Annotated in this window: 52 protein-coding genes, 2 pseudogenes and 1 riboswitch (2 of these 55 running past the window's edge); of the genes and pseudogenes, 29 read left to right on the forward strand and 25 right to left on the reverse strand. The window is 71.4% G+C overall.

The features are described from left to right. Nucleotides 1-217: the 3' portion of a DUF397 domain-containing protein gene (locus EV190_RS01800; RefSeq protein WP_243742270.1), read on the forward strand. The gene continues 20 nt to the left of window position 1, outside the view; 217 of the gene's 237 nt are visible here — the last part of the coding sequence; its start codon lies off the left edge, out of view; the stop codon is at nt 215-217. Between the two features lie 264 nt (nt 218-481). Here the strand turns inward: EV190_RS01800 and EV190_RS01805 are convergent, their stop codons facing one another. Further along, complete coding sequence (locus tag EV190_RS01805) at nt 482-1,366, reverse strand: hypothetical protein (RefSeq protein ID WP_243742271.1); 885 nt, start codon at nt 1,364-1,366, stop codon at nt 482-484. A gap of 126 nt (nt 1,367-1,492) precedes the next feature. After that, nucleotides 1,493-1,684, reverse strand: a pseudogene (locus tag EV190_RS24455) (helix-turn-helix domain-containing protein); the annotation flags it as partial. 91 nt (nt 1,685-1,775) lie between these two features. Here EV190_RS24455 and EV190_RS01810 point away from each other — a divergent pair. The 5 genes from EV190_RS01810 to EV190_RS01830 all read left to right on the forward strand — a co-directional run bounded on the left by EV190_RS01810 (nt 1,776) and on the right by EV190_RS01830 (nt 5,948). Next, nucleotides 1,776-2,465 (forward strand): HAD hydrolase-like protein, encoded by a 690-nt coding sequence (locus tag EV190_RS01810; RefSeq protein WP_133739629.1) that lies wholly within the window; start codon nt 1,776-1,778, stop codon nt 2,463-2,465. Between the two features lie 275 nt (nt 2,466-2,740). Continuing rightward, entirely contained in the window at nt 2,741-2,845 is a 105-nt protein-coding gene (locus tag EV190_RS01815; RefSeq protein WP_394345477.1) for an albusnodin family lasso peptide, read from the forward strand. A gap of 9 nt (nt 2,846-2,854) precedes the next feature. Then, complete coding sequence (locus tag EV190_RS01820; protein ID WP_133739631.1) at nt 2,855-4,618, forward strand: albusnodin/ikarugamycin family macrolactam cyclase; 1,764 nt, start codon at nt 2,855-2,857, stop codon at nt 4,616-4,618. 368 nt (nt 4,619-4,986) lie between these two features. After that, nucleotides 4,987-5,367: a lasso peptide biosynthesis B2 protein gene (locus EV190_RS23625; RefSeq protein ID WP_208112988.1), complete on the forward strand. Its 381-nt coding sequence runs from the start codon at nt 4,987-4,989 to the stop codon at nt 5,365-5,367. Further along, nucleotides 5,364-5,948, forward strand: coding sequence for a GNAT family N-acetyltransferase (locus EV190_RS01830; protein WP_133739632.1), 585 nt, complete (start codon nt 5,364-5,366; stop codon nt 5,946-5,948). Before EV190_RS23625 ends, EV190_RS01830 begins: the two co-directional genes overlap by 4 nt. Before the next feature lie 316 nt (nt 5,949-6,264). Here the strand turns inward: EV190_RS01830 and EV190_RS01840 are convergent, their stop codons facing one another. Beyond that, on the reverse strand, nt 6,265-6,720 hold the full coding sequence (locus tag EV190_RS01840) for an ATP-binding protein (protein WP_243742272.1): 456 nt from the start codon (nt 6,718-6,720) through the stop codon (nt 6,265-6,267). Between the two features lie 178 nt (nt 6,721-6,898). On the opposite strand from EV190_RS01840, the gene EV190_RS01845 reads away from it, so the two are divergent. Both EV190_RS01845 and EV190_RS01850 read left to right on the forward strand, forming a co-directional pair. After that, nucleotides 6,899-7,645: a GntR family transcriptional regulator gene (locus EV190_RS01845; protein WP_133739634.1), complete on the forward strand. Its 747-nt coding sequence runs from the start codon at nt 6,899-6,901 to the stop codon at nt 7,643-7,645. A gap of 25 nt (nt 7,646-7,670) precedes the next feature. Continuing rightward, nucleotides 7,671-7,829 (forward strand): annotated as a pseudogene (locus tag EV190_RS01850) (DUF397 domain-containing protein); the annotation flags it as partial. Nucleotides 7,830-7,836: 7 nt separating this feature from the next. On the opposite strand, the gene tgmC reads toward EV190_RS01850, so the two are convergent. The 5 genes from tgmC to cbiE form a co-directional block, all read right to left on the reverse strand. Beyond that, nucleotides 7,837-8,991, reverse strand: a complete 1,155-nt coding sequence (gene tgmC / locus EV190_RS01855) for an ATP-grasp peptide maturase system methyltransferase (RefSeq protein ID WP_133739635.1) — start codon at nt 8,989-8,991, stop codon at nt 7,837-7,839. Continuing rightward, nucleotides 8,988-9,941, reverse strand: a complete 954-nt coding sequence (tgmB, locus tag EV190_RS01860; RefSeq protein WP_133739636.1) for an ATP-grasp ribosomal peptide maturase — start codon at nt 9,939-9,941, stop codon at nt 8,988-8,990. Before tgmB ends, tgmC begins: the two co-directional genes overlap by 4 nt. A gap of 4 nt (nt 9,942-9,945) precedes the next feature. Beyond that, nucleotides 9,946-10,218, reverse strand: a complete 273-nt coding sequence (gene tgmA / locus EV190_RS24460; RefSeq protein ID WP_133739637.1) for a putative ATP-grasp-modified RiPP — start codon at nt 10,216-10,218, stop codon at nt 9,946-9,948. A 303-nt stretch (nt 10,219-10,521) separates the two neighbouring features. Continuing rightward, complete coding sequence (locus tag EV190_RS01870; protein ID WP_133739638.1) at nt 10,522-11,289, reverse strand: cobalt-precorrin-4/precorrin-4 C(11)-methyltransferase; 768 nt, start codon at nt 11,287-11,289, stop codon at nt 10,522-10,524. Further along, nucleotides 11,286-12,503 carry a precorrin-6y C5,15-methyltransferase (decarboxylating) subunit CbiE gene (cbiE, locus tag EV190_RS01875; RefSeq protein ID WP_133739639.1) on the reverse strand — a complete coding sequence of 406 codons (1,218 nt, stop codon included), beginning with the start codon at nt 12,501-12,503 and terminating at the stop codon, nt 11,286-11,288. The genes EV190_RS01870 and cbiE overlap by 4 nt, the downstream gene beginning before the upstream one ends. Nucleotides 12,504-12,627: 124 nt before the next feature. Beyond that, a riboswitch (cobalamin riboswitch) is annotated at nt 12,628-12,793 on the forward strand. Nucleotides 12,794-12,827: 34 nt separating this feature from the next. On the opposite strand from cbiE, the gene EV190_RS01880 reads away from it, so the two are divergent. From EV190_RS01880 to EV190_RS01890, 3 genes are read left to right on the forward strand one after another with little or no spacing between them, the layout of a single operon-like run. After that, on the forward strand, nt 12,828-14,879 hold the full coding sequence (locus EV190_RS01880) for a VWA domain-containing protein (RefSeq protein WP_133739640.1): 2,052 nt from the start codon (nt 12,828-12,830) through the stop codon (nt 14,877-14,879). Then, the gene (gene cobO, locus EV190_RS01885) at nt 14,879-15,493 is read left to right on the forward strand and encodes a cob(I)yrinic acid a,c-diamide adenosyltransferase (RefSeq protein ID WP_133739641.1); all 615 of its coding nucleotides are present in this window, start codon (nt 14,879-14,881) and stop codon (nt 15,491-15,493) included. The genes EV190_RS01880 and cobO overlap by 1 nt, the downstream gene beginning before the upstream one ends. After that, nucleotides 15,483-16,907, forward strand: a complete 1,425-nt coding sequence (locus EV190_RS01890; RefSeq protein WP_243742273.1) for a cobyrinate a,c-diamide synthase — start codon at nt 15,483-15,485, stop codon at nt 16,905-16,907. Before cobO ends, EV190_RS01890 begins: the two co-directional genes overlap by 11 nt. Before the next feature lie 46 nt (nt 16,908-16,953). Here EV190_RS01890 and EV190_RS01895 read toward each other — a convergent pair whose 3' ends face one another. The 9 genes from EV190_RS01895 to ectA all read right to left on the reverse strand — a co-directional run bounded on the left by EV190_RS01895 (nt 16,954) and on the right by ectA (nt 24,505). Continuing rightward, entirely contained in the window at nt 16,954-17,736 is a 783-nt protein-coding gene (locus EV190_RS01895; protein WP_133739642.1) for a cobalt-precorrin-6A reductase, read from the reverse strand. 95 nt (nt 17,737-17,831) lie between these two features. Continuing rightward, the gene (gene ehuA / locus EV190_RS01900; protein WP_133739643.1) at nt 17,832-18,647 is read right to left on the reverse strand and encodes an ectoine/hydroxyectoine ABC transporter ATP-binding protein EhuA; all 816 of its coding nucleotides are present in this window, start codon (nt 18,645-18,647) and stop codon (nt 17,832-17,834) included. Further along, complete coding sequence (ehuD, locus tag EV190_RS01905; protein WP_133739644.1) at nt 18,634-19,272, reverse strand: ectoine/hydroxyectoine ABC transporter permease subunit EhuD; 639 nt, start codon at nt 19,270-19,272, stop codon at nt 18,634-18,636. Before ehuD ends, ehuA begins: the two co-directional genes overlap by 14 nt. After that, nucleotides 19,272-19,997, reverse strand: a complete 726-nt coding sequence (gene ehuC, locus EV190_RS01910; RefSeq protein WP_133739645.1) for an ectoine/hydroxyectoine ABC transporter permease subunit EhuC — start codon at nt 19,995-19,997, stop codon at nt 19,272-19,274. Before ehuC ends, ehuD begins: the two co-directional genes overlap by 1 nt. Nucleotides 19,998-20,012: 15 nt before the next feature. Beyond that, the gene (gene ehuB, locus EV190_RS01915; RefSeq protein ID WP_133739646.1) at nt 20,013-20,903 is read right to left on the reverse strand and encodes an ectoine/hydroxyectoine ABC transporter substrate-binding protein EhuB; all 891 of its coding nucleotides are present in this window, start codon (nt 20,901-20,903) and stop codon (nt 20,013-20,015) included. Between the two features lie 313 nt (nt 20,904-21,216). Continuing rightward, on the reverse strand, nt 21,217-22,128 hold the full coding sequence (thpD, locus tag EV190_RS01920) for an ectoine hydroxylase (protein ID WP_133739647.1): 912 nt from the start codon (nt 22,126-22,128) through the stop codon (nt 21,217-21,219). A 105-nt stretch (nt 22,129-22,233) separates the two neighbouring features. Further along, nucleotides 22,234-22,638, reverse strand: coding sequence for an ectoine synthase (locus EV190_RS01925; RefSeq protein ID WP_133739648.1), 405 nt, complete (start codon nt 22,636-22,638; stop codon nt 22,234-22,236). 65 nt (nt 22,639-22,703) lie between these two features. Next, a complete protein-coding gene (gene ectB / locus EV190_RS01930) occupies nt 22,704-23,969 on the reverse strand; it encodes a diaminobutyrate--2-oxoglutarate transaminase (protein ID WP_133739649.1) in 1,266 nt (421 codons plus the stop codon). Between the two features lie 56 nt (nt 23,970-24,025). Continuing rightward, nucleotides 24,026-24,505, reverse strand: a complete 480-nt coding sequence (gene ectA / locus EV190_RS01935) for a diaminobutyrate acetyltransferase (RefSeq protein ID WP_133740116.1) — start codon at nt 24,503-24,505, stop codon at nt 24,026-24,028. Between the two features lie 752 nt (nt 24,506-25,257). Here ectA and EV190_RS01945 point away from each other — a divergent pair. Next, nucleotides 25,258-25,524: a WhiB family transcriptional regulator gene (locus tag EV190_RS01945; protein WP_133739650.1), complete on the forward strand. Its 267-nt coding sequence runs from the start codon at nt 25,258-25,260 to the stop codon at nt 25,522-25,524. Between the two features lie 133 nt (nt 25,525-25,657). Then, on the forward strand, nt 25,658-26,269 hold the full coding sequence (locus EV190_RS01950) for a copper resistance CopC family protein (protein WP_243742274.1): 612 nt from the start codon (nt 25,658-25,660) through the stop codon (nt 26,267-26,269). Between the two features lie 64 nt (nt 26,270-26,333). Here EV190_RS01950 and EV190_RS01955 read toward each other — a convergent pair whose 3' ends face one another. Together EV190_RS01955 and EV190_RS01960 are read right to left on the reverse strand one after the other, a co-directional pair. Beyond that, nucleotides 26,334-27,095 carry a PP2C family protein-serine/threonine phosphatase gene (locus tag EV190_RS01955; protein ID WP_133739652.1) on the reverse strand — a complete coding sequence of 254 codons (762 nt, stop codon included), beginning with the start codon at nt 27,093-27,095 and terminating at the stop codon, nt 26,334-26,336. 470 nt (nt 27,096-27,565) lie between these two features. Further along, a complete protein-coding gene (locus EV190_RS01960; protein ID WP_133739653.1) occupies nt 27,566-28,381 on the reverse strand; it encodes an SDR family NAD(P)-dependent oxidoreductase in 816 nt (271 codons plus the stop codon). A gap of 485 nt (nt 28,382-28,866) precedes the next feature. On the opposite strand from EV190_RS01960, the gene EV190_RS01965 reads away from it, so the two are divergent. Together EV190_RS01965 and EV190_RS01970 are read left to right on the forward strand one after the other, a co-directional pair. Further along, nucleotides 28,867-30,111, forward strand: coding sequence for a glycosyltransferase (locus tag EV190_RS01965; RefSeq protein ID WP_133739654.1), 1,245 nt, complete (start codon nt 28,867-28,869; stop codon nt 30,109-30,111). A gap of 169 nt (nt 30,112-30,280) precedes the next feature. After that, nucleotides 30,281-31,249, forward strand: coding sequence for an anti-sigma factor RsbA family regulatory protein (locus tag EV190_RS01970; protein ID WP_133739655.1), 969 nt, complete (start codon nt 30,281-30,283; stop codon nt 31,247-31,249). Between the two features lie 9 nt (nt 31,250-31,258). Here EV190_RS01970 and EV190_RS01975 read toward each other — a convergent pair whose 3' ends face one another. Both EV190_RS01975 and EV190_RS01980 read right to left on the reverse strand, forming a co-directional pair. Beyond that, complete coding sequence (locus EV190_RS01975) at nt 31,259-31,621, reverse strand: STAS domain-containing protein (protein WP_133739656.1); 363 nt, start codon at nt 31,619-31,621, stop codon at nt 31,259-31,261. Nucleotides 31,622-31,814: 193 nt separating this feature from the next. Beyond that, nucleotides 31,815-32,567 (reverse strand): GAF and ANTAR domain-containing protein, encoded by a 753-nt coding sequence (locus EV190_RS01980; RefSeq protein ID WP_133739657.1) that lies wholly within the window; start codon nt 32,565-32,567, stop codon nt 31,815-31,817. 151 nt (nt 32,568-32,718) lie between these two features. On the opposite strand from EV190_RS01980, the gene EV190_RS01985 reads away from it, so the two are divergent. The 5 genes from EV190_RS01985 (at nt 32,719) to EV190_RS02005 (ending at nt 37,785) form a co-directional block, all read left to right on the forward strand. Beyond that, entirely contained in the window at nt 32,719-33,876 is a 1,158-nt protein-coding gene (locus EV190_RS01985) for a GAF domain-containing protein (RefSeq protein WP_133739658.1), read from the forward strand. Between the two features lie 121 nt (nt 33,877-33,997). Next, nucleotides 33,998-34,963: an ABC transporter ATP-binding protein gene (locus EV190_RS01990; protein WP_133739659.1), complete on the forward strand. Its 966-nt coding sequence runs from the start codon at nt 33,998-34,000 to the stop codon at nt 34,961-34,963. A gap of 26 nt (nt 34,964-34,989) precedes the next feature. Next, nucleotides 34,990-35,844, forward strand: a complete 855-nt coding sequence (locus EV190_RS01995) for an ABC transporter permease (RefSeq protein ID WP_133739660.1) — start codon at nt 34,990-34,992, stop codon at nt 35,842-35,844. Between the two features lie 79 nt (nt 35,845-35,923). Next, the gene (locus tag EV190_RS02000) at nt 35,924-37,183 is read left to right on the forward strand and encodes a sensor histidine kinase (RefSeq protein ID WP_133739661.1); all 1,260 of its coding nucleotides are present in this window, start codon (nt 35,924-35,926) and stop codon (nt 37,181-37,183) included. Further along, nucleotides 37,180-37,785, forward strand: coding sequence for a response regulator transcription factor (locus EV190_RS02005; protein ID WP_133739662.1), 606 nt, complete (start codon nt 37,180-37,182; stop codon nt 37,783-37,785). Before EV190_RS02000 ends, EV190_RS02005 begins: the two co-directional genes overlap by 4 nt. Nucleotides 37,786-37,888: 103 nt before the next feature. Here the strand turns inward: EV190_RS02005 and EV190_RS02010 are convergent, their stop codons facing one another. Beyond that, nucleotides 37,889-40,069 (reverse strand): SpoIIE family protein phosphatase, encoded by a 2,181-nt coding sequence (locus EV190_RS02010; RefSeq protein WP_133740117.1) that lies wholly within the window; start codon nt 40,067-40,069, stop codon nt 37,889-37,891. 381 nt (nt 40,070-40,450) lie between these two features. Between EV190_RS02010 and EV190_RS02015 the strand changes: the two genes are divergently transcribed. From EV190_RS02015 to EV190_RS02030, 4 genes are all read left to right on the forward strand, one after another. Continuing rightward, nucleotides 40,451-44,686 (forward strand): HAMP domain-containing protein, encoded by a 4,236-nt coding sequence (locus tag EV190_RS02015; protein WP_133739663.1) that lies wholly within the window; start codon nt 40,451-40,453, stop codon nt 44,684-44,686. Nucleotides 44,687-44,691: 5 nt separating this feature from the next. After that, nucleotides 44,692-45,318, forward strand: coding sequence for a response regulator (locus tag EV190_RS02020; RefSeq protein WP_133740118.1), 627 nt, complete (start codon nt 44,692-44,694; stop codon nt 45,316-45,318). Between the two features lie 134 nt (nt 45,319-45,452). After that, entirely contained in the window at nt 45,453-46,022 is a 570-nt protein-coding gene (locus EV190_RS02025; protein ID WP_133739664.1) for a carboxymuconolactone decarboxylase family protein, read from the forward strand. A 569-nt stretch (nt 46,023-46,591) separates the two neighbouring features. Then, on the forward strand, nt 46,592-47,398 hold the full coding sequence (locus EV190_RS02030) for a hypothetical protein (protein WP_133739665.1): 807 nt from the start codon (nt 46,592-46,594) through the stop codon (nt 47,396-47,398). 380 nt (nt 47,399-47,778) lie between these two features. Here the strand turns inward: EV190_RS02030 and EV190_RS02035 are convergent, their stop codons facing one another. Together EV190_RS02035 and EV190_RS02040 are read right to left on the reverse strand one after the other, a co-directional pair. After that, nucleotides 47,779-48,543 (reverse strand): crotonase/enoyl-CoA hydratase family protein, encoded by a 765-nt coding sequence (locus EV190_RS02035; protein ID WP_133739666.1) that lies wholly within the window; start codon nt 48,541-48,543, stop codon nt 47,779-47,781. Nucleotides 48,544-48,552: 9 nt separating this feature from the next. Then, nucleotides 48,553-49,326 carry an SDR family NAD(P)-dependent oxidoreductase gene (locus tag EV190_RS02040; protein WP_133739667.1) on the reverse strand — a complete coding sequence of 258 codons (774 nt, stop codon included), beginning with the start codon at nt 49,324-49,326 and terminating at the stop codon, nt 48,553-48,555. 160 nt (nt 49,327-49,486) lie between these two features. Here EV190_RS02040 and EV190_RS02045 point away from each other — a divergent pair, with 160 nt between their 5' ends. Both EV190_RS02045 and EV190_RS02050 read left to right on the forward strand, forming a co-directional pair. Then, nucleotides 49,487-50,338: a hypothetical protein gene (locus tag EV190_RS02045; protein WP_243742275.1), complete on the forward strand. Its 852-nt coding sequence runs from the start codon at nt 49,487-49,489 to the stop codon at nt 50,336-50,338. Nucleotides 50,339-50,350: 12 nt separating this feature from the next. After that, entirely contained in the window at nt 50,351-51,391 is a 1,041-nt protein-coding gene (locus EV190_RS02050) for an ROK family glucokinase (RefSeq protein WP_133739668.1), read from the forward strand. A 73-nt stretch (nt 51,392-51,464) separates the two neighbouring features. Here the strand turns inward: EV190_RS02050 and EV190_RS02055 are convergent, their stop codons facing one another. Next, the gene (locus tag EV190_RS02055) at nt 51,465-52,829 is read right to left on the reverse strand and encodes a KamA family radical SAM protein (RefSeq protein WP_133739669.1); all 1,365 of its coding nucleotides are present in this window, start codon (nt 52,827-52,829) and stop codon (nt 51,465-51,467) included. Between the two features lie 397 nt (nt 52,830-53,226). Here EV190_RS02055 and plsX point away from each other — a divergent pair, with 397 nt between their 5' ends. The 3 genes from plsX to EV190_RS02070 all read left to right on the forward strand — a co-directional run. Beyond that, nucleotides 53,227-54,312 carry a phosphate acyltransferase PlsX gene (gene plsX, locus EV190_RS02060; RefSeq protein WP_133739670.1) on the forward strand — a complete coding sequence of 362 codons (1,086 nt, stop codon included), beginning with the start codon at nt 53,227-53,229 and terminating at the stop codon, nt 54,310-54,312. Between the two features lie 307 nt (nt 54,313-54,619). Beyond that, nucleotides 54,620-55,606 carry a phosphatidylinositol-specific phospholipase C gene (locus EV190_RS02065; RefSeq protein ID WP_133739671.1) on the forward strand — a complete coding sequence of 329 codons (987 nt, stop codon included), beginning with the start codon at nt 54,620-54,622 and terminating at the stop codon, nt 55,604-55,606. Nucleotides 55,607-55,652: 46 nt separating this feature from the next. After that, nucleotides 55,653-56,946, forward strand: the 5' portion of a protein-coding gene (locus EV190_RS02070) for a hypothetical protein (RefSeq protein WP_243742276.1). The gene runs 2 nt beyond the window's last position; the window shows 1,294 of its 1,296 coding nt (coding positions 1-1,294); it begins with the start codon at nt 55,653-55,655; the stop codon is cut by the window's right edge — 1 of its three bases falls inside, at nt 56,946.

The raw sequence follows: 56,946 nt of genomic DNA on the forward strand, positions 1-56,946 counted from the left end.
GTTCGAGCGGGTGCAGGAAGCGGGGGGCGGGCAGGAACCGGCGCGGTCGCGGCGCGGGGGCAGCCGCAGCGGGTCCCACGGCGAGTGCGTCGAGGTCGCCGACACCCCCGGAGCATCCGCCGTGCGCGACACCCGGAACCGGGACAAGGCCACCCTCCTCTTCCCTGCTGCCGAGTGGCGCGCCTTCCTCACCGCCGCCAAACACGACCGGCTCTGAATTCTTCTCCCGCACCGTGATCGCGGTGCGGGAGAAGAATCAGAGTCCTGAGTGAGCCGCGATCGACGACACCACAACCAGTCGGCCGCGAGCCGACGAAGCGGTAGCTCCCCGGCCGAACCGGTTTCAGCGAGTTCACCCAGGTGACCCAACGGTTGGCGACAACGCCGACCACGAACTCGGCGCTCCCGTCGCGGGCGACGTCCTCAAACGGGCAGTTCAGATCATGGCTCGTCCAAGCCGACGGCTGGGAAGACGGTGTCTTTACCCGGTGAGACCGATGCGTTCGGCGAGACGGTGGACCTGTGGTGCGAGGCTGCGACGCGCATGCTTAAGGACTCCTCGCACGACATCGTGCGCTACCGGGTCGTACCGCAGGTCCTCGGGGCTCGTCCGCTCGGCTTTCAACAAGTGGACGACAGCGGCGTCTTCGTCCTGGCTCTGGTGGTAGCAGCGAGCGACATCCAGAAAGAACGTGGTGTGCCGTTCTCGGGAAGGAAGAGGAGCGGGATCGACCCCGGCCGCGATACGCAGGGCATCGGCTGTCGCGCCGTCTTCCAGTTCGACGTACATGGCGTGCAGGGCGACGTTGGCCGGTCCGAAAGCCGTCCACAGCACATTGCCTTCACCTGTGCGCCCGGAGGCAGCCACAGCTTGCCCGTGCACGCGCTTCCGAGCCATCCGGCCGCGGTTTGATCGCGCTGCGGCAACCGCAGCGGTCAACCACAACGCTCCGGACAACGCCGTCAGTTCTTTACTGCCCTCCGGGTGCCTCTCGGCCGCATCGACGGCTGCCAGGGCTACATCCTCGGCGGCTTCCGGTTCGTCTTGGGCGAGTAGGGCGTGCGCGATGTTCCACTGGGCACCAGCCGTGTACACGGGGGACGAAAGCCGGTCCGCTGCCGCCTTACCGCGATCAGCCGCAATGAGGGCCAAGTCGGAGCGGCCGATCCGCCGGGCGAACGTCCGGAGCAGGAAGTAGCCCTCACAGGCGACCTTGTGCGCGTCCTCGCCGGCGGCCATGCTTTCGGAGCGCCGTCGAATATCGGTGACCAGGTCGATGATCGTCCCGGCCAGACGGGTGTAGCGGTCTTCTCTGTTCTGCCATGTGAACCAGGCGTGCCGGACCTGTCGGCTGAGTTCGGCCACCCCTGGGGCTCCTCCCTCAGGGGCTACTGGAACCGGTGCCATAAGTGCCTGGTGGAGGCCGCTCCCAAGATCCGTGCGCAAGGAGGAGGGCCTGCGTTCGGGGAAGTCTGAGACCAGGTCCGCCACCGATACACCAAGCACCTTCGCCAGTGCTTCGAGTGCCGACAGCGACGGGGTCCGATGCCCCCGCTCGACCTGCCCCAGATATTCGGGATGGAGTCCGGCAAGCCCAGCGATGACGGCCTGGGACTTTCCACGTTGAGTCCGGTACCACCGCAAACGCCGACCAACGACCTTCTCCAGCGACGACGACATCATTCCGCCTTTCCGGAATGGAGTGGTGGATGCACGGTAGGGAACACGTTGAGCCTTCAGGACCGATGAGTGCAAGAGACGGGAAAGCGCCAGTATGACTCTTCTTCTCTGGGATGTTGACCACACACTGATCGAAACCGGCGGAGTTGGGACCGAGGTGTTCGGCGACGCCTTCAAGAAGGCCACCGGAAGGCCGATGACAGCAGGAATGGTCAGAGCCGCAGGCCACACCGAACCCACCTTGTTCATGAGGACACTCGAACTCAACGGGGTCGAACCGTCCCCGGAGTGCTTCACCGTTTTCTCCCGGGCCCAGGCGGAAGGATACCGGTCACGGCTACGGGTCCTGAAAACTCGGGGCCGAGCACTACCAGGTACCACCGAGCTTCTTCGAGAGCTAGACCGCCGCTCCGATGTCATCCAAACCGTTCTCACCGGAAACACTCGCGAATCCGCTCAGATCAAACTCGAGGCATTCGGTCTCACCCCCTACCTCCATCTCGAGATCGGAGCCTACGGAGACGAGGCCCCCGACCGTCCGGCCCTTGTCGCCATCGCGAGAAAACGGGTCCAGAACAGGTACAAGACCATCGTCACCCCTGATACCACAATCCTCATCGGAGACACCCCTCAGGACATCAAGGCCGCGCATATCGGCGGAGCACGGGTGATCGCCATCGCCACCGGCTCCAGCACCGTCGAGGACCTGTCAGGAGCCGACCTCGTACTCCCCAGCCTGGCGGAAGAGGAGCACGTTCACTCTCTCATCGAGTTCATTGCCTGATCCGAAAAGTAAACCGACTTTCCCAAAATGAGACAACCTTCATTTTTCCGACTTTAGGAGGCTCCTGGGCGAGGGCTTCGCCCAGACCTCTTCGCTCCCCCTGCGCCGGGTGAGAACCCAAGCCGGGAGCTTGGCTTCTTTCCCATCCGAAGGATTAGCGTCCATCGCGGAACCCGATGATGAGCTTCCGGTCCTTCCTCGACCCTTCTAAAGGCCAGAAGAAGGAAGCTTGAGAAGCCCCCGGATTCCGGGAAGGAGGTGAGACGAGAATGACCTTGGATGAGATTGACGAGCTCATCGTCGAGATGGGCGACATCGCTGACATGACTCTCGGAGGCAACGCTTCCACCAACGAGAACAAGCGTGAGATCTACGAGTGACGACTCAAGGTGCCCGGCTCCCGCAGCCGGGCACCCATCCCGTCGAGAGAGGAGGAAGCCTTGTGGTGCTTCGGTGGGTTCTCAGGGGAGTCTTCTGCTTTAAGACCGAAGGACTCCCGCCTTCTCTGGAGCGACACTCCGAACATATGGGTCAGTGGCCAGACCTCTGACAGTGACGTTCGGTGCACACGGCATGGTGACCGCCGAATCGCGGTATTCGGACCGAACTCGGTACCTGACGGTGAGCTGATTCGTTTGGGAGTAGAGGGGGTCCCCGACGACGCCGCGTGGAAATGGCCCGGCTCGTACGTCGTCATCGAAATCTCTTCGACCGGAACCAGTATCTGGACCGATCTGTGTTCAGCCCAGCCCGTCTACACGCTTCCTGTTGACCGCGGCACCCTATGGGCCTCCAGTTCCCGACTGCTTGCTTCCCTCAACGGCATGCACCTGGACCTCGACCACCTCATTCACCGCTTGGTGGCTTCCGGTTCGTCCTTACAGGCTGCTGATCGGTCATACTTCGCGGATGTGAGCCTGGTTCCGGCAGCCCACCGGTTTTCCCTGGACACAGCTGGCCGGAGCACGACTCGACCGCTATGGCACCCTCGTTTCCACACCGAAAACCACGCTCGCCGACTTCGCGGCGCGTTGGAGGAGGCAGTCGCACTCCGTGTGGACAAGGCGAAGGTCCCGTCAACGGACTTCTCCGGAGGGTTCGACTCGACTGGACTGGGCTTGTTGGCCGCTGAACGGCTCCACCCGGAGCGCGTGATCATCGGTGTTACCGTGCATCCCGCAGGAGTGGTAGAGGGTGGGGACATCGACTACGCGCGGGAAGCCGCAAGCCATCCCGGCATCCGGCACGAATGGATGGCTCTGGGGTGTCAGCACTCCCCCTACCAAGGGATCAGCAGCGTCACCCCGAGTGACGAACCTGCTCCCTCCACGGTGGCCTACGCAGCACTGTCCGCTCAATTCCAATGGATGCGGGACCGTTTCGGTTGCGATCACCACATGACAGGCGATGGTGGCGACAGCCTTCTGACCACACCGGTCACGATCGTCAACGACCTGTTAGGGAGCGGCCGTTTACCACGAGCCGTCGCGGAGGTGTTCCGCTGGGCGAGACTTCGCCAGACATCGGCCTGGCAGGCGTGGAGGTCTGCCCGTGGAAACCGTGAAGCACCGGATACACCCGGCTGGCTTACCGGCGATGCCCTTGAGCGGCTGAACTCGTTACCGGACGGAGTTCCGGACAGGTTCGGAGGCGACTCGACAGCTTTGAAAGCTGTACTCAACAGCATGTCCGAAATCGGGCGCAGTGCTCGCAGCGAATCCCAGCTCGCCGAACCTTTCGGAATTCAACTCCACAACCCCTATACGGACTCCGCTGTCGTAAACTCCTATCTGTCAATTCATCCAAAACGGCTGCCAAGTCCTAGCCACTACAAACCGGTCATGGCCGAAGCGATGCGGGACCTTTTTCCGGACCGACTCCTTCGGCGGACCACGAAAGGCGACGCTTCCAGCGATCACTACAGAGGAATTCGTAATGCACTGCCTGAAATCCACGAACTGATGGACGGAGCACTCAGCGACCTCGGGCTTGTCAAGCCTGACTCCCTGCGCCATTCCGTGTCCCGAGCCGCAGCAGGTACCACCACCCACTTGTCCTCGATCAAGAACGCCGTTTCCACCGAAATATGGGTACGAGCTCTGCGGGCCGCTCCGCCAGTGGCATGGATTGCCAGTGAGAAGGAGATACGGTGATGATCCGGTACGTTCGCGCTCCCGATCACATCGCGGCTTGCGACCTCGGCCCCGCCACCGTCATCTTGGACTACCGTTCAGGCCGAGTGCACACACTTATCGGCGCGGCGGCACGCTGGTGGACCGAGCTCTCCGGGACCGGTGACATGTCGAGACCGACCGCGCTACCACCGCGAGCCGCGCGTACGCTCTCCTCTCACCTCCTCTCAACCGGGGCACTGGAAGACAGCTCTTCAAAGCGGCCGTGGGCGCCTCCACTCAAAGGAAGGCCCTGGGAACCGAGCTGGGGAGTCCATGAGGTCCGCTTCGCCTTGAGCGAGATTCCTTCGGCTCCCGTACGGTGGACCCTGATCGGGATTGGAGCACTCGTGGCCACCCTGGCGGTACAACGGGCCGGAGCCAAGACCGCGAGTATGGCGAGGTTGACGGCTCTGGTCGGAGCGGTCAACCGGCGTCGCCGTATTCCGGCCTCTCCGGGAGAGGTTCTCGATGCCGTCCATGCGGTCAGGCGCGTGGCCCTCGCGAGCCCTTTTCGAGTGGCCTGCCTGGAAGAATCCGTGGCGGCCGTGATCATTCTGGCGATGTTGGGGAAAAACGCACGCTGGTGCCACGGAGTGGCCGCTGATCCGATCCGGTTGCACGCCTGGGTGGAAACGCCTGATGGCGACGCGGCGGCCGAGCCGCCATCGACACGGCGCTACACGAGAACACGCGTCATCCCTGAGACGAAGGAACCGGTAACCGCATGAGTGACTCCGACATCTGGTTGCGCGGTGCGACCGCCGGGATCGGACCGGTTCGGGCCGACCTGGTCGAGGAGTACTGGAGGTGGGAGCAGGAAATCCCGACCATCGTCGGGTACAACCGGCAGACACCCCAGCCGATCGAGGTCAGCCGCAAGATCTACGACACCTACGACCGCACCTGCGACAACCAACTCAAGTTCACCATCTACGACGTCACCTGCCAGAGCCCGCTTCCCGTTGGGTTGGCCCAGGTGTACATCGACGTCATGCGCCGCAACGGCGAGTACGTGGTGGCTCTTACCAGAGAGTCCCGAAGCAAGGGGATCGGAACCGAGGCGTCCCGCCTTGTCCTGGACTACGCCTTCCACATCACCAACCTGCGATGCGTGTACCTGACCGTGATCGAACCCAACAAGGGGGCGATCACGGCATACGAGCGCGCCGGGTTCAGACGCCAGGGGGTTCGCCGCAACTCCAACCAGTGGCTGGGGCGAACCGTCAACGAGGTGCTGATGGACGCCATTCCCGAGGACTTCGAAGGGCCGTCACTGGTGAAGGCCCAATTCGATCACCTGGAGGGCTGAGACCACGGCGGTCGCAGAAGGTCCGCAAGGGTCACATGCCATGAGGATGGCGTCGGCGGTGTTCGAGGCCGCTCAGGTCCCCCGCTACGCGGAGGTCCCGGTGCGGGTCCTGCCCGGCCTGTCGGCGGTCCAGACGGTGGCGGCGCGGAGGCCGGGGGCAGGGCCGGGGCCGAGGATGCCGCCGTGTGTGACGGTGCCGGTCATGGGTGTCGGGATCCTTTCCGTGGTCCTGTTTTCCCGGTGATCTTGCTCTTTTCCGGGTTCCGAGCGAGTCTGAGGCCGGAAAAGAGCAAGATCACCGAGGAAACGCCGGTGGTCAGGCGGTGTGCACGAAGCGGGGCAGCCCGGCGGGGACCTGTGCGGGGTCCACGGGCAGGTCGGCCCACACCACCAGGCCCAGGTTCAGGGTGGGGTGCGCGAACACCGGGTAGAAGCCCCAGCCTTTGGCGAGCGCCGACACCATGAGCAGGCCCCGGTGGCGTTCGGAGGTGAACCAGTCGTCGCCGGACAGTTCCGCCACAACGGGCCGGGTGTCGGTGAAGCCGCCGTCGGCGACCTCCACCCGCAGCAGCCCCGCCTCGGGCAGCGACAACCTGCGCACCACCTCCCCGCCCTCGCCTCCCGAGGCGGTGTACTCCACGTCGTCCACCAGCCCCGGCGCGAACCCGGACAGGTCCCTGCGCACGTGCGAACGCACGACAGCGGCTTGCTTCAGCGACCCCTCGTAGATGCGCGGCTCCCACCGCACCGGCGCGAACACCCCAGACGACACCACGGGCGCCCCCACAGGATCAAGCCGCCTCTCAGCGGCGCGTGTACCGCAGCTTATATATACCTTGAATATACGGTTCGTGTTGTGAAGGCAAAGGACTTCCGCAGAAGGTCAGGCAGACAACCCGTCCTGTCGGTGATCATGATCTAGTAGGCATATATGCGGTAGGAAGGAAGCCATGACCCCTGAGATACAGAGACCGAGCCCGCCGTACGCGCAGATCGCGGACCACTACCGAGACCTCATCGCCACCGGCGCGCTGCGCGAAGGCGACCGCCTGCCCACCGTCGTCGATATGGCGGAGAAGTTCTCGGTCTCACCCGGGACCGCGCACAAGGCGGTCAGGCAGCTGCGCGGGGAGGGGCTGCTCCGCACCACCCAGCAGGGCACCGTCGTGCTGGGTCCCCGTGCGCTCCCCGCCCCGGCGGAGCGAATCCGGCGGTTGAAGCCTTCCGACCACGACATCGTCGACGTCAACGAGGTCGGGGGCGTGCCCATGCTCCCCAGCATCGGAGCGGCCCTCGGCATCAACGCCGACGCGTTGAACATGACGGTGATCCGACGCCAGGCCGTCACCTACCGGGAGGGCCGCCCCTACCGGCTCTCGGTGAGCTGGCTTCCAGCGCCTTTCTCCCATGACGTCCCGGAACTGTTGGTGGCCGAGCCGATTCCGAACATCCTGCACCTCATTGGGGAGCGCACCGGCCGGAACGCCACTCACGGCCGCGACTACTTCGAGGGGCGTACGGCCGACGCCAGAGAAGCCGCGGCCCTGGAGATCGACGAAGGCGCGGCGGTCCTCGCGGGCACCTCCGTATGGAGCGACGGCACAGGCCCCATCCAGTACTACGAGTTCGTGGCACCACCGCGCCACGCCGTCACCAACGACTACCTGCTCGAAACGCGGGCGGAAGACCCCGCGTGACCGAAGGCCGCGCGAGTGGAGAAAACCGAGCCGCAGCGGGTCCCACGGCGAGTGCGTCGAGGTCGCCGACGCCCCCGGAGCGTCCGCCGTGCGCGACACCCGGAACCGGGACAAGGCCACCCTCCTCTTCCCTGCTGCCGAGTGGCGCGCCTTCCTCACCGCCGCCAAACACGACCGGCTCTGACCCCGGGTCAGACCGGCAATCGCCACGACGGCCCGTCCGGGGTTTCCAGCCACACCCGTTGGCCGCCCGGCGCAGCGGTGAGCCCGAACGCGGAGGCGTGCGGCGACCCCGCGTCCCGCCACACCGCGACGGCCTCCTCGACCGCGTCCCAGAGGCGCACCGGCCCGTGCTGGGCGACCCGCCAGCCGCCCCCTTCCGAAACGCGCACCCGGGCCTGCGACCCGGTGGACACGTCGAGCAGTCCGCCTTCGGACCCCATCCCGTACCGCACCGCCGACGGGGCCGCGAGCTGGGCCACGAACACGCCGGTCCAGTCGTCGAGCACGTCCAGGCCGACCGGGGTGTCCCGTTCCGGTGCGCCCGACGGGAAGAACACCGGTCCGCGCGGCGGCGGCTGGTGGGAGCGCGCCATCATGAACGACCGGAACCCCGGCAGGAACCGCCCCGACGCGGTGCCCTCGTCGTCGACGTCGAGCAGCACCTGCGCGTTGGCGTGCAGCCATCCCGAAAGGGTCACCAGGATCTTCGCGCCGGTGTCCACCTGGTACAGCCACGGCGGAGGAACGTAGCGAAAGGCGCACGTGGCGATGATCCGGTCATGGTCACGCCCTCCCGCCCCGCCGAACCCGTCCCCGACACGCAGATCAGGCTCGTACCCCAGAGCCGCCAGAGCGGTCCGGGCCCGGGCCGCCGTCCCCGGGTCGACCTCGACCGAGGTGACCTGCCCGGCTCCGGCCCTGTGGCACATCAACGCGGTGGAGTATCCGGTGCCGGTACCGATCTCCAACAGGTCCTGACCGTCGCGGACGTCAAGGTCCTCGAGCATCCCCACGACCAGGCCGGGAAGCGACGACGACGACGTCGGTGCTCCCGCGACCCGGTCGAAGGCGTCGACCGCGTCGACGCCCCCGACCTGGGTCACCCACGTCTCGTCCCGGTAGACCAGGTCGAGCCACCCGGGTTCGCCGATCTCCGATCTGCGCAGAACCGACCAGGTATCGGTGTCGGCGTCCATCCGGTAGACGGCGTCTCCCAGGAACACCTCACGCGGCACGGCCTCGACCGCAGCTCTCCACCCGTCGCTGTGGAGCCTGCCATCGGCCGCGAGCCTGTCCGCCAATGATCTGCGGAGCGCGGCCCCGGGATCAACGCCCGTGGTCATACCCGACCTCTCTCCAGCTTTCTCGCGATCGCCGCGGCGATGCGATCGGAAGTGCCGTCACCGAACCATCCCCACTGGCCATTGGGATTGCACTCCAGGAACACCCACGTCCCGTCCCGCCCCAGTGCGAAGTCGAACGCACCGAACTCCAGTCCGAACACGGCCAAGTAACACCGCACCGCCGTGGAGACATGTTCTGGAACGTCGAGAGGGGTGTAGGTGAGAAGTGGGTAGTCCTCTCGCCAGTCCAGACGAGGGGCTCCGTCGATACGAACCGCGAACAATTCCGGGCCCACAGCGGTGAGTCGGATGTCGGCTTCCTTGTCCACCTCCGCTTGGAACAGGTGCGCCGCTCCGGAAACGGACTCGTCGAGTTCTTCGAGAACGACTCTCCGCACCCAGATCACCCGCCCGCTACCGTCATCGGCGTGGTAGTCGCCGCGCCACAGTGGCTTGTAGACCACAGGCGCATTTGCGGTGACGAACTCCCGCGCCCGTTCCGGATCGTTGGTGACCAGGCTCGGCGGAATCGTGAACCCAGCCGAGTTCGCGGCGGCGAGTTGCGCGGGTTTGGACTCGGCGTCCCGGTTGCGCCACGGATGGTTCACGTACAGCGCCTTCGGAACGCGGGCGAGCAGCCCACCAAAACCCCATCTGGACTGGTCCACGACCCAAGCCTGATCCCGGGCATCGAGGGACTCAGGAGCACGGTACGCCGAAGGGCGTCGCCAGTACACCGACCGGACCGCCGCTATATCCGTGCTCCGCGTGGAACCGGACAGGACGCCGGACATGCCGCCATCGGTGAAGAACACGGATGCGCGCGCATGGTTGGGAAAATCACCGGGGTCAATCCGGACAACCGACACTTGACGGTTATTGAGTTCGCGAATGACGAGGTCAGCGGTGGGATCATTGACCTCGGTCACCACAAGGACGGTGTTGGACACAGAATCAGTCGGAGACCCAGTCCGTGCTGGTGTCGGTCTGAGTCCCTTGTGGCCCCTCGCCGTCCCCTCCGACCGGGGTTTCGTAGGGCGACTGGACTTCCGCGTTGGTTCCGTGCTTTCCCGCTTCCAGAGGCCGTCCGGACGGGTCGAAGTAGCGACCGGTTTGGGACTGCGGATCGAGTTCGACCCGTGAGTATGGCCGCGGAGCCGAAGCCGGATAAGGAGCCATCCGGGAGAGTCCCCACGGACGGGGATGTTCGGAAGGAGAATGGTTCATGGCAGGGGTCTCCTGATCAGCCGTAACCACGCATGATCGACGGTAACCGGGTTATCGCGACCTGTCAGCGGTTACGACCGGTTCCGGACAACGGATTCCGGGGCCGACTCCTCATCCCTTCCCACGTCAGGAGAGCCGTTTCGCTCGCATGCCCTCTTAATGTGCATTCCACTGGTCGGCGGTGGCTTTGAGATTGGTCCGCGAGGACTCCGCGGTGGTCTTGACGCTACTGCCCCGAAAGCGCGGTTTCGGGGCAGTAGCGTCAAGACCACCGGTCGCCGCCCGGACGGCTGCGGCGCGGGGTCAGGGCGCCTGGGACCGGTCGCGGTTCGGGTCGTACAAGTGGGAGCAGACCGCCTCGTCCACGCCCGGGTCGCGGCCGGCCAGGGCCGGGCCGACCAGGATGACGGCGGTGTGGCGCAGCCCGGCCACCTCCGCCTGGTCGGCGATGTCGTCGAGGGTGCCGCGCAGGACCAGCTCGTTCGGCCGGGACGCGTGGGCGACCACCACGGCCGGGCAGTCCGCGCCGTACTCGGGGACCAGCTCCTCCGCCAGCGCCCGGACCCGCCGGATCGCCAGGTGCAGGACCAGGGTGCCGCGCAGCCGCGCCGCGTTGACCAGCGACTCCGTCTCCGGCATCCTCGTGGAACGGGCCTGAGTCCGCGTGAGGACCACGGTCTGCGCGACCTCGGGCACCGTGAGCTCGGTGCCCAGCAGCGCGGCGGCGGCCGCGTACGCCGGGACCCCGGGGGTGACGTCCCAGGCCACGCCCGCCGCGTCCAGCCGCCTGGTCTGCTCGGTGAGGGCGCTGTACAGCGACGGGTCCCCCGAGCACAGGCGCACCGCGTCCAGCCCGCGCCGGTCCGCGTCCACCAGGCGCGCGGTGATCTCGTCGAGGTCCAGGTGGCGGGTGTCCACCAGTTCGGCGCCCTCCGCGCAGTGCGCCAGCACCTCGCCGTCGATGTAGGTGCCCGCGTACAGGCAGACCGGGGCGGCGCGCAGCAGCTCCACCGCGCGCAGGGTCAGCAGGTCGGCGGCCCCGGGGCCGGCTCCGACGAAGTGGACGGTCATGTCTGGTTCTCCTGATCTGTCTTCGTCGCGGCCCACTGGACGACCGGGCGGGCGGGCTCCCAGCCGGTGAAGGAGCCGAGGGGGGCCGCCCGCTCGACCGACAGGCGGACCAGCTCCCCGCCGTGCCGCCGCCACCGCCGCACCAGCCCGGCCTCGGTCTCCAGGGTCACCGCGTGGACCACCATCCGGCCGCCGGGCCGCAGGGCCGACCAGCACGCGTCGAGCACCCCCGGGTTGGACGCCCCGCCGCCGACGAACACCGCGTCCGGCTCCTCCAGCCCGGCCAGGGCGTCCGGCGCGCTCCCCCGCACCACCCGCAGGGACGGCACGCCCAGCCGCGCGGCGTTGCGGCCCACGCGCTCCGCGCGCCCGGGGTCCCGCTCGACCGCGACGGCCCGGCAGCGGGCGTCGGCGCGCAACCACTCCACGGCCACCGACCCCGCTCCGGCGCCGACGTCCCACAGCAGCGCGCCCGGGCGCGGCCCCAGCGCGCACACCGCGGCGACCCGCAGGTCGCGCTTGGTGATCTGGCCGTCGTGCTCGAAGGCGTCGTCGGGCAGGCCGGGGGTCAGGGCGAACCCGCCGCCGGTCGCGACCTCCACGCACACCACGTTCAGCGCGGGCGCGGGCCGCTCCCCCCACTCCGCCGCGACGGCGTCCGCCCGCGACTCGCGGTCGCCGCCCAGGTCGGCCAGGACGGTCATCCGGCTGGCGCCCAGGCCGTGCTCGACCAGCCGCGCGGCCACCGCCGCGGGCGTCGCGCCGTCCGAGGACAGCACGACCAGCCGCCGTCCGGGCGTGAGGGAGCGGCGCACGGCGTCGGCGTCCCGGCCCACGAGCGTGACCACGTCGACGGACTCCGCGCTCCACCGCATCCGGGCCCGCGCCAGCGCGACGGAGCTCACGGCGGGCAGGACCTCCACCCGGTCCGGCCCGAGCAGGCCGACCAGGGTGGTCCCCACCCCGGACAGCAGGGGGTCGCCGGACGCCAGCACCGCCATCCGGCGGCCTCTGTGCCGCTCCAGCAGCGCGGGAAGGCCGCTGGCCAGCGGTGACGGCCAGGTCTCGCGGACCGCCCCGGTGTCGGGGACCAGGCCCAGGTGCCGGGCTCCCCCGACGACCACCTCGGCGGACTCGACGGCCGCCCTGGAGGCGGGGGCGAGCCCCTCCCAGCCGTCGGCCCCCACGCCGACCACAGTGATCACTGGTTCCATGGCGGGCAACCCTAGTGCTCCCCCGCCCCGGGCCGCCGAGGGGGGCGGGCGCGGCGGGGTTCCGGTCCGGCCCCGGCACCCGGCCGTCCGCCGCCCACGGGCTAGACTCGGCCGCGGCAGAACCGTCGAGGTGCCCTCCGGGGGTAAACGGGAAGCCGGTGAGAATCCGGCGCAGGCCCGCTGCGGTGACCTGGGAGCCGCCGATCACGCGCACCGCGCAGCCACTGGACGCACGTCCGGGAAGGCGATCGGACGGTGTCGATCAGGAAGTCCGAATACCGGCCTCGACACGGCTGCCGCCATGCCCGATCCCAGCGGGAGCCTGTGGAGGACAGTGTGCACGTGTACCCGTTCAGCGCCGTCGTCGGATCCGACGACCTGGTGCTCGCCCTGACCCTGGCCGGTGTCAGCCCCGAGATCGGGGGCGTCCTGGTCCGGGGGGAGAAGGGCACCGCGAAGTCGACGGCGGTGCGCGCGCAGGCCGCCCTGCTCCCCCCCGTCACGGCGGTCGACGGCTGCCGGTTCTCCTGCGACCCCGCCGCCCCCGACCCCGGCTGCCCGGACGGTCCGCACGCCCCCTCCGCCCCGGCCTCCGGCCGCCCGGCGCGGCTCGTCGAACTGCCGGTGGGCGCGGGCGAGGACCGGGTGATCGGCTCCCTGCACCTGGGGAAGGCGCTGTCCGGCGGCTCGGTCGAGTACGAGCCCGGCCTGCTGGCGCGCGCCCACCGGGGCGTCCTCTACGTCGACGAGGTCAACCTGCTGCACGACCACCTCGTGGACCTCCTGCTCGACGCGGCGGCCATGGGCCGCGCCACCGTGGAGCGCGACGGGGTGTCGGTCTCCCACGCCGCCCGGTTCTGCCTGGTGGGCACGATGAACCCCGAGGAGGGCGAGCTGCGTCCGCAGCTGCTGGACCGCTTCGGCCTGTCGGTGGACGTCGCCGCCCCCCGCGACCCCGCGCTGCGGGTGGAGATCGTCCGGCGCAGGCTCGCGTTCGACGCCGACCCCGAGGGCTTCCGCGCCGCGCACGCCGACGCCGAGCGGGAGCTGTCCCTGCGGATCGCCGCCGCGCGCGCCCTGCTCCCCGACGTGGTGCTCGACGACGACGCGCTGCTGTCCATCGCGCGGGTGTGCGCCGCGTTCGACGTGGACGGCATGCGCGCCGACCTGGTCTGCGCCCGCGCCGCCGCGGCCCACGCCGCCTGGTGCGGCCGCGACCGGGTCACCCGGGAGGACGTGCGCGCCGCCGCCCGCCTCGCCCTGCCGCACCGGCGCAGGCGCACCCCCCTCGACGGCCTCGACGGACCCGGCGCGGACGACCTTCTCGACGAGGTCCTCGGCGACGACCCGCCGCCCGAACCGGACCCCGGACCGGACGGCCCCGGCGGCTCCCCCGGTCCCGACGGCCCGACCGGTCCCGACGGCCCGGACGGCCCCGCCGAATCGGCGTCCGCCGACGAGCCCGGTTCCGCCGCGCCGGACACCCGGTCGGGCGGCGCCGAGCCCCGGCCCGACAGCCCGGCCCCGGTGTCCACGGCCGCCCCGGAGGACGCCTACCGCACCCGGCTGTTCACCGTCGCGGGCACCGGCAAGGGCGTGCTCGGCCGCCGCTCGCGCGCCGTCACCACGTCCGGGCGCACCGTCGGGGACGTCCCCGCGGACCGGGGCTCCGGTCCGGTGCACCTGGCGGCGACGATCCGGTCCGCGGCGGCGCGCGCCGCGGCGCCCGCGCGCCGCTCCGGCCGCCTGGCGATCGTGCCCGACGACCTGCGCCGGAGCGTGCGCGAGGGCCGCGAGTCCAACCTGGTGCTGCTGTGCGTGGACGCCTCGGGCTCCATGGCCGCCCGCCGGCGCATGACCCAGGTCAAGACCGCCGTGCTGTCCCTGCTCATGGACGCCTACCGGCGCCGCGACAAGGTGGGGCTGGTGACCTTCCGGAACCGGGAGGCAGTCCTGGCCCTGCCGCCCACCGGATCGGTGGACGTGGCGGCGGCCCGGCTGCGGGAGCTGCCCGCAGGGGGCCGCACCCCGCTCGCCGAAGGGCTGCTGGAGGCGTCCGAGGTCCTGCGGCGGGAGCGGCTGCGCGACCCCGACCGGCGGGCCCTGCTCGTGGTCGTGACCGACGGCCGGGCCACCGCCGGACCCGACGCGCTCGCCAGGTCCCTGCGCGCCGCCGACCACGTCGCCGCCGAGCACGTGGCCCGCGACGGGTTGTCGGTGCTGGTCGTCGACTCCGAGACCGGCCGCTTCCGGATGGGGCTGGCCGCCGTGCTCGCGGGGCGGCTGGGAGCCGAGTACACGCACGTCGGCGAGGTCAGCGCCGAGTCCATCACGAGCGCCGTCACCGGCGCCGCAGCGAGGGGACGGGCCGCCTGATGCCGAAGGGACAGCCGGAGTCCGTGCCCGACGACGGGCTGACCACCCGCCAGCGCCGCAACCGGCCGCTGGTCATGGTGCACACCGGGGACGGCAAGGGGAAGTCCACCGCCGCGTTCGGCCTGGCGCTGCGCGGCTGGAACCAGGGCTGGAACGTCGCGGTGTTCCAGTTCGTGAAGTCCGCGAAGTGGCGCCTCGGAGAGCAGACCGCCTTCGAGGCGCTGGCGGGGCTGCACGCCGAGAAGGGCGTCGGCGGCCCCGTCGAGTGGCACAAGATGGGCTCGGGGTGGTCGTGGTCCCGCAAGGCGGGCACCGAGGACGACCACGCCGCGGACGCCGTGGAGGGGTGGGCGGAGATCAAGCGCCGCATCGCCGCCCAGGAGCACGACCTGTACCTCCTCGACGAGTTCACCTACCCCGTCAACTGGGGCTGGATCGACGTGGACGACGTCGTGGAGACGCTGCGCGGCCGCCCCGGCCACCAGCACGTGGTGATCACCGGCCGCCGCGCGCACCCCGCGATCCTGGAGGCCGCCGACCTGGTCACGGAGATGACGAAGGTCAGACACCCCATGGACGCCGGGCAGAAGGGCCAGCGCGGCATTGAGTGGTGAGGACCCGGCGGGCGGCCCGCTGACGCCCCTGCCCCGGCTGGTCGTCGCCGCGCCCGCGTCGGGGCACGGCAAGACCACCGTGGCGACCGGGCTCATGGCCGCGCTGCGCGCCGCCGGGCACGAGGTGTCCGGGCACAAGGTGGGCCCGGACTACATCGACCCCGGCTACCACGCCCTCGCCACGGGGCGCCCCGGCCGCAACCTCGACGCCCACCTGCACGGCGAGGCGCTGCTGGCCCCGCTGCTGCTGCACGGGGCGCGGACCCCCAGGCCCGCGGACATCGCCGTGGTCGAGGGGGTCATGGGCCTGTACGACGGGCGGATCGGCGGGCGCGGCTTCGCGTCCACCGCGCACGTGGCCACGCTCCTGGACGCCCCCGTGGTGCTGGTGGTGGACATCTCGCACGCGTCGCGGTCGATCGCGGCGGTGGTCGCGGGCATGGCCGCGTTCGACCGCCGGGTGCGCCTCGCCGGGGTCGTCCTCAACAAGGCCGGTTCCGACCGCCACGCCGGGGAGGTGGTGTCCGCGCTGGAGGAGATCGGCGTGCCGGTGCTGGGGACGCTGCGCCGCGACGACGGGATCGCCGCCCCGTCGCGGCACCTGGGCCTGGTGCCCGCGCAGGAGCGCTCCGACGCGGCCGCGTCCCTGGACCGGCTCGCCGCGCGGATCGCCGAGCGGGTGGACCTGGCGGCGGTCGTGCGCGTCGCCCGGAGCGCCCCGCCTCTGCGCGCGGCGGCGTGGTCGCCCGAGGCCGCGCTCGCCGGGGCGGGCGCGCCCGCCCCGGGCGGGGACGGGACCGGACCGGTGGTGGCCGTGGCGGGCGGGCGGGCCTTCACCTTCCGCTACGCCGAGACCGAGGAGCTGCTGCGCGCCGCCGGCTGCCGGCCGGTGGCGTTCGACCCCGCGGCCGACCCCGCCCTGCCCGAGGGCACCGCCGGGATCTACCTGGGCGGCGGCTTCCCCGAGGTGCACGCCGCCGACCTGTCCGCGAACACCGCGATGCGCGCGGCCCTGCTCGACGCCGTGCGCGGCGGGGTCCCCACGGTCGCCGAGTGCGCGGGGCTGCTGTACCTGTGCCGCGAGGTCGACGGGACGCCCATGGTGGGCGCCCTCGACGCGTCGGCGCGGATGACGCCCCGGCTGGCGCTGTCCTACCACGAGGCGCGCGCGGACCGGGAGACGCTGCTGGCCCCGGCGGGGGCGCGGGTTCCCGGGCACGAGTTCCACCGCACCCGCGTCGCGGCGCCGGGCTCCGGCGGGGACCCGGCCTGGCTGCTCGGCGACCGCCCCGACGGCTTCTCCGCCGACCCCGCCCGGACCGGCCGCCCCACCCTGCACGCCTCCTACCTGCACACCCACTGGGCGGGATACCCGGAGGCCGCCGCCCGCTTCGCCGCTTCCCTCTCCCGTTGATCGTGGCCCTTTCGGGGTCTCGACCGACTCCGAGACCCCGGAAAGGTCACGATCGGCGGGGAAGGGCGGCGGTGAGCCACTCCAGGGCCCGCGGCACCGTCTCGACCACCGCGTGGGGGCCGGAGGCGTACCGGGGGCGGCGCACGACCACCACGGACACGCCCGCCTCCCGGGCGGCGTCCAGCTTGGCGCGGGTGTGGGAGCCCCCGGAGTCCTTGGTGACCAGCACGTCGATCCGGTGCCCGGCCATGAGCGCCCGCTCGCCCTCGACGGTGTAGGGGCCCCGGTCCCGCAGCAGGGTCCAGGCGGGCGGCAGTCCGACGTCCACGGCCTCGACCACGCGGGCCAGCACCGCGTGCGCGGCCAGCGGCCCGGTGAAGTGGTGCAGGGCCTGGCGGCCCGTGGTCAGGAAGACGCTCCGGCCCAGCGCGGCGGCGCGCACCGCGGCCTGGTCGTGGTCGTCGACCCAGGTCCAGCGCGCGGCGCCGGGGTCGGCCGCCCAGCCGGGCCTGGCCAGGCGCAGCAGCGGGACACCGGCCCGCGCGCACGCCTCCACCGCGTTGCCGGAGATCCGGGCGGCGAAGGGGTGGGTGGCGTCGACCACCGCCGCGATCCCGTCGCCGTCCAGGAACCGGGCCAGCCCGTCCACTCCCCCGAAGCCGCCGATCCGGACCCCGCCGACGGGGAGCCTCGGCTCGCTGACCCGCCCCGCGAGGGAGGACAGCACCGGGACCCCGGCGCCGACGAGCGCGGACGCCAGCGCCCGCGCCTCCGCCGTGCCGCCGAGGACGAGCACCGTTCCCGTTCCGGTCCCGTGTCCAGCCGTCATCCGCCCCGCTCCCTCGCCCCGCCGTGGTCCCGTGATTCTGGCGCATCCCGCGCGGACCGGCGCCGCCGGGGTCGCGGGCCCCGGCGGGCGGCGGCTCAGCCGTGGTCGAGGACCGCGTGCAGGAACGTCCTGGTGCGCTCCTCGCGGGGGTCGCCGAAGATCTGCTCGGGCGGCCCCTCCTCGACGATCTTGCCCTGGTCGAACATCAGCACCCGGTGCGAGACGTCCCGGGCGAAGTGCATCTCGTGCGTGACGCAGAGCATCGTGATGTCGGTGCTCTCGGCGATGCCGCGCAGCACGTCCAGGACGCCGCTGACCAGTTCGGGGTCGAGCGCGGAGGTGACCTCGTCCAGCAGCAGGATCTCCGGGCGCATGGCCAGCGCCCGCGCGATGGCCACCCGCTGCTGCTGGCCGCCGGACAGCCGCGTGGGGTGGGCGTCGATCTTCTCGCCCAGCCCCACCAGGTCGAGCAGTTCCTCGGCCCGCTGGTTCGCCTCGTCCCGGGAGACGCCCAGGCTGTGGATCGGCCCCTCGGTGACGTTCTGCCGGACGGTCATGTTCGGGAACAGGTTGAACTGCTGGAACACCATCCCGATCCGCTTGCGCACCTCGCGCTGGTGCTTCTCGCCGGCCCGGACCAGGCCGCCCTTCCCGCGCATGTGGCTGAGGGGTTCGCCGTTGACCCAGATGACGCCGCCGGTGACCTTCTCCAACGTCATCAGCAGCCGCAGGATGGTCGTCTTGCCCGAACCGCTCGGGCCGATCAGGGTCACCCTCTCGCCCGCGTCGACGGTGAAGTCGAGTTCGTCGAGCACGGTGTTGGCGCCGAACCGCTTGACGACGCCGTCGAAGCGGATGAGCGGGCCGCCCGCGCCGGGCGCCCCGCCGGGGAGAAGGTCAGACTGCGGCATAGCGTCGCTCCAGTCGTCGGATCAGAACGGCCGAGGGCACGCTCACCAGAAGGAAGAACAGGCCGACCAGCGTCATCGCCTCCAGGTAGCGGAAGTACACCCCGCCGATCCTGGACGCCTGGTACATCAGCTCGCCGACCGTGATCGCGAACAGCAGGGGGGTGTCCTTGAACATGGCGATCAGGTAGTTGCCGAGCGCCGGGATCACCCTGCGGACCGCCTGCGGCAGCACCACCGCGCCCCAGGTGCGGTGCGCGGGCAGGCTCAGCGCCCTGGACGCCTCCCACTGCCCCGGCGGCACCCCCTCGATCCCCGAGCGGTACACCTCGGCGGTGTAGGCGGCGTAGTGCACGCCCAGCACGAGGAAGCCGATCGTGAACGCGGAGATCCCGCCCGGCGCCAGGGTGAAGACGAACACCAGCTGCACCAGCAGCGGGGTGCACCGGATGAACTCCATGACCGCGTGCAGCAGGGGCCCGACGACCGGGACCCGGCGCACCAGCGCCACGGCCAGGCCCAGGACGAGCGCCAGCGCGTAGCCCAGGACGGTGGCCTGGACCGTGACGACCAGGCCGCTGAGCAGGTCCGGGATGATCCTCCCGGTGAACTCCCAGTCCCACGCCATTACCGGCCTCCCCCTGTCGCGGTGACGGGCGGCGGCCGGAGCAGGGCCAGCAGCCCGCTCCCCCCTTCGGGGGCGCGGCCCAGCCGCCGGTTCGCCCGGCGCTCCAGCAGGCGCACGCCCAGGATCAGCGCCTGCGCGATCACGAAGTACATGACCAGGGCGCTGCTGAAGGCGAGGATGGTCTCACCGGTGGCGGACCGCTGTTCCTGGGCCACCCGGGTCAGGTCGGTGACGCCGATCAGCGACACGATGGCGGTCGCCTTCATCAGCTCGATGACCAGGTTTCCGAAGGTGGGCAGCATCTGCGCCCACGCCTGCGGCAGGACCACCGACCAGGTGCGGCGCGCCCACGACATGTTGAGCGCGATGGTCGCCTCGATCTGGGCCCGGGGCACCGCGTTGACCGCGCCCCGCACCACCTCGGCCCCGTAGGCGCCGATGTTCAGGCCCAGGGCGAGGATCGCGGCGAACATCGGGTCGAATTCGTAGGGGGTGAGCTGGGGGATCGCGAACGCCATCCAGTACATCAGGACCAGCGCGGCGATCCCGCGGAACGTCTCGGTGTAAAAGGTGGCGACACCGCGCGCGACCGGGTTGCGCATGGTGCCGAGAACGCCGACGGCCATGGCCAGGACGAAGGCGAGCGCGGCGCCGATCAGCGTGATCGTGAGGGTGACGCCGGCCCCGCTCAGGTAGAGCGGGAACCGGTCGATGAAGAATTCCACGTCAGAGGCCGTCCGTCAGCCCTGGCAGAGCTGCTCGGTGGTGAGGTCGCCGGGCAGCTCGGCCTCGGTGAACCCGAACGGCTCCATGGTCTGGAGCAGCTGCCCGTTCTCCTTGAACTCGGCCAGGACCCGGTTGACCTCGGCGAGGAGTTCGGTGTCGGCGGGGCGGAAGGCGAGCGCCCCGGCGGGGGTGACCTCCTCCCCGTCCACGACGGGGGTGAACCCCTCGGTGACCTCGAAGTCGCCGCCGTGCTGCTCCATGAGCCGGTTGAGCGAGATGGTGCTCAGGCCCACCGCCTGGACCCGGCCGTTCTCCAGCAGCTCGTAGGCGGTGACCTGGTTGTCGACCGTCTCGATCTGGTCGGCGGGCACGCCCGCGCCCTCGGCGTAGCCCTGCTCCACCGAGGCGTTGAGCACCGCCACCTTCACGTCAGGGTTCGACGCGATGTCCTCGAACGTGGCGAGTCCGTCGGGGTTTCCCGCGGGCACGAGGAACGCCTGGAGGATCCGGTAGTCCGGCTCGGCGAACGCGACCTCGGCGCAGCGCTCGGGGGTGACGTACATCCCCGCCGCCACGGCGTCGTACCGGCCGGCCTTCAGGCCGGGGACGAGCCCGTCCCAGGCCACCGACTCGGCCCGGACCTCCCCGACCCCCAGCTCCGAGAAGATCGCGCGGAGCAGCTCGGGCGAGGACCCGGTCACCTCGCCGTCGTCGCCGATGTAGCCGAACGGCGCCTCGTTGTTGATCGCCACCCGGATGAACCCCTGCTCGCGCAGGCTCTCCAGGGTCACGGTCTCCTCCGTGCGGGAGCAGGAGGCCAGAGCAGGAGCCAGCGCGACCGCGGCCAGGCCGATACCACCCGCCCGGAACAGGCCCCGGCGACCCAGCGATCCGTTGTTCGTCATAGTTGTTTCGCTCCTTCTCGGGGCGTCGCGGGGCTTGTGGGCCCTCTGTCGCACGCCCTATGGGGGGTGTGTCGGCTTCCCGGACGGGCGCGCCCCCTGCGCGCGGGGTCGTGACCGGCCCGTCCGGAACACCTGGTCGGACGCGCGGGTCCGATGATTCCTGCCTGCGTTCCCGATCAGATCGGGACAAAACTCGATAAATCTGGACTTCGGGGCCACATCCGGCCCCGAAGTCCTCATTCATCGACGTCCTCGCAGGTGAAAACGGCTCCGCGCCCCGTCCCGGACGTCCGGGACGGGGCGCGTCCGGCTCCTACCCCACCGGGGTGAAGTCACGGGAGCCGAGGAATTCCGGCCGGGGAGACGGCGCGGAGAACGGCTCCCCGCAGGTGTTCTCCACGCTGTTGAAGACGATGAACACGTTCGAGCGCGGGAACGGCGTGATGTTGCCGTTCGACCCGTGCATGCAGTTGGAGTCGAACATGATCGCCCCTCCCGCCGGACCGGTCAGCACGTCGATCCCGCGCTTGTCCGCGAGGATCGAGAGGCTGCCCTGGTCCGGCGTGCCGATCTCCTGCTTGGTCAGGGAGGCCTGGTAGTGCCCCTCCGGGGTCTCCCCCACGCACGAGACGAAGGTCTTGTGCGAGCCCGGCATGATCATCAGCGCGCCGTTGTGCGCGTAGTTCTCGGTGAGCGCGATGGAGATGCTGACCGCGCGCATCCGCGGCATCCCGTCCTCGGCGTGCCAGGTCTCGAAGTCGGAGTGCCAGTAGAAGTCGGTCCCCGTGAAGCCCGGCTTGTAGTTGACCCTGCTCTGGTGCACGTAGACGTCGGAGCCGAGGATCTGCCGGGCGCGGCCCACCACCCGGGGGTCGCGCACCAGCGCGGCGAAGTGCTCGCTGATCTTGTGCACGTCGAAGACGGAGCGGACCTCGTCGGACTTGCGCTCGACGACGACGCGTTCGTCGCGCCTGAGTTCGGGGTCCTCGCTCAGCCGCTTGAGCTCGGCCCGGCTGTCGGCCAGCTCCTCCGCGGTCAGGAGCTGGTCGATCTGGAGATAGCCCTTGTCCTCGTAGCCGTCGAGGGTGGCCCGGTCGATCGGCCCCTCGGCGGCGTCACCCCAGACCACCGGGTCCCTGCGGTAGAGGAGCGCGGGCTCCGTCGTCTTGCGGGTCGGGTATTCGTCGGTAGTCGGTTGCGCGAAGTCGGTCGTCAGAGCAGTCATGCCGCTTCCTCCTGCGGGTCTCCTCGCCTGCGTTCGGTCATCCGCACCCGGTGGGCCGCGCCCCGTCCCGAAGGGCGGGGCGCGGCCCGGATGCGGGGTACTTCCCTACGCGCCCGTCGCGGGCTCCTCCGTGATCAACGGGTACACGCCGTTCTCGTCGTGCACCTCTCGGCCGGTGACGGGCGGGTTGAACACGCACAGCACGCGGAAGTCCGTCTTGGGCCTGACGGTGTGGTGCTCGTGCCCGTTGAGCAGGTAGAGCGTGCCGGGCGTGATCAGGTGCGTCTCGCCGGTCTCGTCGTTGGTGACCTCGGCCTCGCCCTCGATGCAGTGCACGAGCTCGATGTGGTTGGCGTACCACATCGACGTCTCGGTGCCCGCGTACAGGACGGTCTCGTGGAACGAGAATCCGACCCCGTCCCTGGCCAGGACGATTCGCCGGCTGCGCCAGGTCTCCGCCCGGACGTCGGCCTCGGTTCCGTCGATGTCGGCAAGACTGCGCACGATCAAGGTTTTCGTCTCCTTGGAAGGTTCGGTAATCGGGAAATCGCGGTGCGCGACTGACTACTACCCGGTCAGGCGGGCTGCGGCACCCTCACGACGGCACGAACCGAGTCGGCGAGGATCTCCAGGCCCTCCTCCAGCTCGTCGACCGTGGTGGTCAGGGCCGGCAGCAGTTTGGCGACCTCGTCCTCGGGGCCGGAGGTCTCCATGAGCAGGCCGCGCTCGAACGCCGCGGCGCACACCGCCTTGGCGACGCCCTCCTCGGGGAAGGCGATGCCGCGCGCCATGCCCCTGCCGCGCGTGTGCGCGCCGGTGTCGGCGTGGTCGGCGGCGATCGCGTCGAGCCGCTCGCCGATCAGGGCGCCCTTCGCGAGGGTCTCCTTCTCGAAGACCTCGTCCCGCCAGTAGGCGTCGAGCGTCGCCGTGCCGGTGACGAAGGCGGGGTTGAACCCGCGGAAGGTGCCGTTGTGCTCGCCCGGCTCCCACACGTCCAGTTCGCGCCGGAACAGGGTCAGCGCCATGGGCAGGCCGTAACCGCTGACCGACTTGGACAGGGTGACGATGTCCGGGGTGATCCCGGCCGACTCGAAGCTGAAGAACGGCCCGGTGCGCCCGCAGCCCATCTGGATGTCGTCGACGATGAGCAGGATGCCGTACTCCCGGCACAGCGCGGACAGGCCGCGCAGCCACCCCGCGCTGGCGACGTTGATGCCGCCCTCGCCCTGGACCGTCTCCACGATGACCGCGGCGGGCTTGTCCAGGCCGCTGCCGCTGTCCTCCAGGAGACTGCGCAGCCACAGGAAGTCGGGGGTCTGGCCGTCCATGTAGTTGTCGAACGGCATGGTGGCGGTGTGGCCGAGCGGAACGCCCGCGCCGCCGCGCTTCATGGAGTTGCCGGTGACGGCGAGCGCCCCCAGCGTCATGCCGTGGAAGCCGTTGGTGAAGCTGATGACGGTCTCCCGCCCGGTGTACTTGCGGGCGAGTTTGAGGGCCGCCTCGACGGCGTTGTTGCCCGCGGGGCCGGGGAACTGCACCTTGTAGTCCAGGCCCCGGGGCTCCAGGACCACCTCGCCGAACGTTTTCAGGAAGTCCCGTTTGGCGACGGTGTACGCGTCCAGGCTGTGCACGATCGAGTCGTTGACCAGGTAGTCCACCAGCGCGGACTTGAGCACGGGGTTGTTGTGCCCGTAGTTGAGCGAGCCCGCCCCGGCGAAGAAGTCGAGGTAGGGGCGGCCCGACTCGTCGTGGACGCGGCTGCCGCGCGCCTTGTCGAAGACGGTCGGCCAGCTTCGGCAGTAGCTGCGGACTTCGGACTCGAGGTGGGAGAAGGTCTCCATCAAGGGTCTCCTTGGGATCGGTGCGGGCACGGGGACGGTCGGGATCGGACGCGCTGTCAGCGCAGGGGTCCGATGCGGACCAGGTCCTCCGCCTCGTGGGCGTCGTGTGTCCCGGCCGGGAAGTGCCCGCGCTCGAACAGCGGGGTCCAGGAAAGGTCGGCCGCGCGGTCGCGTGCGAACGAGGCGAAGAGCGCGCGGGAGGCGGCGTTGTCAGGAGTGACCGTCGCCTCCAGGCGCCGGATACCGCGTTCGGTGACGCGGTCGCCGATGTGGTCGAGCATTCTGCGGGCCAGGCGGCGCCCCCGGAAGGCGGGGTCCACCGCGACCTGCCACAGGAAGTAGGTGTCGGGGTTGTCGGGTCGTACGTAACCGGTGACGAACCCGCGCAGAGCGCCCGTGTGGTCGCGTGCCACGACCGTCGTCGCGGCGAAGTCGCGGCACCACAGCACGTAGGCGTAGGGCGAGTTCACGTCGAGTCCGGAATCGCGGGCCAGACGCCAGAGGTGCCGTCCATCGTCGAGCGAAGGCGACTCCAGCGAGACGTCATCACCGCCGAGGGATGCCCTCAGGTGGTCACTATCGGTCGCGTCGTCGTCCCGGCCTGCGGTATGGATTCTTTGGTGAGGCACGTCGAAGGACCATAGCGAACCTTCCTGAGCAGCGATTTCACGAAAATCGCGGGAAATGTTTCATCGCCGCCCCGTCGGGTAAATCAAGTCCCTTTGTCCGGATTCGTCACTTTGTGCCACGTCTCGGGGCGGCGCGGGCGTCTCCGCGCGACCGTTGCGGACCCCATGCCCACCAGGAGATACGGAGGCCCCGGACGGCACCTCCCGAACATCCCGTGTGTGAACGGGCTCTCATCGGGCAGTCCGGAACCCATCTAAACATGAAGAGGTCCAAGCGAATTTTAAGGGTGTCTTAGGTCACACGAATTCGGGCCAAAGGCCCAAGCAGGAACAAGGCCGCCCGGCCGGCCCGCCGCCGCCCCAAGGGCTTCCGCCCCTGGCGCCCCGGCGCGGCCCCCTCCCCGGCCCGGCGTCCGCCCGACCCTCCCCCTTGAAAGTCGTCCCGTTTTTTCGCAGACTTTGCGTAGTACGACCGAACGTAGTACTACAATCGGTCGAGACGCGCTGAAGCGTCCTGAGCCCGCACGTCCGGGCCGATTCTTCGCGCGTGCGTCAGCTGCACAGCGGCCCGCGGAGTCAGCCGACCGCCGAGGCCCGCCGCCCCCGCGACACTTTCGCCGCGAAGGGCAAGGACACGAGCCAGGGAACGGAGGCGCCTGGTGAACCGCCTTTACCACGAGAGCGAAGACTGGGTCCAGCAGGGTGCGTGCCGAAGGTACGACCCCGAATTGTTCTTCCCGGTGAGCACCACCGGCCCCGGGCGCCACGACGCGGAGCTCGCCAAGGCCGTCTGCCGCAGTTGTACTGTTCGCCAGGAGTGCCTGCGGTGGGCGCTGCGCGCCGGGGAGGCGCATGGAGTGTGGGGGGCCACCACCCCCGAGGAACGCCGCTACATGCGCCGGGAGCTGCTGCCCGCGGCAAGCTGATCCGCCGCGCAGCCGCGAGGAGCCGCCGGGGCCGTCCGACCCCGGCGGCTTCTTCCGTCCCCGGCCCCTGGGGCGGGGCCGTCCGGGAGAGGGCATGATGCACGACGAGAACCGAACGCAGAAGGGTCCCCTGATGACGACCACGTCCACCGGCCGCCGCCTACGCACGCTGTTCACCGGCATCACGGCCGCCGCGCTGCTGGGGGTCGGCCTCGCTCCCGCCGCCCAGGCGCACAACACGCTGATCTCCTCGTCCCCCGAGGACGGCGCCACGCTCGACGCCGTTCCCGACGAGGTGGTGCTGACCTTCAACGCCGATGTCAACGACGGCGGCAACGGCATCGTCGTCACCGGCCCCGACGGCGCCGACCACGCCGAAGGGGAGGTCGAGCTGGACGGACCGGAGGCCTCCATCGCGATCGCGCCGCTGACCGAGGCCGGCGAGTACACCATCGACTACCGGATCGTCTCCGCCGACGGCCACCCCCTGTCGGACACCCTCACCTTCACCCTGGACGAGGCCGCCGTCCCCGAACCGGTCGAGAGCGAACCGGCTCCGGCCGGGGAGGAGCCCGCCGGGGAGGAGCCCGCGGCCTCCCCCGCCGCCGACGAGGCCCCGGCCGACCCGCTGTCGCCGACCGGCCCCCTGGGGCCCGTGGTCGGCGTCCTGGGCGGCGTCGCCGCGATCGCGCTGGTCGCCATCGTGATCATCCGGATCCGCAGGCGCCCCGGCTCCGGGAAGTGACGCCGAACGCGACGGGCTCCCCCTCGAAAGGGGGAGCCCGTCGTGTTCGGTCCGGGTCCGGAGTTCAGCCCCGGCGCGCGAGCAGGATGCTGATGTTGTCCCGGCCGGAGGCGTCCATCGCGGCTTTCCACAGGTTGTAGACGGCGGCGTCGTCGCTGCCCGCGTCCGCGATGATGCGCTCCATGTCCTCCAGCGCCACGAGGTCGGACAGCCCGTCGCTGCACATCAGCCACGCGCCCGGTCCCGGTTCGGGGTCCTGCCCCACGTGCGGGACCATCGCGGTGTTGCCGCTGCCGCCGAGGGACTGGGTGATGAAGTTCGTGGTCACCGGGCGGCCGTCCTCCGAGGGGGGCAGCGCCGGGGAGTCGTCCTCCGACAGCTGGATCAGCTTGGAGTCCTGGAGGCGGTAGGTGCGGGAGTCCCCCACGTTGAACCAGTAGTTCGAGTCCTGGGTCAGCAGCATCCCCGCGACCGTGGTGCCCATGCCGGAGAACTCCACGTGCTGGCCGGCGTGCTCCTTGATCTCCTCGTCGATGTGCTTCAGCAGCAGGTCCACCGACTCGGGACCGGTCAGCTGGGGGCCGCTCTCGGCCATCCGGTGCACCGCGTGCTCGGAAGCGATCTCCCCGGCCGCGTGCCCGCCTAGACCATCGGCGACCGCGAGGATGACGGGGTCAGCGATGGGCAGCCAGCAGTGTGCCGGTGCGTTCATCTCAGCGCCCGCGACCGTGAGGGCGCCCAAGACCACGGCGTCCTCATTGGCCTGGCGGACAGCGCCCCTGTGCGTGAGGGCCGTGACCTCGACTGCCCCACCAGCGACACCCATGCGCCCTACCTCCTGTTTCATCGGCATCAACTGCCGAACAGTGCCAAGCGGCGCCTCATCCGGACGGTGGTTGAGACGCGTTGATCATGTAACCGTATCGGCGGACGGTCGGCCGTGGTCGAAACCCGGGTACATCATGACGGAAATCGCCCTGGTGCGCAGTCCCCGTAGACAATCCCGACGATTCAGCCGGGATTCGGCGAACGTCCGACCAAGGTCTCGACGAGAGGGGGTTCGGGGCGGCACCCGCCGCGCGGGTTCGGGAAGCCCCCGGTGTCGCGCTGATCGTCCCAAGAGGACCGGCCACCTCCCTCACCGCCGGTGCGCCCGGCGCTTCCACCTGTTCTCCAAGGCCACCGGAACCCCTGCGGAGGCGTTCAAGCGGCTCCCGTGTCCGTATGACGCCGCGAGGGACCGAATAGTTCGCGATTTCGGGAGATGTTCTCCCGCGCTTCCCGCCGCCGGCGGGATCAGTCCGCGCGCCGGCGGCCGGGTAAGGACCACACCTCGCCGGTGTCCTGGCCGGAGGTGGCCGTCGCCAGTTCGAGGCCGGCCTCGGCCGTCCGCCGGGGGTCGTCCGCGCCGTCGAGGAGCAGACCGTTGATCGCGATGCCGCGCTCGCGCATGGGGACCGCGAGCGAGCGCGCCATGCTCATGACGCCCGCCGCCCCGGCCGCGTAGCCGACATGCTCGGCCCCGCCCCGCCGCGTGGCGGCCAGGACCACGGCCGATCCCTCGAGCATGTACAGCGAAGCCGCCTGGACCAGCCAGAACGCGCCGAACACCGAGTCCCGCAGGCCCCGCTCCAGTTCTCGGGCGCCCAGGTCCGTCATGCGCCACGCGGCCGGGGGGACGTCCGCGCAGACCACCAGCAGGTCGATACCGCCGAACTCCAGGGCCGTGTGCGCGACCGCCTTCCGGCAGTCCGTCTCGTCGCCCGGCTCGCAGTGCAGCGGAAGCGTGTGCGCGCCGAGGCCGCCGAGTAGGTCCGCGGCCGCCAGGACCCCCGGCTCCGGCCGTGTACCGGCCGTCGGCCCGCGGCGGCCCCGGGTCCGCTGCGCGGGCACGGCGCCGCCGTTCGCGGCGCCCGCGACCGCGACGGCCGCCCCCTCCTTGGCCAGCGCCGCGGCGAGCACCCGCCCCGGCCCTTCGACCCTGTCGAAGCCGCCCGCGACCAGAGCCCTCCTGCCCCTCAGCCGTCCCGCGCCGACGTGTCCGGGGATCGGATCGTCGCCCCCCTTCCGAACCGCGCCCGACCGGAGCCCGGCCGGTGTCCGCCCTTTCACACGCACCGCTCCCTCCGAGGGCGCGCCCTCCCCGGCACTTTCCGGAAAGCGCGCCACATCTATCTCTTGACCTCATCTTTTGGTAGGAGCGACGTGCCCTGCCCGGGACGGGGCAAACACCACGGGCGCCCCTGCGGCCGTCCGGGATTCGGTATCGGCCGCAGGGAGGGGTTGTTGAAGTCTCGAAGGATCTGGCACAATGACGGCGTTGGGTGTCTAAGACGCAGACACACCTTCGCCTTCGCGCGCTCTTTCCCGACCTTTCGGCCGGTGTGCAAATGAGCGCTTTTTGTGTTTCCTCGAACGGCTCAAGGTGTGATTCTCATGCGTCTTCCCTCCTTTTCCTCGTCTCCCGAAAACGAGTCATCGCCCGTACGGGCTCTCATCCGCACGCCCTCCTCGCGCGCTGCCCTGCGCGAGGCCGCTCGTCGTTGCCGCGAGCGTGCCGGGCGTGTCAGGTCGCCGTCGCCATTGAGGAGTCGCACGTGAAGATCGCCCTGGTTTCCGAGCACGCCAATCCGCTTCCCGCCCACAAGGGCGAGCCCACCGACGGAGAGAGCGTCCACCTGTCCTGCCTCGCCCGGCAGCTGGCCCGCTTGGGGCACCGAGTCACCGTCTACACGCGCTGCAACGATCCCGAACTGGCCGAACGCGCGCGCATGGGGCGCGGCGTCACCGTCGAGCCCCTGACCGCGGGCCCCCGGCGGCCCCTGGAGGAGAGCGAGTACGCGGAGCACACCGCGGACTTCGCGACCGCGCTGACCGGGATGCTCGACGCCGACGTCCCCGATGTCGTGCACGCCTTCGGGTGGAGCAGCGGCCTCGCCGCCATGGTCGCGGCGCGCGACAGCGGGCACGACATCCCCATCACGCAGAGCTTCCACTCCCTGAACGTCAGCGAGCAGCGCGCGGGCCTGCCCCGGCGTCCCGACCGGGTCCGGCTGGAGGCCGCACTGGCCCAGAACGCCGGTTCCGTCCTGGTCAACTCCGCCGACCAGCGGTTCGAACTGGCCCGGATGGGCGTGCCGCGCGGCCACGTGAGCGTGGTCCCCTACGGCGTGGACGCCGAGCACTTCAGCGTCGAGGGCGGCGCTCACGGGCCGTGGCAGAACCGGCGCTCGGCCTCGGACCAGCAGCTGCGGATCATCGCGGTCACCGACCTGGGCGTCCACGGCGGGGCCGACGCGCTGATCGACACGATGGCGCGGGTGCCCGAGGGCGAACTGGTCATCGTCGGCGGTCCCGACTCCGACCACCTCGCGATCGACCCGGACGCGCGCCGGCTGGAGCTGCGGGCCAAGGAGGTCGGCGTCGACGGCCGGGTCACGCTGACCGGGGCGGTCGACCGCAAGGAGCTGCCCCGCCTGCTGCGCTCGGCCGACGTGTTCGTGTCCGCCGCGAGCTACGACCCGTACGGCGGAGCCGTCCTGGAGGCCATGGCCTGCGGGCTTCCGGTCGTGGCCCGCGCGGTCGGCAGCGTGACCGGGGCGATGCTCGACGGCACCACCGGCGTGCTGCTGCGCTCGTCCCGGCCGGACTCGCTGGCCCGCGCGCTGCGCCAGCTGGCCGGCGACTCCACCAGGCGCACCGCCTGCGGGATCGCCGCCGCCGACCGCGCCGCCTCCCGGTTCGGGTGGCCCCGGGTGGCATCGGAGACCGTTCGCGCCTACACCCGCCTGCTCCCGGTGGAGGTCGACCTGCCGCTCGCCGCGGGCGATGATGCACACTAGGTCGTGTTTCCGGACCGGGGTGGGCCTTGCCGCGTGGTGACCGCGCGGCGGGGCCCGCCCCGGCGGCCGCGCTCGGGGCCTCCCCTGGGGGACCCCGCCCCAGAGACACAGCAGGCACAACACAATCGGGAGTCATTCCTGGCATGAGGCACAGGCGCCGGATGATGACATGAGGCCGCGGGCTGAGACCGCAGGCGCCGACGGGGCCGAGGACTTCGTCCACGTCGGCCTGCTCTTCCACTCACCCTCGGAACTGTCCGCCGCGGCCGCGCCGCTGATCCTCTCGGCGGTGGCCGAAGGAGACCACGTCCTCGTCGTCCTCGACGAGGAACCCCGGGAGGCCGTACGCGCGGCCCTCCCCCTCCTCCCGGAGGAGGCCGTGCGGTTCGCCCCGCCCGCGTCCTTCTACGATGCCCCGGGGCGGACCCTGGCCGCCCTGCACCGGCTCTCGCTGCCGCGTCCCCGAAGGCGGGTCACCGTCGTGGCCCAGCCGCCGCTGCCCGACGACGACCCCCTCGCCCTGCGCGAGTGGCAGCGTCTGGACTCGGTGCTGAACAGCGCGCTCGCCGGCGCCTGGATACGCCTGCTGTGCGTGCACGACACCCGGGTCCCGCCCCCGCCGGTCCTGGACGCGGTGCTGCTGACCCATCCGGTGGTGGCCACCGGGGACGGCCCCCGTCCGAACACGCGCTACCGCGACCCCGTCGAACTGAGCGCGGACGACGCCGCGACGCCGCTCCCGCCGCCGACCGGGCGAGTGGAGCACGTGGACATCACCCCGGACCTGACCGACGTGCGGAGCCGGGTGGCCCGGACCGCCGCCGCGCTCGAGGTGCCCGCCGCGCTGACCGGCGACCTGGTGGTGGCGGTCAACGAGATGGCCGCGAACGTGCTGGAGCACGGCACGGGCAAGGGGGTGATCTCGCTGTGGCGGCCCGACGGGCACGTGGTGTGCGACGTGCTCGACGAGGGCGGCAGTCTGACCGACCCGCTCAGCGGCTACCACCCGAACGACACGCTGAGCGTGCGCGGCTACGGCCTGTGGATCACCCGGCAGGTGTGCGACTTCATGGAGGTGCGCGGCGACCCCCGGGGCTCGGTGGTGCGCCTGCACTTCAGGATTCCGGAGAGCCGGTAGGGCCCGGCCCTACTGGTCCGCGAGCACCGCCTTGACCGCGCGGCCCAGGTCCTCCTCGATGGTGATCACCTGGTCGATGCCGGCGATCACGAACAGCCGGTTCACCGTTCCCTGCGGTGACGCGACGGCCAGCCCCATGCCCCGGTCCCTGGCCTGCCGGTAACCGGCGACCAGGACGCCGATGCACCGGGAGTCGCAGAAGTCCACCTCCGAGAAGTCCAGGACGACGCCCCGGCACGGCTCAGCCGCGCCGAGGTACTCCTCGAGCGTTTCGGCCAGCGCGGGCGAGGTGATGGCGTCCAGCTCGCCCCTGGGGACGATCACCACCACGTCGCCCTCTGTCCTGCTCGTAATGCCGAATTCCGCGCTCACACTTCTCGCTCACTTCGCCGCCGCGTTCCCCGGCGCCACGTCGTCGGCGTCCCCGGACGACACCGCGCGGGCGACGTCCGGCCGAGATTCCTGCCGCAACCTTAGCGCCATCGCCCGTGGCGAAACAGGTTCACCGTTCTCCTTTGACGGCGCCGGCCCGGCTTCCCCCCGCGTCCGCGCCTCCCGCGGGGTGCTACCGGTCGCGGCCGCTGCTCGTGGCCTGCTCCACCATGAGCCGCCGGGCCACGTCGGCGACCTTCATCCCGTTGCGCTGGGCCACCCTGCGCAACTCGTCGAACGCCTCCTGGGAGCTGAGGCCGCGGGCGTGCATGAGAATGCCCTTGGCCTGGTCGATGACGGCACGGGCGGTCATCGCCCGGCGCATGTGCACGGCCTCGCGGATGGCGTCCTCGTTGCGGTCGGCGCTGCGCAGCGCGGTCGCCGTGTGCTCGGCGAGCATCGCCAGCATCGGCACGACCTCGTCCCGGACGAACCCGTCGGCCCGGCAGGAGTGGACGCCGAAGGTCATCACCTCACCCGCCAGGTCGCACGGGTAGGTCACCGAGGAGCGGTCTCCGCACTGCACCGCCATGCTGGTGTAGTCCGGCCACCGGTCGCTGCGCAGGACGTCGTCGACGACGACCGTGCGCCGCTCACGGACCGCCTGCACCGCGGGCCCCTGGTCGGTGGCGTACTGGTGCTCGAAGGCGGTGGCGAGGTCGGAGTGGGAGGCCCCGTAGTCCACGACGACGTGGCGGCCCCTGATCTCGGCGTCGAGGTCGTGCTCCTCGGGGTGCACGTCCCGCCAGATCACCACGAGCGCCGCCGAGCACCCGGGGATGCCGCGCGCCGCCAGGAGGCTGACCTGGTCCAGGGCGCGCCCGGGGGCTCCCTCGGCCGCCTGGGCGAGGGCGCCGATGTCGCGTGCCAGCCGCTCGACCCACATCGCCGTCCCCCCTCCCGCGACCCGGTCCCCATCGTCCGGAGATCGCTCGTGGACTCCACGGTAACCACCGTTTCGACGTGCGGCGACATGGGTTAGCGTCGGTTCTGCCACAAACCGCGGAAACCCCGGAGCCGAACCAGGAGCCAGTAGCTTGCCCGAGCATCTCGCCAAGTTGGAGCGTGCGATCGCCGATCTGCGCGATCGGGTCGAAGCCCTGCGCACCACGCACGCGACGTATCCCGACGACGCCGCCGGGACCGCCGAGGCGGCACTGGCCGAACTGGGCTTCGCCGAGCGGCTGCTGCGCGACTGCGGGGAGCGGCTGGCCACCCTGGTCAACTCCGGCGCGTCCCGCCGCACCGACGACGAGCGCGTCCTGCTGCGCGCCGTCTTCAACGAGCTCAGCATCCCGGTGGTGCTGCTCGACCACGAGGGGTTCATCCGCAGGATCAACGCCATCGGCGCGGAGCGGCTGGGCAGCACGCCCGGCTACCTGACGGGCAAGCCGTTCTCGATCTTCGTGGACCTGCGCGGACGCGCCGCGATGCGCTCGTGGCAGGCGGCCGTTCTGCAGGGCGGCGAACCGGCCTCGTTCGACTCGCGGCTGGCGCGGCGCGGCTGGGCCGAGGACGTGCACCTGACCATGACCCGGCTGGACGTGCCGACCGAGCCCAACCCGTTGGTGCTGGTGGCGATGTCGCCCCCGCTGCGCACGAGCGAGGACGACGGGCCCGCGCCGCTGGAGGCCGCGGTCGAGGACCAGGTGGTGGTACTGGCCGCGCGGCGGCTGGACGTGCTGACCCGGATGACGCGGCTGCTGCTGCGCAGCGCGGGCCCCGGCGGGGAGGGCGCGCCGCTGGCCCTGGACGACGCGGCCGCGCTGCTCGCCGACTCCTACGCGGACTGGGTGATCGTCGACGTCTGCGACCTGCCCGACGACCCGCGCCGCGCCCGCCGCGCCGTCGTGGCCGGCCCCGCCGACGAGCCCCACGGCAAGCTGGTGCGCTCCCTGGACCCGATGGCCTCTGAGGTCCCGAGCCAGGTGCTGGCCAGCGGGCAGTCCGTGCTGTACCAGCTCATCGAGGACGAGGCGCTGCTCGGCCTCGACCCGGACGGCGTCCCGGCGCTGAGCGCCCTGAGCGCGCGCTCCCTGCTGAGCGTCCCGCTGCGCGGCAGCCGCGGCGTCCGCGGCGCCCTCACCCTGATCCGCCGCAGCAACCGGGGCTCCTTCCGGCTGGCCGACCTGGGCCTGATCGAGGAGATCGGCGAGCACATCGGCCTGGCCCTGCCGCCCCGGCCCACCACGTGACCTGACGGCCCCGCCGCGGGGCGGGCATGACGATCGTCATGCCCGTCCCGCGCGTTCCTCACGTGCGCCCGGTGACAACGCCTTCTACCGTCGGCCTCCCGTCCCCGGCAGGCTGGTGGACATGACGACGACACAGTCCGACACCGCGATCAGCGTCCGGGAGCTACGCCAGGCGTACGGCGACTTCGAGGCCGTACGGGGGATCTCGTTCACCGTCTCGCCCGGAGAGCTCTTCGCGCTCCTGGGCACCAACGGCGCGGGCAAGACCACCACCATCGAGACCCTGGAGGGCTTCCGCCGCCCCACCGGGGGATCGGTCCGGGTGTTCGGCGTCGACCCGTTCGGACAGCCCGCCGCGCTGCGGCCGCGCGTCAACGCGGTGCTCCAGCACAGCGGGGTGTTCGAGGAGCTCACCGTCGCCGAGACCATCGAACTGGCCCGGGACCTGGCCGCCGACCCGCTCGGCACCGACGCGGTGCTGGAGACGGTCAGCCTGGCCGACAAGGCGGGGGTCGCCGTCCGGCAGCTGTCCGGCGGGCAGAAGCGCCGCCTCGACCTGGGCCTGGCCATCCTGACCCGGCCCGAGGTGCTGTTCCTGGACGAGCCCACCACCGGCATGGACCCGGAGATGCGCCGCGAGACCTGGCGGATCATCGGCGACCAGGTCGCCGACGGCGTCGCGGTGCTGCTCACCACGCACTACCTGGAGGAGGCCGAGCGCCTCGCCGACCGGCTCGCCATCATGCACCGGGGCGAGGTCCGGGTCGAGGGGACGCTCGCCGGGGTCGTCGCCGAACGGGGCGACCGGATCGGGTTCCGGCTCCCCGACCGCGTCCGCTCCGAGGACCTGCCCCGACTGCCCGGCGCCGAACTCGCCATCGACGTGCGCGAGGGCGTCCCGTGGGCGGTCTACACGGTTACCGGGGCCGAGGTCGCCTCCCGCGCCCACCGGGCCCTCGGCCCCCTGCTGGCCTGGGCCCAGGAGCGGGGGACCACCCTGGAGCGCCTCGAACTGCGCGGGGCCTCCCTGGAGGACGTGTTCCTCGCCGTCGCCGACGGGTCCCTCTCGGAAATCCCCGGCAACTGACCCCCAGCCCCAGAAGGAGCCCCGCCATGGCAGCCCCGACCACCTCGGCCCCCGCCCCGCGCACCCGGCCCGCGCGCGCCGCCGTCAGCACCGTCCGCCAGGCCCTGCGCCTGACCCGGACCGAGTTCACCCTGTTCCACCGGTACCGGATGGCCCTGTACGTGGCCGTCCTCCCTGCGGTCTTCCTGCTCCCGCTGTTCTCCACGGAGCCCGCCGAGGTCCTGCCCGGCGTCGACGCCGCCGCCCTCGCGCTCACCCAGTTCTTCGCGATGGCCGCGATGACCGTCGGCGTCGTGCACGTCTCCAACGTCTACGCGGCGCGCCGCGAGCAGCTGGTCCTCAAGCGCATGCGCGTCTCGGGGGTCACGCCCGCGGCGCTGTTCGGGGCCACGACCCTGTCCGTGCTCGGCGTCGTCGTGCTCCAGTCCGCGGCGGTCGTCGCGTTCATGGGCGCGGGACTGGACGCGCTGCCGGTCGACCCCGTCCTGCTGGTGCTGTCCATCGTGCTGGTCACCGTCGTGATGTCCCTGCTCGGGGCCGCCCTGACCCGGTTCGCCCGCAACGCGGAGAGCGCCCAGATGATGGCGATGGTGCCGTTCCTGGTCCTGCTCGCGGCCAGCGGCTTCTTCATCCCGCTGGAGGTGCTGCCCGAACCGGTCGCGCTCGTGCTCGGCTTCCTGCCGATGGTCCCGGCGATCGAGCTGGCGAAGTCCGCCTACTTCGGGTACGACCTCTTCTCGGGGACCGCCGACGCCGTCCCCGCCACCGGTCCGGACCTGTGGATCGCGGCCGCGCCGTCCCTGCTCGTCCTGGCCGTCTGGGTCGCGCTCGTCGCCTACCTGCTGCGGTTCTTCCAGTGGGACCCGCGCGGCGCCCGGTAGCCCGGTAGCGCCGACCGGTCCGGACGGGACCGGTCGGCGCCGCCGACGTTACGCTGTCCGTCGAGGAGAGGAGAGACCGATGACGGGACTCCGGAACGGGCGCGCCCCCGCCGCGCCCCCGGCGGGGACCGCCGAGCGGAGCGCGCGCCGGCTGCGCTTCTCCCGCCGGGTGGTGCACTGCTCGCTCGGCGCCGTTCCGCTGATGATGCTGCTGTTCATCACGGTCCAGGTCCTCGTGAACGCGTCGAACGGCGTCGCGGAGGGCGTCCTCGCCGCGGTCGGGGCCGACCGGCCCTGGACCGCCGCGCTCGCCTTCGTCCCCGCGGTCCCGCTGGCCTGGCTGACCCTGTGGCTGGTGGGCATCCGCCTGGGAAGGTCGGCGGCCCGGCCTGAAGTGGTCCTGCACTGCTCGTTCGCGCTGCTGCTCGTGCTCATGGCCCTGCTCGACGTGGGCCTGTGGTCGCTGGCGACCGCGTCGATGTGGTGGTCGGTCGCGGTGCTGGTCGCGACGCGCCGCCAGGCGGTCGGCTACTCCCTGGTCCTGCTCCTGGTCCCCGCCGCGCGCCTGGTGTTCTTCCCCGAACCCGACCCGCTGCTGATGGCCGTGATCGTCTTCTGCTCCTGCTTCTACGCGGCGCTGTTCCTCGTGTGCAACCTCGCGGTGCTGTGGTTGTGGGAGATCGCGCACGAGGCCGTCCTCGCCCGCGAGGCCCAGGCCCGGCTGGCCGTCAGCGAGGAGCGGCTGCGCTTCGCCCGGGACATGCACGACCTGGTCGGCCACAGCCTGTCCGGGATCGCCGTCAAGAGCGAGCTGGCCGCGCGCCTGGCCGCGCGCGACCCCGAGCGCGCCGCCGCCGAGATGGCGTCGGTCCAGCAGGTCGCCCGGGACGCGCTGCGCGAGGTGCGCGCCGCCGTCAGCGGCTACCGGGACGTGGACCTGGCCGCCGAGATCGCGAGCGTGCGGTCCGTGCTCACCGCCGTCGGGGCCCGCACGACCGTGGCCGGCGAGCACGTCGCGCTCCCCCCGGACCTGCGCACGCTGACCGCCTGGGTCATCCGGGAGGCCGCCACGAACGTGCTGCGGCACAGCTCCGCCCGGCGTTGCGACATCACCCTGACCGAGCAGGACCGCGCCCTGGTCGTCGAGGTGTACAACGACGGGGTGTCCTCCGGCGCGGACTCGCGCTTCGGCAACGGGCTGACCGGCCTGGCCGAGCGGGCCGCGGGGGCGGGCGGCGCGCTCTCCGCCGCGGCCACGGACGACGGCGGCTTCCTGCTCCGGGCCGTGCTCCCGGTGCGCGCCCCCGCCGGGGCCGGCCTGCGGGAGGCGGCCGCGTGATCCGGGTGGTCCTGGCCGACGACGAACGGCTCGTCCGCGGCGCCATCGCCGCGCTGCTCGGCCTGGAAGAGGACCTGGAGATCGTCGCCGAGGTCGGTCGCGGCGACCAGGTGCCGGCCGCCGTGACCGCCCATCAGGCGGACATCGCGGTCCTGGACATCGAGATGCCCGGCGCCAACGGCCTGGACGTCGCCGCCGAGCTCCGGACGGCGGCGCCCGGCTGCGGGGTCCTCATCCTCACCAGCTTCGGCCGCCCCGGCTACCTGCGCCGGGCCCTCTCCGCGGGCGCGCGCGGCTTCCTCGCCAAGGACGCCCCCGTCGACCAGCTCGCCGGAGCCATCCGCACGGTGCACTCGGGCGGCCGCTACATCGACTCCGAACTCGCCGCCACCGCCATGATCGCCGGGGAGAACCCGCTGACCCAGCGCGAGACCGACGTCCTGCGTGCCGCCGCCGACGGCTCCTCGGCCGCCGGGATCGCCCGCCTCCTCCACCTGAGCGAGGGGACCGTGCGCAACTACCTGTCCAGCGCCATCACCAAGACGGGCGCCGACAACCGCATCTCGGCCATCCGCACCGCCGAGGAAATGGGCTGGCTGTAGAACCGTCCCTCTCGCTGATCTTGACCTTTCCGGGGTCTCGACCGCCTCCGAGACCCCGGAAAGGTCAAGATCAGCGGGGAGACCACCACGAACCGGCCGCGTCCTAGAGGAACCGCAGCACCATCATCGCCGTGTCGTCGGTGTGGCCGCCGGGGGCGAACTCCTCCAGGTCGCGGCCGATGCGGGCGATGACCGCCTGGGCGGTCAGTCCCGAGCAGCCGGAGAAGATCTTGGTCAGGCCCTCGTCGCCGAGCATCTCGTCGCCGTTGCGGCGCTCGGTCACGCCGTCGGTCACCGCCAGCAGCACGTCGCCCGGCGCCACCTCGACGGTCTCGGTGAAGAACTCCACGTCCTCGAACGCGCCCAGCAGCGGCTGGGAGGTCGCCAGGGACTCGACCTCGCCGTGCCTGTTCAGGCGCAGCGGCAGCGGGTGCCCGGCCGAGACCAGCCGGATGCGCATGCCCCTGCCCGCCCCGGAGCCGCCGATCGGGACCATCTCCCCGTACAGCATGGTCAGGAAGCGGGTCGTGGTGTTCTCGTCCAGGATGGCCAGGTTCAGGCGGTGCATGATGTGCGCGGGCTGGCAGCCCTCGCGGGCCAGCGCGCGCAGGGTGTGCCGGGCCAGGCCGGTGACGGCGGCGGCCTCGGGGCCCGTCCCGCACACGTCGCCGATCGCGAAGCACCAGCGGCCGTCCGTCGCGAACAGGTCGTAGAAGTCGCCGCCGACCACGGTGCGCTCGCCCGCGGGCTGGTAGAAGACGGCGTGGTCCACCTTCGGGATGGCCGGCTGCTTCTCCTTCGCCGGGAGCAGGCTGCGCTGGAGCGCTTCGCTCATCGACGTCTGGTTGGAGTACAGCCGCGCGTTCTCCATCGCCGAGGACACCCGCTGGGCCAGGTCGTCGGCGACGTCCACCTCCTCGCGGGGGAACTCCTCGCCCGCGTTCTTGCCGATGGTGATCCGGCCGAGGGCGCGGCCGTGCGCGGTCAGCGGGATGCTGATGCCCGGCCCGCCCGCGAGGTCCAGGGTCAGCTCGTCGTCCAGACCCGCCGCCACCAGCGTCTCGACCGGCCACAGCGGCGCCGGTTCGCGCCGCTCCTCCGGCATGAGCGCGGCCACCAGGTCGCGCAGCACGTCGGTGGCGTTCTCGTTCCGGTGCGTGGCGAACGCCAGGCGCTCCATCCCCAGGTCGTTGGTGGTGTGCACGACGCACCAGCTGCCCAGCCGCGACGTGGTCAACTGCGCGGCCAGCGCCGCCGTCATCTGCTCGTCCAGGGTTCCCGACAGCAGGTCGCTGGCCTCGGCCAGGAAGCTCAGGGAGGCGCGGCGGGTCAGCTCCACCTGGGCCAGCCTGGACCGCTCCACGGTGAGCGCGATGCGGTCGGCTCCCTCCTGGAGCCGGTCGGCGGCGGTCTGGCCGAAGTGCCGGACCCGCTTGGAGGCCACCCCGATGAGTCCGGTGATCCGGCCGTCCACGATGAGCGGGGCCGTCACCAGGGAGCGCATCCCCGCGGCGGACAGCCGCCCCCGGTGCGCGCGGGCGATCATCAGGTCGTCGTTGATGACCGGGCCGGGTTCGGGCGCCGAGGAGGGGAAGGTCTCCTCGGTCCGGCTCCGGAAGGACCGCCACTGCCCCGACGACAGGCCGACGGCCGCGCTCAGTTCCCACTCGGTCTCGTCGGTGGTGGCCAGCGCGATGTAGGCGGCGTCTCCGCCGAGGACCACCCGGGCGTAGTCCACGGTGCGCTCCAGCAGCTCGGGCAGTGAGAGCCGGGCGGTCAGCGCGGCGTCCAGGCGCGCCCACGGCTCGGCGTGCGCCGGGCGCCTGCGCCCGTGCCCCGGGAGCGGCGGGACCAGCGAGGTCCGGGCGCCCTGCCCCATGACGGACTCGGCCTCCTCGATCCGGAACCAGACCGCCTTGTCCTCCTTGCTGTAGCTCACCCCCCAGCTGTCGGCGATCGCGCCCGCCAGGGCCAGGCCCAGACCGCCGTTGCGGGTGTTCTCCAGGGAGGGCGAGGTGTCCACCCTGAGGGAGCCCGCCTTGGGCACCGCGCGCGGGACACGGTCCGCGACGACGACCTCCACCCCGTCCGGCAGCCGCCGCACGGTCAGCTCCAACGTGGTCTCGGCGTGGATGACCGCGTTCGTCACCAGTTCGCTGACCAGCAGGATGATGTCGTCGAATCCGTGTTTCACATCCCACTCGCGCAACGTGTCGCGCACGAACACGCGCGCCTCGCCAACCGTCTCGGGGGCGGGGGAGAATTCCCTGTGGGCGACCTTCATAGCGTCATGTGGCATTGTGAAGCCGTACGGTTCCTTTGGGTGGCTGGGAGGTGCGGATCGGTCGGAGGCGGGGGGACGCGGACCCTGAGCGGTCCGGGACGTCCCGGATCCGATTAACCCATACCCCTCTTTCCTCGGTCGTGAAGGGCTTGGGAGTGCCCGGTTCCGGCCAGTGTCCCAGGGGTGGGCGGCGTCGTCGTGTCGTTCGGGGGAACTCCGTCACGATGTCGGAACGTCATGGTAGTGAGCAGGTTGTCGAATTAACGTAGTGCACTGTGGTCCGTTGGTGAGTTCTGAGGGCCGGAGACCCGCTTGAGTAACGCCGTACGTCTTTTTCCTGGACGCACACTGCAGAGCCTCGGCCGGTGGAGGAGGGGATCGATGCCCAAGGCGAACAGCCCGACCGTGTCGGACGCGGAGCTCGACGCGCTCCTCGAAGCGCTCTACAAGATGCGCGACGGGGACTTCACGGTTCGTCTCGACCCCCGTGGCCAGGGTACCCACGGTGAGATCGCCCGCGTCCTGAACGAGGTCCTGGACCACAGCGAGCAGCTCAGCAGCGAGATCCAGCGCGTCAGCGGCGTGGTCAGCACCGACGGGCGGCTGTCCGAGCGCGTCTCGATCAACCCGGCGCGGGGCGCCTGGGGCAAGAGCGTGCACGCGCTCAACCAGATGCTCGACGAGTTCAGCGAACCCGTCACCTCGGTGGCGCGGATCCTGGACTCGGTGGCCAACGGCGACCTCGCCCAGCGGGTGGACCTGACCAACCGGCACGGGGAGCTCCACGGCGACCTGCTGCGCCTGGCCACCTCGGTGAACCGGATGGCCGACCAGATGGCGGCGTTCACCATGGAGGTGACCCGCATGGCGCGCGAGGTGGGCACCGAGGGCAAGCTCGGCGGCAGCGCCCGGGTCGAGGGCGTGTCGGGCGCGTGGCGCGACGTCACCGAGGCCGTCAACCAGATGGCGGCCCGCCTCACCGCGCAGGTCCGCGACATCTCCACGGTGACCGTCGCGGTGTCCCGGGGCGACCTGAGCCGCAAGGTGACCGTCGACGTCCAGGGCGAGATGCTCCAGCTCAAGGACACCGTGAACACGATGGTGGACCAGCTGTCCACCTTCGCCGACGAGGTCACCCGGGTCGCCCGCGAGGTGGGAACCGAGGGCAAGCTCGGCGGACGCGCCAACGTCAAGGGCGTCTCGGGCATCTGGAAGGACCTGACGAACAACGTCAACTCCATGGCCGACAACCTCACCAACCAGGTGCGGGACATCTCCCAGGTGACCACGGCCGTGGCGCGCGGCGACCTGACCAAGAAGGTCACCGTGGACGTCCAGGGCGAGATGCTCAAGCTGAAGGACACCGTGAACACCATGGTGGACCAGCTCGACTCGTTCGCCGACGAGGTGACGCGGGTCGCCCGCGAGGTCGGCACCGAGGGCAAGCTCGGCGGACGCGCCAACGTCAAGGGCGTCTCGGGCATCTGGAAGGACCTCACCGACAACGTCAACTCCATGGCGAACAGCCTCACCTACCAGGTGCGCAACATCTCCCAGGTCACCACCGCGGTCGCCAAGGGGGACCTGACCAAGAAGATCACCGTGGACGCCCAGGGCGAGATGCTCACCCTGAAGGACACCGTGAACACCATGGTGGACCAGCTGTCCGCGTTCGCCGACGAGGTCACCCGCATGGCACGCGAGGTGGGCACCGAGGGCAAGCTGGGCGGCCAGGCGCACGTGCGCGGCGTCTCCGGGGTCTGGAAGGACCTCACCGACAACGTCAACTCCATGGCGAACAACCTGACCCACCAGGTGCGCCAGATCTCCGTGGTCACCACGGCCGTGGCGCGCGGCGACCTGACCAAGAAGGTCACCGTCAACGCCAAGGGCGAGATCCTCGAACTCAAGGACACCATCAACGTCATGGTGGACCAGCTCGACTCGTTCGCCGACGAGGTGACGCGGGTCGCCCGCGAGGTCGGCACCGAGGGGCAGCTGGGCGGGCGTGCCAACGTCAAGGGCGTCTCGGGCATCTGGAAGGACCTGACCGAGAACGTCAACTCGATGGCGCACAACCTCACCACCCAGGTCCGCAACATCTCCCAGGTGACCTCCGCGGTCGCGGCGGGCGACCTCGGCAAGAAGATCACCGTGGACGCCCAGGGCGAGATGCTGGAGCTCAAGGACACCATCAACACGATGGTCGACCAGCTGTCCACCTTCGCGCTGGAGGTCACCCGGGTCGGCCACGAGGTCGGCAGCGAGGGCCAGCTGGGCGGCCAGGCCAAGGTGGACGGGGTGTCCGGGGTCTGGAAGGACCTCACCGACAGCGTCAACGAGCTGGCCAAGAACCTCACCACCCAGGTGCGCGCGATCGCGTCGGTGGCCAGCGCGGTCGCCCGCGGCGACCTCACCCAGTCCATCCAGGTGGGCGCGCGCGGCGAGCTGGCCTCGCTGAAGGACAACGTCAACCTGATGGTGTCCAACCTGCGGGAGACGACCGCCGCCCAGCGCGACGAGGACTGGCTCAAGAGCAACCTGGCGCGCATCTCCGGCCTCATCCAGGGCCACCGCGACCTGAACGACCTGGCCCGCCTCATCATGACCGAGGTGACCCCGCTGGTCACCGCGCAGCACGGCGCGTGCTTCCTGCCCGAGGACGAGAACGACGAGGAGAACTTCCGCCTCTACGCGGGATACGGCTACCAGCCCAGCGAGCAGCGCCGCTGGATCACGTCGGGCCGCGGCCTCGCGGGGGAGGCCATCGAGCAGAAGTGCGAGATGATCATCCCGAACGTCCCCGGGGACTACGTGAAGGTCGAGTCGGGCCTGGGCGAGGCGCCGCCGCTGAGCATCGTGATCCTCCCGATCCTGTCCGAGGACCGGGTGCTCGGCGTGATCGAGCTCGGCTCCTACGGCCACTTCCGCGAGATCCACCTCAACTTCCTGCGCCAGCTCGTCAACCTCATCAGCGCCACGATCAACACGATCCTGGCCAACTCCAAGACCGAGTACCTGCTCACCCAGTCCCAGCAGCTGACCACCGCGCTGCAGGAGCGCTCCAACGAGCTCCAGCGCCAGCAGGAGGAGCTGCGCCGCAAGAACGCCGAGCTGCACAGCAAGGCGGGCCAGCTCGCCAGCCAGAACCGCGCCATCGAGCTGCAGAACCGGCAGATCGAGCGCGCCCGGCGCTCCCTGGAGGACCGGGCCCACCAGCTCCAGGTGTCCTCCAAGTACAAGTCCGAGTTCCTGGCGAACATGTCGCACGAGCTGCGCACCCCGCTCAACAGCCTGCTGATCCTGGCCCGGCTGCTCGCCGACAACAGCGAGCAGAACCTCACCCCCAAGCAGGTGGAGTTCGCGCAGACCATCCACAAGGCCGGCAGCGACCTCCTGCAGCTCATCGACGAGATCCTGGACCTGTCCAAGGTCGAGGCGGGACGCATGGAGCTGAGCCCCGCGGACGTGTCCATCAGCCAGCTGGTGGACTACGTGGAGGCCTCGTTCAGGCCGATGACCAGCGACAAGGGGCTGGCGTTCGCGGTCGAGGTGTCCCCGGACATCCCCGACCACCTGTGGACCGACGAGCAGCGCCTCCAGCAGGTGCTGCGGAACCTGCTGTCCAACGCGGTGAAGTTCACCAACATCGGCGAGGTGCGGCTGCTGATCGAACCGGCCTGGGCGCTGGAGGACGCCGACCTCGACATGTTCACCGACGACGAGGTCATCGCGTTCTCCGTGGCCGACACCGGGATCGGCATCCCCGAGGACAAGCTCCAGCTCATCTTCGAGGCGTTCCACCAGGGAGACGGCGGCACCAGCCGCCGGTTCGGCGGGACCGGCCTGGGGCTGTCCATCAGCCGGAACATGGCCCAGCTGCTCGGCGGCGAGATCCGGGTGCACAGCGCCTTCGGGGAGGGCAGCACCTTCACGCTGCTGCTCCCGGTGCGGCTGCCCGAGGGCACCAGCGAGCGGCTGTACGGCTCGGTGGACCCGGTCGACACGCTGGCGACCGCGGCGCCCCCGCCCGAGAGCATCGCGCTGACCAGCGGGGAGGCCCCGCCTCCTCACGAAGACGACCCCGACCGGTTCAACCTGGACGGGTTCGACGAGCCCGCCCCGGTCCCCGTTCTCGCCGTCGAGGAGAACGCGCCGTCCCCCCTGGGCGACCACGAGGCGCGCACGGACCCCGAACGGGACGCGGTCCTGGCCGGGAAGCGGGTGCTCATCGTGGACGACGACGTGCGCAACGTCTTCGCGCTGACCAGCGCGCTGGAGGCGAACGGGCTCCAGGTGCTGTACGCCGACAACGGGCACTCGGGCATCGAGAAGCTCGAGGCCAACGAGGACATCGCCCTCGTGCTGATGGACATCATGATGCCCGGCCTCGACGGCTACGCCACCACCCGCGTGATCCGGGAGATGCCGCAGTTCGAGGACCTGCCGATCATCTCGCTGACCGCGAAGGCCATGCAGGGGGACAGGGAGCGCAGCCTGGACGCGGGCGCGTCGGACTACGTGACCAAACCGGTGAACCTGGACCACCTGCTGGATGTCATGCGGACGTGGTTGGATCGGAACGGCGACAGCAGCGAACCGAGCCGGGAGCAGTGACCACCGTGCCGCACAAGGCCAACATCCTCCTCGTCGACGACCGCGACGAGAACCTCATGGCGCTGGAGGCCGTCCTCACCTCTCTGGACCAGAACATGGTCCGGGCGAGTTCGGGCGAGGCCGCGCTCAAGGCGCTGCTGGAGGAGGACTTCGCGGTCATCCTCCTCGACGTCGTCATGCCGGGCATGGACGGCTTCGAGACCGCCGCGCACATCAAGCAGCGGGAGAAGACCAAGGACATCCCGATCATCTTCCTGACCGCCGAGGGGATCGACCGCCACCAGGTCTTCCGGGGGTACGCCAGCCGGTTCGTCGACTACATGACCAAGCCGCTGGATCCGTGGCTGCTGCGCGCCAAGGTCGAGGTGTTCCTCGAACTCGACCGGCTCAGGCGGCAGCTGCTGGACCAGTCCGCCCGGCTGCGGCGCGGGCTCGCCGAGGAGACGTCCGGCGCGGGCGGGTCGGTGGTCGCCGAAATGTCCGCGCTGGTCGGAGAGGTGAACCAGAAGCTGGAGCTGCTTCGGGAGCGCGCCGTCGGCGACGAGAACGCCACCGTCGAGGCCGCGCGCGAACTCGACGCCCCCGTGGGACGGTTGACCCGGCTGGTGGAGGCCCTGCACGGGCCGGAGTGACCGGCCCCTGCCGCTCTCGGCGGCACCGGTTCGGTGGTCTTGGCCTTTTCGGGCCCTCAAGCGTTTCCGAGACCCCGAAAAGGCCAAGACCACCGAGCAGAACGGTCACCAGCCCCTTGGAGTGGAAACGGACCATGCGGCACGGACGGCTTCCCTGGTACCCGCCCGACGCGCTCTCGGACGAGCAGCGAGCGATCTACGAGGGGGTGCTCGCCAAGTACGGGCCCGAACCGCCGTTCGCCCTCCACGACAGCGAGGGTCGGCTGCACGGGCCGTTCAACGCGATGCTCGCCGCGCCCGGGGTCGGGGCCGCGTGGCAGGGGCTCAGCGCGGCGGTGGGCGGTGCGACGTCGCTGTCGGCGCGGGTGCGCGAGATCGTCATCCTGGCCGTCGCCATCGAGCGGGACAGCGCGTTCGAGTGGTTCGCGCACCGCCGGGCGGGGCTGGCCGCCGGGTTGACCGAGGACGAGGTCGCGGCGCTCGGCGAGCGGGCCGCCGCGGACTCCCTCTCCCCCGCCGAACGCGCCGCCCTCGACTTCGCCCGCTCCCTGCTCCGGGAGGGCGACGCCGACGACGCCCGCTACGCCGCGGCGGAGCGGCACCTCGGCGACCCCGGGGTGGTGGAGCTGATCGTGCTGGTGGGCTACTACGACATGCTCGCCACCCTGCTGCGCGTCCTTCGGGTGCCCGTCCCCGAGGAGTGACCGCCGCGCGCTGGCGGGCGGCGCCCTCCCGCCGGCGCGCTCCTCGGCGCACCGGGCATCCGGCCGCGCTCCCCTCGCGATCGGACCGCCCAGGTACGGGTCGGCGCTCTTGCCGCCGACGCCCCGAACCGCGGTCTCCCGAGCACCGGTGTCAAGATCATCGGCGGATATTAGCGGCCTGGCCGGTGGAACCGGCAAACTCCCGACCAAATAGCGACAGTCCGCAATCAATGTACAGCTAAGAGTGACTGATTTCGTGTTTCAATGCCGTCTGGCAGGCCCTGTCTGGATTCGCTCCCGAGCGGTTCCGCGGGCGAAGCGATCAGCAGTGCTCACTCTTGGGGGAAAGATTGCGCCTTCTGACAAAGGGAATCGTGGCGGCCGGGATATCGGTCGCCCTGGCCCTTCCAGCGACACCACTGGCTTGGGGGCAGGCCGACCGCGTCGGTTCGGGGTGCTCCGCCGACGGCTTCCAGAACCTCGTGGCGGCTTCCGGCCACCGGGGCTGCCCGCCCAGGAAGGGCTCCGGCTCCCACGGACTTCCGTGGCCGCTCGCGGACCACCCCGGAATGGGCGCTGTCGAGGACTTCTGGCCCGGCCACTGGCCGCCCGCCCACCACCCGCACAAGCCCCGGCCACCGCACGAGCCGACGCACTCGCACACCCACCGGCCCACGCACTCCCACACCCACCGGCCCACGCACTCGCACACCCACCGACCCACGCACTCGCACACCCACCGGCCCACGCACTCGCACACCCACCGACCGACGCACTCCCACACCCACCGGCCCACGCACTCCCACACCCACCGACCCACGCACTCCCACACCCACTGGCCACCGCACCACCCGACGCACTGGCCACCGCACTGGCCGACGCACGAGCCCACGCACTCGCACACGCACCGGCCCACCCACTCGCACACCCACCGACCGACGCACTCCCACACCCACCGGCCCACCCACTCGCACACCCACCGACCGACGCACTCCCACACCCACCGACCGACGCACCACCCGACGCACTGGCCACCACACAAGCCGACCCACTGGCCGCCGCCCGAGCCGACCCGTTCGCCCACCCACCAGCCGACGCGCACCCCCACCGCGTCACCCACCACGTCACCGACGACGACGCCCACCGCGTCACCCACCGCGTCACCGACGTCTTCGCCGACCACGTCGCCGACCGCGGGTCCGACGAGACCGCCGACCTCGGCTCCGACCGCGCCTCCCCAGGGCGGCGGCGGGCTGCCGGTCACCGGTGTCGAGCTGACCGCGTTCATCACCGGCGCCGCCGTCGCGGTCGTCATCGGCGCCGTGCTCATCGCGGGCACCCGCCGACGGCGGTTCCGGCGTCCGACGACCTGGTGATCCCGGCGGCCACGACACCCAGCCGGTGAGACGACGCGCGGCCCGCCCCGTAAGCGGGGGCGGGCCGCGCGTCGTCTCACCCGTCGAGGGAGTCTCCGGCGCGGGGGTGTTTCGGGCCCTGTCGGAGCAGGGTCCGCTCGGGACCTCGAGGGCCGGTCCCACCCCACCCGGAACGATCATGGGCTTTCCGCCCTTCAAGGCCCCGAAACGGGCAGAAAGCCCAAGCCCGTCAACGGAACCCTCACGCAACGGACATCACGGGCGCGGTCCCGGCCCCCGCCCGCCGTCGCCGCCCGCCATAACCTCGCGATCCGCGTGACAGGAGGCCGAAAGACCCCCCGAAGCACCGGCACGCGAACCACCCCCGCGCCGGAGGTTCCCTACTCGCCCCTCCAGACGGGGCTGCGCCTCTCCGCGAAGGCGGCGGCGCCCTCCATCGCGTCGCGGCTGGTGAAGACCGGCCCGGTGATCTCGTCCTGCCTCTCCCACATCTCGCCGCTCGGCCAGTCGCCGGATTCGGCGATGACGCGCTTGGAGACGGCGACGGCCATCGGGGCGTTCGGCGCGATCCGGGCGGCCAGCGCCAGAGCGCCGTCGAGCGCCCCGCCGCCGGGCGTGACCTGGTTGACCAGCCCCAGTTCGGCGGCGCGCGGAGCCGCCACGAAGTCGCCGGTGAGCGCGAACTCCATGGCGATGTTGCGCGGGATCCGGTGCTGGAGCCGGAGCAGGCCGCCCGCGGCAGCGACCAGGCCGCGCTTGACCTCGGGAATGCCGAACCTGGCGTCCTCGGCGGCGACCACCAGGTCGCACGCGAGCACGATCTCGAAGCCGCCCGCCAGCGCGTAGCCCTCGACGGCCGCGATCAGCGGCTTCCTCGGCGGCCTCTGGGTGAGACCGCCGAACCCTCGGCCCTCCGCGACCGGCAGCTCGCCCCGGAGGAACGCCTTGAGGTCCATTCCGGCGCAGAACGTGCCGCCCGCTCCGGTGACGACCCCGACGGCCAGGTCCGCGCGCGCGTCGAGGTCGTCCAGCGCCTCGGCGATCCCCGCGGCCACGGCCGCGTTCACGGCGTTCCTGGACCCGGGCCTGTTGATGGTGATGACGGCGACGCCGTCCCTTGCCTCGTAGAGAACCTCGTCCGCCACGGCCCCGCCCTACTTCGGCTGCATGCGCAGGCCGCCGTCGATGCGCACGACCTCGGCGTTGACGTAGCTGATCTCCAGCAGCGCGCGGACCAGCCTGGCGAACTCGGCGGCGGTGCCCAGGCGCTTGGGGAACGGCACCGGCGCGGCGAGGCGCTCCTTGAACGCCTCCGCCTCGGGTCCCCGGCCGTAGATGGGGGTGTCCAGGATGCCGGGCGCGACGGTGTTGACGCGCACCCCGACCGCCGCGAGGTCGCGCGCGGCCGGGACGGTCATCCCGATGATGCCGCCCTTGGACGAGGAGTAGGCGATCTGGCCGATCTGCCCCTCGATCCCGGCCAGCGACGCGGTGTTGACGATCGCGCCGCGCTCGCCGTCCTCGTTGGCCGGCTCGGTCCGGGCCATCGCGGCGGCGGCCAGGCGCACCAGGTTGAAGGTGCCGATCAGGTTGACGTCGATGACCTTCCGGTAGGAGGCCAGGTCGTGCGGTGATCCGTCCCGCCCCACGGTGCGGGAGGCCCAGCCGATGCCCGCGCAGGACACGGCCGCGCGCAGCGGCTTCCCGGTGTCCACGGCCGCCTGGACGGCCGCCTGGACCTGGTCCTCGTCGGAGACGTCGGTGCGGACGAAGACGCCTCCGACCTCCTTCGCCAGCGCCTCGCCGCGGTCGGCGTCGATGTCCGCGACGACGACGGTCGCCCCGGCCGCCGCGAGCTCCCTGACGGTCGCCTCGCCCAGTCCACTCGCGCCGCCGGAAACGAGGGCGGCAACTCCATTCAGCTCCATGCGGCGCACTCTACCGACTCGGAACCCGAAAAACTAGAACGGGATTCGGTCCTTCTCGGCCGTGTCTCCCGTTCCCCCGGACCGCCGGATTCCACGCGGGGAAGCCGTCCCGCGCCGAAAGCGTTGCGTCCATAATCGATCGGGACGAAGGGAGGCGCGCGTGGACGAGTGGTTCGCCGCCTACATCGTGGGCACCGGACGGCTTCCGCTGTTCAGCTTCTTCGTCGCGTTCGTGTCGGGCTTCCTGCTGATCCGGCTCAGCGTGCGGATGATCCGGGCCCGGGTCCGGTGGTGGCCGGGCAATCTGACCCCGGGCGGGCTGCACATCCACCACGTGGTGTTCGGAGTCGCGTTCATGCTGGTCGGCGGGGTCGCCGGGCTGCTCATCACCGAACGCGAGGGGTGGTCCATCGCCGTCGCGGCGGGACTGTTCGGGTTCGGCTCCGCTCTCGTGCTGGACGAGTTCGCGCTGATCCTGCACCTGCGCGACGTCTACTGGACCGAGCAGGGCCGCACCTCCGTGGACGCGGTGTTCGTGGCGATCGCCCTCAGCGGGCTGCTGCTGACCGGCCTGCGCCCGGTCGGCTGGACCGAGTTCCAGAGCACCGCCCAGGGCGCCGCGCTCGCGCAGACCTGGCTGGCCGCGCTCGTCCTGGTCAACCTGGCGGGGTCCGCCGTCAGCCTGCTCAAGGGCAAGATCTGGAGCGGGATCGCCGGGGTCTTCGTCCCGGGGATCGGCGTCGTCGCGGCCGTGCGCCTGGCAGTCCCCGACTCGCCGTGGGCGCGCTGGTACTACCCGGAGGACTCCGCCAAGCTCACCCTCGCGGTCCGCCGCGACCAGCGTGTGCGCCGTCCGCTGATCCGGACCAAGATCCGCTTCCAGGAGCTCATCGCGGGCCGCCACGACCTCATGCCGGAGACCCACGCCGAGTCCCACACGCCGCCCTCCCGGTCCCCGGAGGCGCGGCCGTCACCGGGAGGTGCCGGCGGACCCTCCGCCCAGGGGGATTAGTGTTCTCTGGCTATGACATTCACACGGGAGACCAGGACGTACCGGCGCGGGCTCACGATCGGGGTCGACATCGGCGGGACGAAGGTGGCAGGGGGCGTCGTCACCCCGTCCGGCCGCGTCCTGGCCCGGCTGCGCACCGAGACTCCCGACCGGAGCAAGAGCCCCAAGGTCGTCGAGGACACCATCGTGCGCGTCGTCGAGGAGCTGCGGCGCGACCACCGCGTCAGCGCGATCGGCGTCGGCGCGGCCGGATTCGTCGACGAGCGGCGCGCCAGCGTGCTGTTCGCGCCGCACCTGTCCTGGCGTGACGAGCCGCTGCGCGACTCGCTCAGGGCCCGGCTGGGGCTGCCGGTCGTCGTGGAGAACGACGCCAACGCCGCGGCCTGGGCCGAGGTGCGGGCGGGGGCGGGACGCCACGTGCGCGACGTCGTCGTGGTGAACCTGGGCACCGGCATCGGCGGGGGCGTCGTCATCGACGGCGTGCTGCGCCGGGGGCGGCACGGCCTGGCCGGGGAGTTCGGGCACATGACCCTGGTGCCCAACGGGCACCGCTGCGAATGCGGCAACCGGGGCTGCTGGGAGCAGTACGCCAGCGGCAACGCCCTGACCCGCGAGGCCCGCGAACTGGCCGTCGCCGACTCCCCGGTGGCCACCCGGCTGCTCGACGCCGTGGGCGGCGACCCCCGGCTGATCACCGGCCCGCTGGTCACCCGGCTGGCCCGCGAGGGCGACCGCGCGTGCGTCGAACTGCTGGAGGACGCGGGGGCCTGGCTGGGCGTGGGCCTGGCGAACCTGGCGGCGGCCTTCGACCCGGACCTCTTCATCATCGGCGGCGGCGTCTGCGAGGCGGGCGACCTGCTCCTCGAACCGGCCCGGCAGTACTTCCGCCGCAACCTCACCGGCCGGGGCTACCGTCCCGAGGCCGCCATCGTGCGGGCCTCGCTGGGAAACGAGGCGGGCCTGATCGGAGCCGCCGACCTGGCCCGGGAGGCCCTCCCCCGCCGCCTGGCGTTCCGGCGGAAGCGGTCGTCGCGCCGCCGCCCGCTCCGCTGACGGCCCGCCGGGAACCGCGGCGGAGGCCGCGCCGCTCCGGTCCCCGGAGAGGGCCGGAGCGACGCGGCGGGGCCTACGGCAGGGCGGCCCTGACCAGGCCCGAGGCGTCCGCGGTGAACGCCTCCTCGTAGGGGAGGCGGGTGGCCCCCAGGGCCGGTTCCAGGTCGAACAGCCAGGCGGCCTTCTCGTCGTACTTGGCGAAGAAGGGCCTGCCGACCAGCTCGGGGTCGCGGGCCTGGATGAAGTGCAGGACGAACACCTTCTCACCGTTGACCTCGGTGATCCCGTCCACGCACACCTTTCCCGGCGTGGCCGACATGGACGGCCCGCGCACGGTCCGCGCCAGGCCCGAGACGCTGTTGTAGGCCGCGCGGAAGATCTCGTACGCCTCCGCGAGCGGCACCGCGAAGTAGTCCTGCGGACCGGTGTCGCGCTCGACGAACATGTAGTACGGGATCATCCCGTGCCGCACGTGCGTGCGCCACATGTCGGCCCAGACCGCGGGGTCGTCGTTGATCGTGCGGATGAGCGGGGCCTGGGTCCGGATGACCGCGCCGGTGCCGCGGATGCGCCGGACCGCCTCGTGCACGAGGGGCGGCGCCATCTCGTTCGGGTGCGAGAAGTGCGCCATGAACGCCAGGTTCTTCCCCGCGGCCACGACCTTCTCGAACAGCCGGAGCGTCTCGTCCGCGTCGGGGTCGGTGACGAACCGCTGCGGCCAGTACGCCAGCGACTTGGTCCCGATCCGGACGGACTCCAGGGTCTCGATCTCCAGCAGCGGCTCGATGTAGCGGGCCAGCACGCTCCCGCCCATGATCATCGGATCGCCGCCGGTGAACAGGACGCTGCTGACCTCGGGGTGCTGGCGCAGGTAGGAGACCAGCTGATCGATGTCGCTGGAGGCGAACTTCAGGTCGGGCTCGCCGACGAACTGCGCCCAGCGGAAGCAGTACGTGCAGTACGCGTGGCAGGTCTGGCCCTGCTTGGGGAAGAACAGGACCGTCTCGGCGTACTTGTGCTGCACGCCGGGGATGGGCTCCTCGTCCCCCGCCTTGGGCACGTTGAGGTCCATCTGGCCCGCCGGATGCGGGTTGAGCCCGGCGCGGACCTGGTTGGCGACCAGGTTGAGCTCCTTGCGCGGCGCGTCCGAACGCAGCAGGTCCGCGATCCTCGCCACGTCCCCGGCCGGGAGCATGTCCGCCTGGGGGAAGGTCAGACGGTAGATGGGATCGTTCGGCGCCGCGTCCCAGTCGATCAGTTCGTCGACGACGTAGGTGTTGACCCGGAACGGCAGCACCGTGGCCACCGCGCGGACCGCCAGCCTCTCGTCGTCTCCGAGGCCCGCACGGGCCGTCAGCTCGTCGAGGTGCTTCGACGTGTAGGCACGGAACCGACGTCCGGTGGACGCCGGGAGTGCCGTGTCGTGCGTAAAGCTCACGCGTCTCCTCTCGTGTCGTTCATCACGCAGGCCGACAGCCTGCTGACTCCGCGCGACACTGCGGTAGCGATGTGTGCGCACACGGCGCTCGCTCATGACATGGACAATGCGGTCGTTATGAGGTGGCGGCAGGTCTCCGTCACCCGGCCGCCCGACGGGCGTACCCGATTCAGAGGGTTTCATACCCTATTGGCCCAGTTCCGACCTGAGCATTCCATGTGAGTGCAATATCCCTGAAATAACGGAGGGCGGGCAGGAGACCCACGGACGGTCCGACACATGACGGAAACGGGCCGGACGCGGACGGGGGACGGGCGCGGCATACCCTGGCGCAGAAGGGCGCGGCCCCCGGACCGGCTCTCGCGACCAGCCGCCCCCGCCCCGATCGAGGAGCCCCATGAGCAGCGCAGCCACCGCCCGGCGGCCCCCGCCACAGCGCCCCGTGATCGCGGTGGACGCGATGGGCGGCGACAACGCCCCGCGCGAGGTGGTCGCGGGCGCGGTGCGGGCGGTACGCGAGCACGGGCTGCGGCTGGTCCTGGTGGGACGCACCTCCGAGCTGGCCCCGATGCTGGCCGCCGAGGGCGCGAACCGGGAGCTGCCGATCGTGCACGCCGACGAATCCCTGGCGATGCACGAGGGCGCGCTGGCCGCGTGGCGGCGGGCGCGCTCCAGCGTCGCGGTGGCCTGCAAGCTGATCAGGCAGGGCGACGCGGCCGCGCTGGTGTCCGCGGGGTCCACCGGCGGCGTGGTGGCGTCCTCCACGGTCCGGCTGCGCACCCTCCCGGGGGTGCTGCGCCCCGCGCTGGCGCTGGTGCTGCCCACCGTCCCCAGACCGACGATCCTGCTGGACGCCGGGGCCAGCGCCGACGCCAAGCCGGAGATGCTGGTGCAGTTCGCGCACCTGGGGGCGGCGTACGCGCGGATCGGACACGGAATCGCCGAGCCCCGGGTGGGCATCCTGACCATCGGCTCGGAACCCGGCAAGGGCAACAAGCTGGCCCGCAAGGCGTCCGAACTGCTGTCCGCGCACTCCGACGAGGCCCCCTCCCTGGACTTCCGCGGCAACATCGAGGGCCACGACCTGCTGGCCGGACTGGTGGACGTGGTCGTCACCGACGGTTTCACCGGGAACGTGGCGCTGAAGTCGGTGGAGGGCGCGGTGGGCTTCGCCTTCGAGGAGATCCGCGCGGCGCTCACCTCGACCCCGCTGGCCCGGATCGGCGCGCTGCTCCAGCGCAAGGCGCTGCGCGGGCTGCGCGCGCGCTTCGACTCGGACTCCTACGGCGGCGCGGTGCTGCTCGGCCTGAACGGGACGGTGGTCATCGCGCACGGGGCGAGCCACGCCCGGGGCGTGGCCCAGGCGTGCCTCCTCGCCCACGACCTCGCCGCGGGCCGCATCACCGACCAGATCCGCCGCAGCACCGCGAGCCTGAGCCGCGCCCCGTCCTGGCTGCACCGCCTCGGCCAGTCCGACGAATAGGGGTCCCGGCGCGGGGTGTTCCGGGCTCTGTCGGAGCAGGGTCCGCTCGGGGCCTGTCACGGCGGGCGGCGACGGCGCGCGGGTCCCCGGGCTGCGGGAAGGTGTCCGTTTCCTGGCGCTCCCTCCGGTGATCGTGACCTTTTCGGGGTCTCAGAGACGGTTGAGACCCCGAAAAGGTCACGATCACCGGCAGGCTCCCCGCCCGTGGACACTCCGCTCGATGGCGTGCGATGCTGCGTACCGTCACACGACGCGCCCGAACACCCGCCCCCGGACCCCCTTCCCCCTCCCCGCAAAGGCGTCCCCCATGGTGCTCTCCCCCGCTCGGAGCGGACGAGGAGCGGCGCGTGTCGCCCTCCTGCTCGTGACCGCCGCGCTGCTGTTCCTGGTCCCGCTCTCCTACGCCGTCGCCGCGCCCGCCGCCGCGTCCACCGGGCACAGCAGCGGCCTCGAACGGACCAGCGCCCCCGACTGGATGGGACGGCTCCCCGACAGCGCGAACCTGGCCGGGCTGTCCATCCCCGGCACGCACGACAGCATGGCCTTCGACTCCTCGATCATCTCCCTGACCCAGGACAGCGACCTGCCCGAGCAGCTGCGCGCCGGGGTCCGCGCCCTGGACATCCGCACCCGGCACTACCGGGATTCCTTCCCCATCCACCACGGCTCCGAGTACCTCCACGCCGACTTCGCCGACGTCGTCCGCGACACCACCGACTTCCTGCGGGACAACCCCACCGAGACGGTGCTGATGCGGATACGCAGCGAGCACACCGAGGCCGAGAACACGCGCTCCTTCGAGGCGACGCTGAACTGGTACGTCGAGGACAACCCCGACACCAGGGACCGGCTGCGCGACCACCTGTGGCGGCCCCCCGCCGGGTACGACGGGCGCGTCCCCGACCTGGGCGAGACGCGGGGCCGGATCGTCATCCTGCAGGACTTCGACTCCTCGGTCCCGTACGGGCCGCGCTGGGGCGGCGACCGGACCGACATCCAGGACGAGTACCACCTGCCCACCCTCTTCCACGTCCCGCAGAAGTGGGACCTGGTCCGATCCCACTTCGAGCGCACCGACCAGGGCGCCCCCGACGTCCTGCACGTCAACCACCTGAGCGCGTCCGGCGGGGCGCTGCCGGTCTCCGTGGCCAAGGGCGCGCTCGGCGTCACCGGGATGAACGAGCGCGCGCTGGACCACCTGGAGGCCGGGAACGTCCGGCGCACCGGAACGGTCATGGCCGACTTCCCGGGCCCTGCCCTGGTCGAGGCGGTCATCGCGCGCAACCTCCCCTGACGGTCCGTTGATCCCCCGCACACACGGCGTCGGGCATCCTGGGCGGATGCCCGACCAGCCCCTCCGCCGCACGCCCGCCCGGACCGCCCTGGCCTGCCTGCTCACCCTGGTGACGCTCGCCGTGGCCGCGCCCGTCGCGCTGGTGAGCGCGCGCTCCTACACGCCCTCCCCGCTGGCGCGGACCGACGCCGAGGTGGTCACCGACACGCTGCCCCGCCTGGCGTTCGTCAAGAGCGCGCTGGCCGACGGCGGCGGGCAGGACATGCAGGCGCTGTTCCCCGAGGGCTACTTCTTCACGCACGCGCTGTACGGGCTGACCTGGCTCGACACCGCCCAGCGCGACCCCGCCCTGCGCGCGGAGGCGCTCCGGGAGGCCCGGTGGGCGCTGGACCTGCTGTACTCGCCGGCCGGGACCGCCCCGTTCCCGGCCGACGCCGCGCCCGCGTACGGGGTGTTCCACGCGGGCTGGGCGAACTGGCTGCGCGGGCGGATCGTGGCCGTGGCGGGCGGCCCCGGGGCCGCGCCCGAGGAGGCGGCCGGGCTCGACGCGTCCTCCGAGGAGCTGGCCGCGGCGTTCGAGGACTCCATCGCGGCCGGGACCCCGTTCCTGGCCGCCTACCCGGGGCAGGCCTGGCCCGTGGACAGCGTCGTGGCCGTCGCCTCGCTGCGGCTGCGCGACCACCTGGCGGGCGACGACCGGCACTCCGCGCTCATCGGGGAGTGGACGGCCCGGACGCGCGACCGCCTCGACCCGGCGACCGGCCTCGTCCCGCACCGGGTCGACGCCGCGGACGGCGGCGTGGCCGACGGCGCGCGGGCCACGTCCCAGTCGCTGCTGCTGCGCTTCCTGTTCGAGATCGACCCCGAGTGGGCCGCCGCCGACTACGCGGTCTTCCGCGAGCTGTTCACCTCGGACGTCGCGATGCTGCCGGGGGTCCGCGAGTACCCGGTCGGCGACGACTCCCCCGGCGACGTCGACTCCGGCCCGCTGGTCTTCGGGCTGTCCGCGTCGGCCAGCACGGTCGCCGTCGCCGACGCGGTGCTCTTCGCCGACGCCCCGGCCGCCGCCTCCCTGACCGGCTTCGCCGAGGCCGCGGGCATGGCGGTGGAGTGGGGCGGCGAGCGCCGCTACCTGGGCGGCGCGCTGCCCGTGGGCGACGCCTTCCTGATGTGGTCCCTGGCCGCCGTGCCGGCCGTTTCGGCCGACACCCCGCCGGTCCCCACCGACACGGCCTCCCCCTGGTGGCGCGTCCCCTGGCACCTGCTGACCCTGCTCCCGGTGGCGGCCCTGGCCCTGCTCGCGGTCCGCGCCTGGCGGCGGCCCGCCGCCGCGCACCGGT

This window comes from Actinorugispora endophytica (genome assembly GCF_004363075.1).
GTDB classification, from domain to species: Bacteria; Actinomycetota; Actinomycetes; order Streptosporangiales; family Streptosporangiaceae; genus Actinorugispora; species Actinorugispora endophytica.

Bases quoted from the DNA above. Each gene is read 5' to 3' on its own strand.
- EV190_RS01810 (WP_133739629.1), top strand. From the start codon at position 1,776: ATGACTCTTCTTCTCTGGGATGTTGACCACACACTGATCGAAACCGGC.
- EV190_RS01830 (WP_133739632.1), top strand. From the start codon at position 5,364: ATGAGTGACTCCGACATCTGGTTGCGCGGTGCGACCGCCGGGATCGGA.
- EV190_RS01845 (WP_133739634.1), top strand. From the start codon at position 6,899: ATGACCCCTGAGATACAGAGACCGAGCCCGCCGTACGCGCAGATCGCG.
- tgmC (WP_133739635.1), bottom strand. From the start codon at position 8,991: ATGACCACGGGCGTTGATCCCGGGGCCGCGCTCCGCAGATCATTGGCG.
- tgmA (WP_133739637.1), bottom strand. From the start codon at position 10,218: ATGAACCATTCTCCTTCCGAACATCCCCGTCCGTGGGGACTCTCCCGG.
- EV190_RS01870 (WP_133739638.1), bottom strand. From the start codon at position 11,289: ATGACCGTCCACTTCGTCGGAGCCGGCCCCGGGGCCGCCGACCTGCTG.
- cbiE (WP_133739639.1), bottom strand. From the start codon at position 12,503: ATGGAACCAGTGATCACTGTGGTCGGCGTGGGGGCCGACGGCTGGGAG.
- cobO (WP_133739641.1), top strand. From the start codon at position 14,879: ATGCCGAAGGGACAGCCGGAGTCCGTGCCCGACGACGGGCTGACCACC.
- EV190_RS01895 (WP_133739642.1), bottom strand. From the start codon at position 17,736: ATGACGGCTGGACACGGGACCGGAACGGGAACGGTGCTCGTCCTCGGC.
- ehuA (WP_133739643.1), bottom strand. From the start codon at position 18,647: ATGCCGCAGTCTGACCTTCTCCCCGGCGGGGCGCCCGGCGCGGGCGGC.
- ehuD (WP_133739644.1), bottom strand. From the start codon at position 19,272: ATGGCGTGGGACTGGGAGTTCACCGGGAGGATCATCCCGGACCTGCTC.
- ehuB (WP_133739646.1), bottom strand. From the start codon at position 20,903: ATGACGAACAACGGATCGCTGGGTCGCCGGGGCCTGTTCCGGGCGGGT.
- thpD (WP_133739647.1), bottom strand. From the start codon at position 22,128: ATGACTGCTCTGACGACCGACTTCGCGCAACCGACTACCGACGAATAC.
- ectB (WP_133739649.1), bottom strand. From the start codon at position 23,969: ATGGAGACCTTCTCCCACCTCGAGTCCGAAGTCCGCAGCTACTGCCGA.
- EV190_RS01950 (WP_243742274.1), top strand. From the start codon at position 25,658: ATGACGACCACGTCCACCGGCCGCCGCCTACGCACGCTGTTCACCGGC.
- EV190_RS01955 (WP_133739652.1), bottom strand. From the start codon at position 27,095: ATGGGTGTCGCTGGTGGGGCAGTCGAGGTCACGGCCCTCACGCACAGG.
- EV190_RS01970 (WP_133739655.1), top strand. From the start codon at position 30,281: ATGAGGCCGCGGGCTGAGACCGCAGGCGCCGACGGGGCCGAGGACTTC.
- EV190_RS01980 (WP_133739657.1), bottom strand. From the start codon at position 32,567: ATGTGGGTCGAGCGGCTGGCACGCGACATCGGCGCCCTCGCCCAGGCG.
- EV190_RS01990 (WP_133739659.1), top strand. From the start codon at position 33,998: ATGACGACGACACAGTCCGACACCGCGATCAGCGTCCGGGAGCTACGC.
- EV190_RS01995 (WP_133739660.1), top strand. From the start codon at position 34,990: ATGGCAGCCCCGACCACCTCGGCCCCCGCCCCGCGCACCCGGCCCGCG.
- EV190_RS02000 (WP_133739661.1), top strand. From the start codon at position 35,924: ATGACGGGACTCCGGAACGGGCGCGCCCCCGCCGCGCCCCCGGCGGGG.
- EV190_RS02010 (WP_133740117.1), bottom strand. From the start codon at position 40,069: ATGAAGGTCGCCCACAGGGAATTCTCCCCCGCCCCCGAGACGGTTGGC.
- EV190_RS02015 (WP_133739663.1), top strand. From the start codon at position 40,451: ATGCCCAAGGCGAACAGCCCGACCGTGTCGGACGCGGAGCTCGACGCG.
- EV190_RS02025 (WP_133739664.1), top strand. From the start codon at position 45,453: ATGCGGCACGGACGGCTTCCCTGGTACCCGCCCGACGCGCTCTCGGAC.
- EV190_RS02030 (WP_133739665.1), top strand. From the start codon at position 46,592: ATGGGCGCTGTCGAGGACTTCTGGCCCGGCCACTGGCCGCCCGCCCAC.
- EV190_RS02040 (WP_133739667.1), bottom strand. From the start codon at position 49,326: ATGGAGCTGAATGGAGTTGCCGCCCTCGTTTCCGGCGGCGCGAGTGGA.
- EV190_RS02050 (WP_133739668.1), top strand. From the start codon at position 50,351: ATGACATTCACACGGGAGACCAGGACGTACCGGCGCGGGCTCACGATC.
- plsX (WP_133739670.1), top strand. From the start codon at position 53,227: ATGAGCAGCGCAGCCACCGCCCGGCGGCCCCCGCCACAGCGCCCCGTG.
- EV190_RS02065 (WP_133739671.1), top strand. From the start codon at position 54,620: ATGGTGCTCTCCCCCGCTCGGAGCGGACGAGGAGCGGCGCGTGTCGCC.